Here is a 57671-nt window from a genome sequence, read left to right as displayed (position 1 = left end):
GTGCAAGTGAATTTCATCACTAATAGCAAGAAGATTAGTAATAACGCTAATAATTAGTAAAAAGTTATTGATTGATAATTTCCATTTTGGAAAATACTATTTTCCAATTAATCCATACATCCCATCACTCAACCCAATTAAGATTAGCGGGTTAATCCTCACAAAGTAGCGTATCTCATGACCAAATATGTCCTTTTTAGTTTCTGGATCGTCCTTATCTATCCTTTGGGCGTCGACCTCCATTTAACCGGTATTCCTTATATTGCCGCCGATTTAAATGCCAATGAAAGCCAGCTCCATGTGGCATTTTCTATCTATTTAGCGGGTATGGCATCCACCATGTTAATTGCCGGATGGTGCGCCGATCATATTGGTCGAAAACCTGTCGTTTTAGTTGGTACGATGGTATTTGCCATCGCCTCTGTTATCGCTGGAAATGCCACATCCATCGATATCTTCTTGATAGCACGATTCTTCCAAGGGATTGGTGCAGGCTTCTGTTATGTCGTGACCTTCGCTATTTTGCGTGATGTGTTGACGCCGCAGCGACGCACCAAAGTGCTCGCCGCAATGAATGGCGTAACCTGTATCGCCCCCGTATTAGCGCCTGTCATTGGATTTGCGATTTTGCTGATCTACCACTGGTCTGTAATGTTCTACTTTATGGCGGGTTATGCGGTTATCAGTATGCTCTTTTGCTTAATCTTGATTAAAGAGACAAAGCCTTCTTCAGCATCACCCGCAGCACAATCGAATGCCCAGACTGCCACTGAAGAACAGTTATTTAGCACCTTCTTTGTCACACGCTTGATTATCTCCTGCTTCGGCATGGGTGTGATCCTGACTTACGTTAACGTAGCCCCAATTATCTTGATGGAAAACCTTGGTTTTACGACAGGTCAATACTCTACTGCCATGACCTTACTAGCGATGGTCAGTATGGGAACCTCATTCTTGATGCCAAAACTGATTTCGACATTTAATAGTCGAACCTTACTGAATACCGCGTTAAGCCTGTTTTTGGTCAATGGCGTCCTGCTTGCCATCTATCTGATTGCACTCCCACATTTGGCGCTGCTGTACATCGTCTTTGCCTTCTGTGGTATTGGTTTCTCAATGCAGTTCGGCATCATCATGAGCCAAGCACTATCGCCATTTGCCAAAAAAGCGGGTATTGCCAGTTCTGTATTGGCCATCTCACAATTAAGCTGCGCCTCGGCGTATATTTGGGTGATGGGTGTGATGGGCGTTCCATCAATCAGTATGTTGTTAATTATCTTGCTTGCAGCGGGAATGATTGGCATGGTGTTGCTAAGAGTACCCACCACGCAAGTCAACCAACAGGTCGCTACATGTGAATAAGCAACTGCATCAATTAGACTTAAATTTACTGGTTATTCTGCAGTATTTGATGGAAGAACGCAGTGTTAGCCTTGCGGCTAATCGCTTGGCAATCACCCCATCTTCGGTCAGTAAATCCTTGGCAAAATTACGCCAATGGTTTGATGACCCCCTATTTATCCGCAGCCCGCAAGGGCTGCTTCCGACCCCACTCATGCTACGTATTGAAAAATCACTGCCTGAGTTTTTAAATCTTTCACACTATATTGCTGAAATTCGTGATACCGAAAAACCCAGCGGGATGACTTTCCGCTTAATGATGGAAGCCCCGTTAAACTTAATCATGCTTCACGATTTATCCCTGAATATCCTCAATCAATACCCAGAATCCGAGGTCATTGTACGAGATTGGGATTATAACTCGCTGGCCGCACTGATTGCGGGGGATGCTGATATCGGGTTAGTCGGTCGTGAAAGTTTTCATTTATCCAGAGAGTCGATAAGCCAACTACCCGATATTCTAAATTTCGAAGTGTTATTCACCGATAAACCGCTGGCGTTTATCCGCAGTGACCATCCGATTTTGCAAGAAGAATGGACGTTGGCAAATTACTTAAAATATCCCCATATCAGCACCGAATTTGGCAACCGTATTCCGTGGGCACTCGATGATTTACTGGAAACAATGGGATTACATCGCCAAATCCATTTATCCTTTTCGACCTTTGAACAATCCCTCTTAATGGCTTCTCGCCCGGATCATAACCTTATTACTAGCTCCCCCGGCTATTGCCAACACTATGTTAATGATTTCAATCTTGATTTAGTCTGCCTTCCTCTTCCTGTTGATGACATTCTCTACCAGCAGCTCGAAATTCCTTTTTTAATGCTGTGGCACAAGCGCAATTCCTATAACTCAAAAACTCTGTGGCTCAGAGAACAGATCAAAAACAGTACGCTTGAATTTGTGAAACCCTGACTTTGTGAAACTTTAAGTTTGTAAAACTCTAAAAAAACGCCCTAGCAAGGAGTATGAATTGCTAGGGCGAAAGCAAGGATGCGAAGAAACAGAGACTAACGGAATACTAACCTTGTACAGCTTTGAAACGAGGATTGGTTTTGCAAATCACGTAGATACGGCCACGACGGCGCACAACTTGGCAGTCAGGATGGCGCTGCTTAGCGGTTTTTAATGAGCTGAGAACTTTCACGGTAACTCCCAATAACAATTTAAGATAAACTCAATGTAATGTTATAATATAACAATTATAGAGTATGACAATAATCCAATTAAAATCATCCCGCAATCATTTTTTGGGAAACTTTTGTATAATTAAGCCATTACTGACTCTCTGTCATTATTTATCAAATAGATACATTTCTATTTAATGAAATAGACCAATTTGAGGAAGATGAAATGTATTACGGCTTTGACATGGGCGGCACCAAAATTGAGCTAGCAGTGTTCGACCAAGCGCTCAATCAAGTGTGGCAAAAACGTGTTCCAACCCCCAAAGATGACTATCTCGCGTTGCTCAATGCTTTTCGTGATTTAACGGCTGAAGCGGATGCGCAGTTTAACTGCCAAGGTAAAATAGGTATTGGTGTTCCGGGGATCGTCAATCACTCAGAAGGCGTGGTATTTACGACCAATGTCCCAAGCGCACAATATAAACCTTTCATTCATGACCTGACCAAGCTGTTAAATCGTCCAGTTAAAGTTGAAAACGATGCCAACTGCTTTGCCCTATCAGAAGCGTGGGATCCTGAATTCAAGCGTTACCCTAGCGTTCTAGGCTTGATTCTTGGCACTGGCGTTGGCGGCGGTTTTGTCATCAATGGTAAGGTTTTATCGGGAAAAAATGGCATTGCAGGGGAAATCGGACACATGAATATGAGTGTTCGTGCCGCAAAATACCTCGGGGAAACCGTCCCTGAAATTGTCTGTGGTTGTGGTCAAACCGCCTGTTTTGAAACCTACCTGTCAGGCCCCGGCTTCGAACGCATCTATGCTGCATTTGCCGGTGAGAAGCGCTCAGCCATCGAGATTATTGAACGTTATCACAACGGTGATATTGCCGCTAAACAGCATGTTGAACGCTACATGATGGTGCTGGCGATGTTTATGGGGCAAGTTATCACCGTCTTTGATCCTGACTTAGTGGTGATTGGCGGCGGTCTGTCGCAATTTGATGAGATTTATCGCCTATTACCGGAAATAGTACCGCAATATCTTTATGGCATTGCGAAAATGCCCGCTATCGAAAAAGCCCGTTACGGAGCCTCTGGCGGCGCCCGTGGCGCTGCATTCTTGAATCTCGTCGACTAATTTTCCACGCATTATTATTTCCGCATATTGTTCCGCAATCGCATCTCTACTCTTTCGACTTATCGAGAGTAGAGATGACCAATACCTCAAAATCACCAAAATATAATTGAGAATGGTTATCATCTTTGTTAGGTTTAATTAAATTGACTAATAATCAATAAGTTGAATCTATTTTTCTTTTTCAGATTGACTACAGAAAATTAACCATAGAAATCAGCGAGATAATCTAGAAACTAGACTTGTCCTATATTGTTCACTTGAAAAGCGCTTATGATAGATTCAGTTCTGCTCATTTTTTGATAAGTGAGTAATAAAAACACAATTAAAGGTCATATTCGCAGCCGACAAATACCCGCTAAAGTCACATTCAGCCACTTAACTAAAGAGAAAAATAAATGAATTTGTTTTTAGAAAATTGCTTGGCTTTCCCGACTATTATCTTTAGCGGTTTACTGATTATTGTCCTTTTTTACTGGCTCTGTGCCGCTTTTGGCCTGTTAGATATTGATTTATTTAATATCGATACCGAATTGGATGCTGACGGCCTCGATCTTACTGGCTTTGCTGGTTGGCTAACAAAACTCGGTTTAGCCGGAATTCCCGTCACCATTATCTTGACGCTATTTACCCTTTTCGGCTGGCTGATTAGCTACTTTGCTGCGCATTTATTCCTCCGTTTTATTGATATGACCTTGCTGCGTTATGCCGTCGGCGTCACATCACTGGTGATCACCGCCTTTATCTCCCTGCACTTAACCGCCATTTGCCTAAAACCCATCCGAAGTCGACTGATTAACTTTAATAAACCCAAAACGGTTCATCAGCTAATGGGAAAATTGGCAACCGTACGCTCCGGAACAGTCACAGAACAAAATGGGGAAGCCACTTTAGAAGATGGTGGTGCAGGGCTGATTTTGCAGGTTAGAGCACCTAGCGATGAAAATATTAAACGCGGAGATCGCGTCGTTATCATCAGTTATGACCCTCAATCCCACAGCTACCAAGTTGTCACCGAAAACGAATTCAGGCAGTAAACACAAAAAATAAACTACCTACTTTGCTAATTAATAAAGAATGACGATATCGTCAGAACCCATGGAGAAGAAATATGGATTTGGCTGAATACATGCCTTTTTTAACGGTTGTTGGGGGAGTGATCATCATCATTCTTGGGTTCTTTGGTTTATTTAAAGCCTTCTACATCAAAGTCCCTCAAGGTACCGCTCTGATTGTCAACGACATGTCCTCACAACCCAAAGTGCATTTTACGGGTGCGTTAGTGTATCCCGTTATCTACAAAAAAGAGTTTATGCGCATTTCGCTACTGACTCTGGAAGTCGACCGCCGTGGTAAAGATGGCTTAATTTGCCAAGATAACTTACGTGCCGATATTACCGTTGCCTTCTATCTACGGGTGAATGAAACCACCGAAGACGTATTAAAAGTAGCTAAAGCTATCGGCGTTGAGCGCGCATCTGACCATCAAGCCGTCAGTGCTCTATTCAGTGCTAAATTCTCAGAAGCCCTGAAAACGGTTGGTAAGCAATTAGAATTAGCCAAGCTGTTTGAAGACCGCCAAAGCTTCCGTGATCGTATTGTAGACGTGATTGGTAAAGATCTTAACGGTTATGCGTTAGAAGACGTGGCAATCGACTATTTAGAACAAACACCGAAATCTGCCCTCGACCCGAATAATATTTTCGACTCCGAAGGTATTCGCAAAATCACCGAAATTACCGCTATCCACAATATCGAAACTAACCAAAAAGAGCGCGACCAAGAGTTAGCTATCAAGAAGAAAAATGTGGAAACCCGTGAAGCGAGCCTGGCATTAGAGCGCCAACAAGCCGATGCAGAAGCTCGTCAAAAACGTGAAATTGATAATATTCGTGCACGTGAACAAGCCGAAACGCTGCGTGTTCAAGAAGAAGAGCGCCTCAAGTCAGAACAAGCTCGCATTCAAACTCAGCAAGAAATTGAAATTCGCGAAGAAAACCGCATGCGTGAAGTGGAAGTGGCTCAACAGAACCGCACCCGCGCCGTGGCGATCGAAGAAGAGCGTGTAAACCGAGCTCGCGAACTCGAAATTGTCGCTCGTGAACGTGAAGTTGAACTGCAACGTATTGAAAAAGAAAAAGCGCTAGAAGAAGAACGTAAAAACATTTCTAACGTGATCCGCGAACGTGTCGCCGTCGAAAAAACCGTCGCGCAAGAAGAGGAACGCATCAAGGAAGTCCGCGAAATTTCAGAAGCTGAGCGTATGAAGCAAGTTACTGTGATCAACGCCCAAGCAGAAGCAGAAGAAGCGTTAGTTCGTCAGGTGAAAAAAGCCGAAGCCGATGAAGCCAGTGCCAAGCACCGTGCAGAAGAAATCAGCACTATGGCACAAGCCGAATTGGAAGCGTCCGCCAAACAGGCTGAAGCCAAAAAACGCTTAGCGGAAGGGATTGAAGCAGAACATGCCGCACTTGGTTTAGCAGAAGCCCGCGTTCGCCAAGCGACCGCTGAAGCTGAAGAGAAAGAAGGTCTGGTTCAAGCCAATATCACCGCGGAAAAACTGTTAGCCGAAGCCCGTGGTCTGAAAGAAAAAGGCTTAACCGAAGCGCAAGTGATGGAAGCCAAAGCCAATGCCGAACGCGAACAAGGTTTCGCCGAAGCGAAAATTCTGGAAGAGAAGTTGGCAGCACAGGCACGTGGTGAAGAGCAACAAGCCAATGCGAAAGAAAAACTGGGCTTGGCAGATGCCAAGGTCTTGGAAGAAAAACTGGCCGCTCAAGCTCGCGGTGAAGGCCAATTAGGGGCAGCGCAAGCCGAAGTTATCCGTCAACGTCTGAAAGCGGAAGCTGATGGTCTGACTGATAAATTCCAATCAATGGATCATCTCAGTGATACCGCACGTTCACACGAAGAGTTCCGTATGCGCCTTGAGAAAGAGTTCGAGCAATCCATGGCATCCATTGAAGCGAACAAAGAAATTGCTCGCGAGCAAGCGGATGTACTGGCTGCGGCTCTCAGCAAAACTAACATCGAAATTGTGGGCGGTGATGGCGACTTCTTTAACACCTTCTCCAAAGCACTAAGCTTAGGTAAAGCCGTTGATGGATTTATGGATAAAAGCAGCTTTGCCAAAGATAACCTTGAAAAGTTAGTCAATCGCGTCACAGAAGAGAAGAAAATTGATATCGCTTCCTTACTGCAAAACCCTGAAGTCAAAGAGTTAATCAATGGCTTTATGGCAGCAAAAAGCGCGCCACAAACAGCGAAAAATATCGTGAGCAAACCTGTGTCTTACGATGATAACCAAAGCTAATTTATCAATATTCAGGCTTTTCAAGTAAGTTTTATACCTCATCCCGCCAAGTTGCTGCATATAGGCAACTTGGCGTTTATGAGCGTATCTCTTTTTAAGACCAAGGAAATTCGTTAAACATGTCAGAAACCCAAGATGTGAATCGCGAACAGGAAATTCTCGACAGTGCCGTCGCAGAAGGTGGCGCGTACGAAATATTACGCAAGCGCCTAACCGAACAAGGGCAGCAACTTCACCAAAAAGCAGCTCAACTCAACGACCGCCGGTTGACTGAATTTGGTCAAAGCCAGATGGACATCATCGGGCGTATCCGTATTCGTACCGAAAATAACTGCCAAGCGAGGGACATTGTCCGCGTCGGTGATTGGCTGCTATTTGGCTATAACGTTTTTCTGGGTCTGAAAAAAGAAACTCACATTGAAGATGTTTTTTCCCTCTATCAGCTCACTGAAAATGAAGGTGATTTTGATGTAATCTCTGTCCCTTACGAAGAGACATTCCTCAATGACACCCGCTTTGTTCAGGATTTTACTGAGCTGTATACCTATTACAAAAACACGCAATTACTGCAATTAGTTGAGCGCGATGGCAAGCTATTAGCCAGTTTTCAAATTGGTGATCGGTTAACCGACGTGCGTGTTTTCCGCTGGTCAATTTCCAGCGATAAATCCCGCATCGAATACATCGATAACCGTGGCGAACGCGATATCGCCCTGCCGCCAACCAATGATTTCGAATGGGTGCGCACCACGCGGGAAAATACCGTTAATGGTCGCTATCCTCACATTAATATTCTCGATACCGTCTTTGTGGAAACCATCGGCGGCGACCTGACCATCAAATGTGAAAATAATACCGAAGATGGGTTAGGCATCTACCGAGAAGCGGTTCTCGATAAAAACCAATCCCTCGATGACGCCCAGATTGAATATGCGCAGACTGGCAGCCTGATTTTACTCAAAATATTGCCATACCGCGAAGAGAGCTGGCGCTACCTGGTTTACAACATTCTCAACCAAACCGTTCAACGCATTGATGCTATTGGGCAAGCCTGTGTGCAGTTGCCAGAAGATCATGGGATTATCTTCCCCGGCGGCTACTACCTGCAAAATGGGGAGTATAAAACCTTCGAGCAACCAATGGATGGCATGCGTTTTCGCCGCCTGCGTCGTTCGCCTAACGGGGAGGATGTGCTGTATGTGTTTTATTCCCCAAACCAAGGCCGTATCGCTCTGTTCAATTACAATTTAATTGAACGTAAACTCGCTGTGCCATTAATCGGCCACGGTTATGCCATGCTCGAAGATGGCAAAATGGTACTGTTCGAAGGGGAAGGCGATGAAGCCACCCGCGTACACCCAATGCAGGTTTGGCAAACCCCATTCTATTCTGATGAATTTGCTGATAAGCAGCCGCCTCGGGGTGGGTTTCTTGGGCGCATCGGTAATGCTGATTTAGTCCGTGGAATTTCCGAGATTCTCCATGTCGCCAAAGAGATTGAAGGCAACCAAGTTTCCGTTTCTCGCTATGAACAACTTAGCCAGCAACCGAAAAACTTGCTGGATATTTTCTATTGGTTTAACGACGACCAGTGCCTAGGTATTGGCAAACTCTTAAAAGAGATCGCCCAAACCAGTGAGCTGGTGCTCGACGAATACGAAAAAGTCGAAAGCATCCGCCAGCAATCCGTCAAATCCATGAATGAGGCGGTCACTCGCCAACGCTCTTTACTGTCCCTCACCTTGCCGGAAGGATGGACGGACATCCAACAATTTGTGGATGGGCTAAACGCCTTAAACGCCCAACAAGGGCACCTGATTTCATTGCGAGAATTCCGCTATATGGATCTCACTAAACTCAGTGAGATGGAAAATGAAATCACCGAGGCACAGCAGCGCGTCTCCCAAGGTACTGCGCAGTTTCTTGCCAGCGACAAAGCCCTGCAACCGTTTAAAACTCAGCTCGCAACCTTTGAAGAGTTAATTGAAAAGGCACAAACCAGCGCGCAGTTAGATATCCCAATGAATGACATGGAAAAAATGTCAGCGGATTTGGATATGCTCTCTAACTTAATGGCTTCCTTGAGTTTTGATGATGTCACTTTACAGACCCACATCATCGATGCCATTTCACACATTTATGCCCAATTAAACCAATCTCGTGCCCGTCTACAACAAAAACGCAAATCCCAAACCAGTGTTGAGAGCGTGGCGCAATTTGGGGCGCAGTTCCGCCTATTTAGCCAAGGGATCACTAACGCACTATCCCTCGCGACCGACCCAGAACGTTGTGATGATCAGTTATCCCGATTACTGGTTCAGTTAGAAGAGCTAGAAAGTCAGTTTAGCCATCATGATGAATTTCTTGATGATATTCTGGCAAAACGTGAAGAATTACTGGAAACGTTTGAGTCCCATAAACAAGTTCTGATTGATGACCGCCAGCGCCGTTCGCAGAATTTATTAACCGCCGCCGACCGCTTGTTAGAAAGCCTTCAACGCCGCACTGTACGCTTGCAAAACCAAGATGAACTGAATGCGTTTTTTGCCACCGACCCACTCGCACAGAAAACCCGTGAAATCATCGAAAAACTTCGGGAAATCAACGATAACGTTAAAGCCGACGATATCGACGCCAGACTCAAAGCCTCTCGCGATCAAGCCATTCGTATTCTGCGAGATAAAACCGACATCTTTGAAGATGGAGGAAACATTATTAAGCTGGGTCGCCACCGTTTCAGTGTGAACACCCAAGAGCTTGACCTGACTATCTTGCCAAAAGATAACCAACTGTGGGTGTACCTCACCGGAACGGATTTCCAAGAACCCATTGAGAACGCCGAACTTGCACAGTTGCAGCCTTATTGGACTGCCAATCTTGAATCTGAATCTGATACCGTTTATCGCGCTGAATACCTTGCGTATTCCATCATTTATGCCACAGCAAAACGCCAAGATGGTTTGAATTACGACGCCCTAAAAAATGCTCTGTCTGCCCCTGAAAAAATCGATAAACTGGTGCGTGATTTTGCGGCTCCACGCTACAAAGAAGGCTACGAAAAAGGGATCCACGACCATGACGCTATCGCGATATTGAAAAAGCTGATCCCGATTGGTGAAAGCGCTGATTTACTGCGTTTCAACCCAACAGCTCGCGCCATCGCGGCGATTTTTTGGCATCACATTCAAAGCAACGAATACCCTGCCCAATGGCCAGAACGTGCCAGAACCGCGATGAATATCCGCCAGCTGTTCAATAACGATGATGCCCTTTTAGATCTTCAAGCGGAGATCGAAGCCGATATCAGCTTATTCCTGCAAGATAACCCGATTAATTGCCAAGCTCATGAACAAGCTCAAGCCGCGGAATACCTCAGTTTTGCGTTAGCCAGAACGCCGATTGAATTGGTGTACAGCAAATATGCGCGGGACTTAGTGGCGGCACTACAAACGCGCTTAGAAGAAGCCCATATGTGGCTGGATTTCAATCATTCACAGCAAAACCTTGGCACTCGCTATGCTCAGCGCTGGGCGCTGTTGCAAAATTGGCTGAAAGGGCTGTGTTCGATTGACGAATTTGCACACTTACGTCCGTACATTCCGGGCGCCATCGCCATTATTATCTTAGATAAAATGGCATCGGCACGTTATAGCGAAGCCGATTTATACTTTAAGGTTACTGGATTACTGGGGGATCACCCAACCATCCACAACCAAACCCTCTCATTAAGTTTGGATGACTTTTTCAGCCGAATGCGCGAACAGCGTAAGCAATTTATTCCGGCCTTCCGTCAATACCAAGCGCTACGTCAACGCATTGTGAGTGAAGAGCGTAGCCGCCTAAAACTCCATGATTTCAAAGCTAAGCCGCTGAGTTCATTTGTGCGTAACAAGCTGATCAATGACGTCTATTTACCAATTATCGGTGACAACATGGCGAAGCAAATTGGTGCTCTAGGCGAAAACAAACGTACCGATTTAATGGGCTTGTTACTGATGATCTCCCCGCCAGGTTACGGTAAAACCACCCTGATGGAGTACGCGGCTGACCGCCTTGGTCTAATCTTTATGAAGATTAATGGTCCTGCACTTGGGCATGATGTGTTGTCCCTCGACCCAGAACAAGCCCCGAATGCTACCGCCAGACAAGAGCTGGAAAAACTCAACCTCGCCCTCGAAATGGGCAACAACGTGATGCTGTATGTGGATGATATTCAACATACTCACCCTGAGTTTTTACAGAAATTTATCTCCCTGTGTGATGGAACCCGTCGCATAGAAGGGGTATGGAAAAACAAAACCAAAACCTACGATATGCGCGGTAAAAAATTCTGTGTTGTCATGGCGGGTAACCCGTATACCGAATCAGGCGAAGTGTTCCGTATCCCTGATATGCTCGCCAACCGTGCGGATATTTATAACCTCGGTGAAGTACTCGGTGGGATGGATGATGCCTTTGCACTGAGCTACATTGAAAACAGCCTGACCTCAAACCCTGTATTGGCACCGTTGGCGCTGCGCGATTTAAACGATTTGTACTTGCTGGTGGATAAAGCCATGGGCAAATCAGTTTCCACTAACGCACTCAGCTACCCATATTCCGATGCGGAAGTAAATGAAATTACTGCAGTTATTTCCCGATTACTCAGCCTACGTGATGTGGTACTGAAGGTAAACCAGCAGTATATTGCCAGTGCCGCACAGTCCGATAAATATCGAACCGAGCCGGCATTCCGCCTGCAAGGCAGCTACCGAAATATGAATAAACTCAGCGAGAAAGTCTCTTCCGTTATGAATGATGATGAATTGGAGAGATTGCTGGATGACCATTATCTTGGGGAAGCGCAATTATTAACGACCGGTGCTGAAGAGAACTTATTGAAGTTGGCAGAATTACGCGGAAGGCTGAATGAGAAAGATGCCGCTCGCTGGCAGCAAATCAAGAAAGACTTCTTGCGTAACAAAGCATTAGGTGGTGATAATGCCGATGTGGGCGACCGCGTTGTGACTCAGCTCGCTCAACTGGTTGAAAGCGTACAATCTCTCGGACATCGATAATGCAAACTTGGCTAAGCCCGCGAATTAAATTACTGATTACCCTTGCGGGTTTGCTGATCACTATCCAAATCGCCAATAGTTTAAGTGGCTACGCGCTTGTTGGGTTCGGTATCCAACCAAGAACGCTGCACGGGCTGGTGGGGATTATCTTCGCCCCACTGATCCACGGGGATTGGGCGCATCTTCTGAGTAATCTACCGCCATTACTGGTGTTAAGCGCCCTACTGCTACATGATTCCATTCGAAAGTACGCTTACGCCAGCGCATTTATTATTGTGGTTGGCGGCTTGATTGTCTGGCTAGTGGGCAGAAATGCACTGCACATTGGCGCTAGCGGCTGGATTTTTGGGCTTTGGGGGCTATTGATTGCCCAAGGTTTTTTCCGCCGCAAACTGTTAGATATCATTATCGCCCTGTTGGTACTGTTCTATTTTGGCGCGATGGCGAGCGGGTTATTGCCTGTTCATCAACAAATATCGACAGAATCTCATATTGCGGGTGCCATCGCCGGAATAGCCTATGCGTGGTTAGCCAATAAAAAATTAAAAGCGACGCCGCCGACTACCCTTTCAAAGTAACTCGCTACACACTGTAACCCTATACACACAACGCCCTGCGCCATCAAGCAAGTATTGCTCCCGTTCAACATTCACTTGGCTCCCTAATACTTCGCGAAACAGTGCCAATTCCGAACGGCAAAAGTTTTGGCACGCGGTTGCCGCGGCGCAGATAGGGCAATGATTTTCGATAAATAACCAGCTATCGCCTTCCTGTTCCACCTTTGCCATATAGCCCTCTTCGCTACGAACCTCGGCGAGTGCGGCTAAACATTTTTCCAATGGCAACCCTTGGCAACGCTCTAAATATTTACTGCGGCTTTCCGCTTCTCGCTGTTCAATCAGTTTTTCTAGCCCCGCATCACCAAAAATGGTTTTCACTGAATCAATGAGCTGCAAGGCCAGCTGGGCATGGGTATCGGGAAAACGCTGATGCCCCAGTTCTGTTAAGATCCAGTTCTGTCGAGGACGCCCAGCACCTGACTGAGCTGTACATTGGACACCTTCCACCAGCCCCAGAGACGTTAATTTATGGATATGCTGGCGTGCCGCTTCCCCCGTTAAACTTAGGTCATGAGCAATCACAGCCGTAGAAACGGGTCCTTTGGTTTTGATGCAAAACAGCACCTTATCCACTGCTTGAGTAAGATTTAGATTATCAAAGTATTTACTTGCTTTATTCATAGTGTGATTTTATTATCCAAGACAATACTTGGATAATACCCTTTTCTATACTCTTTCGTCCAGCAGGTCTTCGTATGAGCAACAAAACAGTCACCGAATCCAATAAAACAGGCACCGAACCTCAAGGAAAATGGGCCGATTTACTCAGCGGCACCAATGCGTTATTGACGATAGCCCTCACTGGCGGCGTCGCACTCCATGCTATCAATATTTATATTGTCACTACGATTTTACCGAGCGTCGTCAATGATATTGGCGGCCTTGAATATTATGCGTGGAATACCACGCTGTTTGTGGCAACCTCCATTATTGGCTCTGCATTATCCAGTAAAGTACTGGATAGCCTAGGGCCTAAACTTGCCTATCTTAGCGCCCTCACACTATTTTCCTTGGGTGCCATTTGGTGTGCATCCTCACCGTCCATGTTCACCTTATTGGGTGGACGCGCCTTGCAAGGGCTTGGCGGCGGAATGTTATTCGCGCTTAGCTATGCGCTGATCCGCATTGTCTTCACGCCAAACTTGTGGTCACGCGCCATGGGAGTGATATCCGGTATGTGGGGAATAGCTACGTTGTGTGGTCCTGCCATTGGCGGTATTTTTGCTCAAGGGGGTCATTGGCGCTGGGCTTTTTGGGCTTTATTGCCCGTGGCGGTTGTTCTGGCAATGATTGTTATCAACCAATTGCCAGGAAAAAAATCTCAGCAAGCGCAAACAACAAAAATTCCCGTTCTGGCGATTTCACTGCTGGTTATCTCCGTACTTGCTATCTCAATCGGTAGCTTATCTGAAAGCTTGCTCAGTAATCTTGTCGGGTTACTCATTGGTATTGCCTTGCTCATCACCATTGCGTTTATTGATGGCAAGAACGGAAAGCGTTTACTCCCCACAGGGGCTTACTCCCTGAAAACTCAACTTGGGGTTATTTTCCTGACGATGTGTCTGCTAGTGGGGGGAATGACCACCGAAATTTATGTCCCTTACTTCCTGCAAACCATTCACCAGTTTTCACCGTTGATGGCAGGTTATTTAACTGCCGTGATGGCAGCTGGGTGGACGGTGGGTGCTTTACTCAGCGCCAATAAAACGGGCACCATCGTTTTACGTATTCTCAAGATAGGCCCTGTTATCATCTTGGTATCATTGGTTATTCTCGCGATACTGACCCCTAACCTTGCCTTAGTCACCTCCATGTCTTTATTTATTCTCTATTTAATCGCCATGATGGGGGTTGGATTAGGGATTGGCATTTGCTGGCCTCATTTAGTTCTGCGGGTCTTTAAGGCCGCGCCAAAAGGAGAAGAAAACCTCGCTTCTTCCTCTGTTATCACTATTCAATTATATGCGACCGCATTATCCGCAGCATTAGTGGGGGTGGTGGTCAATAATAGCGGATTGATTAATCCTGGTGGGTTAGTCGGTGCTCAGCAAGCCTCTGTATGGCTATTTGCCTTGTTTGCCATTAGCCCACTCTTGGCTGCGATTTTAATTCGCAAAGTTAAATAGTTAAGTCGCTGAAGGATACCCAAATGTGAGTATCCTTTTCTTATATTAACTATTTTTTAAATAAAAATAATGGGTTAGATATCACTTTATTAAGATGCTTATTGGTTTTGATTTCGATAAGCGACAAACATTCAGGACCATGCAGTACTTTTTGTTGATTCAAGCATGTTTGTTTAAATGCTGGTTCAAACAGATTTAATCGCACATACTTCTCGTGTAATTCCGGGTGCTCTTCCTGATATTCATGAATATTATCCGCAACCAATCGCCAGAAATCATCCTCATCTAAGCATTGATTTTTATCTAAAATAACAGCCATATAACGGAAGAAATAGTCGAATGATTCAGTCCAAAAATGTTCAATTTTCTCACTGTCTAACATAGTGTAAGTGCGTTCAACTAGTGCCTCAGGTAACTCACCTTCATGGTTTAAAATACCAACCTCTTCCGCAATGTCCTTCATGAAAATGCCGGCAGGTTTGTCCTCTTCGATAATCAAAATGACGTTTTCACCATGTGGCATAAATACAACATCGTAAGCGTAGAAGAGATGCAATAGCGGCGATAAATAGCGTTTTAAATACTCACGTATCCATTCTCGCCCAGACAAACCGGATGCTTTGATTAATTCAATAAGGAAAGATGTACCGTGATTATCAACATGGAGTAATGACGCCATGGTCATTATTCTCTGATTTTTATCGATTTTATTATATGGATTTTCTCGCCACAGTGCGGACAACATATGTTTTTGAGGCGATTCTTCAGTGATAACCCTTTCAAACAAGGTGTCTCGGTACCCTATTGCAGCAACTTCTTTCAGTAACTTGAAATTTTTCTCAATCAAATAAGCATCTTGTGAAAATATATTATCGAGACTTTCATTAACTATCGGTGCCGTTTTCATTGCATAAGGGGAAAGCCCGCGCATAAATCCAGTGTTAAAAATAGAGATGGCTAGCTTGATATAACGCTTATTTGGCTGACTGATATTGAACAGTGTTCGAATCGATTGCTGGGCCTTATAAGAATCAGAACTTATTCCTAAGTAAATAATTTTTTGACGAGCAATATCAGCTGCAAATCGAATTAAGATTTTTTCACGCCACTGCCACTGATGCACTGGCATCCAGTAGTAATCTTCGTTCAATACCTCATGCTGTTGAAGCACCTCATTGAAATGACTAATTTCCTCTTTGGAGAGCTCTGAATGGATTAAATCTTGGTAATTTAATGAGGAAATTGCACTGAACGTAGCTTTATCTTTATGAACCGCTATCCACACAACATGTTGTTGAGCGCCACATTCTGGGGAATATTTAAGAGAATCAATAAAATCAAATCCATAACACCCTTTATTGATGGCTAAAACGGGGTGCCCTTCGTCCATCATTGATTCTATTAATTGATAATCGGCATGTATCAGTGATTCCGCGTTAAGACGTTCAGTCGCTCGCTTATAGGTCCAACTGTTTAATGTAGATATCAATTCATCAATGTGTATGGGCAGCAATGATTTATCTACCTCTAAAAATTCAAATAATTCGATAAACAGTTCTAAGGCATCAATAGGAGCTTCTTGCTCTTGCTTATATTTTTTAATGGACTCAAGACAGATATCTAAATGCTCTAAGAGATACGGCTTCGCTTTAAAATGATATCGAACCTGTTGGCTATCAATATTAAGCACATAATTATCATCATTAACGAGTATCGGCGTGATAATTCCTTCGTGAGTAAATTCCGTCAAAATCTTCTTTGCCATGATTTTATTCGCCGCAATCCAACTGTCTTTATTCAAGTAATTATCACGGAAAATCAAGCTATCACGGTGGTTTAGTTGCATAAATCCCCTCTATTTTCATTCTCACTAAATTGAAAATGCAGAGTAAGTAAAATGCGCTAGATAAACCATTTTAAAGGGTGTTAGATATACATACTTATTAGATGATTTTAAAATTAATGAAAAGTGCGCTTTTATTCAGCGCACTTTATGCTCAATTTTTAAACCATATTATTTTGGCAACATGATTTAGACAACATTGCTTAGGCTGTACGCTTTTGGCGAAAGAAAAACGGCAACACCACAATACTCACCACCAGCACGATTATCGTGGCAATCATGACAGACATAAATGCGCTATCAAATGCCATATTCGCCTGATTTACTAAGAGATTTGCACTATCTTGCGGTAACCCCTCTGCCACAATTAACGCTTCATCGAGGCTATCATAGACTTTGTCTGCTACCGTTAAACCTGCCGGTAATACCAGCTTGGCGGTATAAACCGCACTCATCAAGCCACCCATAAATGTCACACCAAGCACGCTACCTAACTCGTAAGCCACTTCTTCAATGGATGCTGCCATTCCTGCTTTTTCATCTGGCGCATTTAACATGATGGTGGTTGATGCTGTGGTAAAAATGGCACCTAACCCGAACCCAATACAGAATAAAAATGACAGTAATACCAAACCAGTTGAGGTTTTGAAGACCCACGCAACCCCAATCACGCCGACTAATGTGCAAAGAAATCCTAAAATCATCATCAGCTTTGCGCCGACTTTATGCAAATACATGCCTGCTAATGGAGCCGCTAACACGGACGCAATCGGGATCGGAATAATGTATAGCGCCGCTTCAAATGGGGTGTAACCCAGAACCAACTGTAAGCGTTGACTTAACAGAAGTTCAACACCAACGATAACCACGATGGATAAAATCGCCATCATGATCCCAGCAAAAAACCGTGTGTCGCCGAGTAATTTGAAATCAATCATCGGCGATTCTGATACTAATTGTCGACGGCTAAAAATAACCAAAAATACAATGCCTACCGCAGCCGCTATCAGCAACGTAAACCAATCAATATTCTGTTTCCCCAGCTCTTTTAAGGCATAAATTGAGCCAATCAAGCCCACCAAAATAAATAAAGAGCCTAAATAATCAATAGGTTGATTAGAATTCTTACTACTTTTCGGAATTAAATAGAGTGCAAAAGGGATCACCAACAGAACCACCGGTACGTTGATCAAAAATACAGAACCCCACCAAAAATGATTAAGCAATATACCACCAACTAGTGGTCCTATAGCCGCACCACCGGATGCCACTGCAGACCAAATACCAATCGCCAGCGCGCGTTCTTTCGGGTCTAAAAAGACTTGGCGAACAATCGCTAACGTCGCTGGCATGCTAATCGCAGCACCGACCGCTAAGAAACCACGAGATAAAATTAAGCTAAATGCTGTTGGTGAAAATGCCGCACACAAAGAGGCAAGTGCAAATAGAGGCAATCCAAGTAGAAACATAAATTTATGCCCTACTTTATCACTTAACATTCCCGCAGCGGGTAAGAGACCCGCAACGACTAATGGATAAGCATTCATGATCCATAATTTTTCAGATGCTGTTGCACCTAAATCATGGGTTAACTTAGGTAACGCGGTATATAGCACGGTGACATCAATGACGATGAGAAATAACACACTCGATACTAATAGGAGGATAATCCAACGTTTATAATCTGTTATCATAAAATCTTCTCAACTTGTTTAATTGATCACCTTGATGGATGATCGTGTTACAATATAATTCCATACGTACGTATTGAAAAGAGGTTTTTTTAAATGGGACGTCAACGAACGATTGATCGTGAGAAAGTGCTGGAAGCAGCAGAAGAGATTGTTATCAAACAAGGTGCTACTGCACTCACGATTGATGCAGTCGCCAAATCAATGGGGATTTCTAAGGGTGGAGTCCAATACTGCTTTGGTAATAAAGAAGCGTTAATTGATGCGATGTTTGAACGTTGGGGTCACTCTTATGATGAAATTTTCAGTAAAGCAATAGCCCAAGATAACAGTCCTGAAGGTCAAGTGATTGCGCACATAAAAGCCACAGCGGATCACGATAAAACCAGTATCGCCAAAGGTGCTGCGTTAATGGCATCACTGCTTCAGACGCCTGAATATTTAGAAAGCACTCGTAAATGGTATCGAGAACGCATTGCTAATTTAGACTTATCAACCGAAAACGGCAAGCGAGCTCGATTAATGTTTTTAGCCACTGAAGGCACTTTTATTTTACGCCATTTTGGTTTGATGGATATTGATGATGCAGAATGGCAGTCAATCTTCAGTGATATCGAAAACACCTTTAAATTTTAGGTGAAAATCCATTTTTGATATCGCTAACACTCTCTTTTTTCTATTTTTATCTAAAAAGGAGAGTTTTCAATGAATAAAATAAGTAATGGATACATAGGTAAAGTAGCTCAGCCATATATTGAACAAAACCAACCCGCTTTGGTGAAACCTAAAAACAAAAAAAACGTGTTTATAGAGAGAGTAAACAGGTTGTTTAATACCGGGTTGTTCAATAAATTGCTAAAACATCCCAAGAAGACAAAAAAGACAGAAATCGCACCACCCCATCCGAGTTTCGTAAAGCTGGCTATACCTGAAAGACGCCTTCAAGAAACACAAAAAAAGACGAATTTAGTACCTAACAAAGTACATATTGAGCCGATCGTACATATTGAACCTAAAATCGCAAAAATAGACCAATTCACAGAAAGCTTGCATCGTATCAATATCGCCTTTAAAGATAATTCGCTCGGTGCTGATCATCGACCTACCTTTTTAGTCAAAAATAGCCCTGAATATCCCACAGTCACCCTAGGCAATCGTCATTATCTTGGTAAGGGGGAATATGGAACCGCCTATCGCATGGGTGACTTTGCGATTAAAATTCCTCATCGCGATTTAATATTTGAATACAATAAATATGCTGAGTACGATCGCTGCGCTAGAGTATTAAATGAAATAAATCAAGATGTTAATTTTTCGCGCTCTACTACACTACCAAACGGCAATGTCATTTTAGTCACTAAATTTATTGATGGAAAATCGATAAAAGGTAAGGAGGCTTTTGATTTTGTTAAATCAAGAGGGCGCACTCTTTTTGATCCTGGCTCCGAAGGTAACGTAAAAAAAGACAGGCACAATAATCTGTTTTTAATTGATGCTGATTTTGCTGCTCAGCCTAAACAGTTAAATCGCACCCTGTCTATAGGTACCATTGAAATCTATAATCGTTATAGAAAATAGCGATATCCGTTAGCTTATAATTAATTAAACAAACCAACAACGTAATACACGCTGTTGGTTTTTTATTAATCATGGCTTCATTGCTTATCATACACACTCGGCACAAACACATTTCGCTCGATCATTTTCTCGATTTGCTTATTTAAAATGGTTTCTCGGTAGTGTTTATGATTGCCTTGTGGCTCATGTAAATAGGTATTTTTCGGGTAAATTGGTGTTTCATAAATGAGCTGAGCGCATTCAGTTCGAATATCTTTCAGCCAATTACTGACCGAGGCGTTTGCGCGGTGATGGCGCATGGCTTCAATATCAATCACTCCATACACATAGGTTGAGCCGTTAGTATCCTCTTGTTTACCCACAATTTTACCCTTGTAGTCCACAATCAGTGAACGACCACCACCACAGTCAATTGGTGCTTGTGTGGTCGGGAACATATACATTGAGCCAATATTCGGCGCCACAACATAGAAGTTATTTTCCAACGCACGGGCGCGGTTAGAAATTTCAAATAGGTCATTTTCAGTAAATGGTGTCGGTAATGAGGCGCGATACACCACCTCTGCCCCATTTAATGCCAGACCACGACCGTTTTCAGGGAAGTTGCCTTCCATGGCCATCATTACCCCTAATCGACCAATTTCAGTATCAACAACTGGCCAAAAAGATTGTAATGAACGCCCATATTTTTTTATCCACTCATCGTACAGATCATGAGGCGATGCCGAACGTTCACACGGCAACAAAGAGGACATTTTATGGTGTTTCAGAATAATGTTGCCTTTGGGATCAATAATAAACCCAACGTTAAACATAATACCCGGCCAATCTGGATCACGGGTTTTTGCCTGTGCCATGATGTACACATTTTGAGATTTCGCTAATTCGCCTAATCTGTCAGTCTCTGGACCAGGGATATCAATGGCACCATCTTTTAAAAACTCAGCAATCGGCAAATCCAGCGCTTCATCGTTGAAACCTTGTAAAGCTCCCTCAGGAAGAACGAGTAAACGAACAGGGAGATCCAATGAAGATAGCCACAGCGCACCGTGAGATAGCTCTTCAAGATGGTCGATATTTTTCATAATATCGCTACGCGTTTTTATTCCCCACGTTGTTGGCACTAAACCCACTACACCATATGGCTTTATCATAATAATTCTCCGATTCTATTTTCGATTTACCTGCATTTGGTATTGTTCAAAAATCAAACTCATCGAATATTATTCATATGTTAAATTTATGTCAAATAAATATTAAATTGCATTTTTTGGATATTCACTCTTAATCTGTTCAAGATTTAAGGTTAATATTTAAAATAAAAAATTAGGCTATAAACATATTAACAATCTAGCAATTATCTTATTAATTATAAATATAACCTCGCGTTATTTTATTTTAAAATCATTAAATATCAATAACATGTAAATTTGTTGTTATTTTTAATTTCCGCTTAAAACTAATATAGGAAAACATTTTCATTCTTAAAAACAGAAACAAAAATAGCGAGTAAATATAAGATTTATTAATATTTAACCAAAAAACAAAAACTGCAATAAATATCCTATTCCTGCATTTATTGTACATTTTATTAACATTTCTGTTGTGATTTAACTTAAAAAAGTAAAGTGTAATGTCGGCTTTTCAGATTTAAAAAATATACGTACTTGCCATTAAAAAAATATCGGTCGAATAACGATTAGAGAGTGATTTATGACAATACAAACATCTGAAATTACATCTGTCTCCTCAAAGCGCACGACCTTCAAAGTCATGTTGGTTTGCTGGCTAAGCATTTTATTTGAAGGTTATGACGTGGGGGTGATGGGTGCTGTTTTACCGACACTCTCTGAATATAAAGAGTGGAATTTAACCCCTATTGAATTAGGCGCCTTGAGCAGTTACACCCTCGTGGGAATGTTCTTTGGTGCTTTTATAATCGGAACGTTAAGCGAGTTATATGGTCGACGACGCATGCTATTAATCTGCGTTACGCTCTTCTCGTCCACCATGTTAGCCACTGCTTTAGCGCCAACACCTTGGTTTTTTGGATTAATGCGTTTTATCGGCGGAATCGGACTTGGGGGCGTGATCCCTGTCGCTGCCGCCCTCACCATTGAATATTCACCAACCGAAAAACGCTCGTTTAACTATGCCATTATGTACTCCGGCTACTCTCTGGGTATCTTATGTGCCGCCTTAGTCGCGATTGCGATTCTTAGTCAATTTGGTTGGCGTGGCGTAATGATAGTCGGGTCATTACCTTTATTATTAATTTGGCCAATGTCCCGCCTGTTACCAGAGTCGATTGAATACCTCAATAACCGAGGGCAACACGAAAAAGCGAGAAAACTGGCGGAGAAACTTGAAGTCACCTATCACGAACCCGTGAAGCTAGAAAAGCAGGCTTCTCGTAGCCTAAAAGAAGTCGTCGCGATTATCTTTTCCAAAGATAACCTGCGAGCAACTTGCTGTTTTTGGGTCGCGCTGTTCTGTGGAGGCTTCATCGTTTACGGCTTAAATACGTGGCTGCCATCCATCATGCGTAAAGAAGGTTATGATCTCGGCTCCAGCTTAACGTTCTTAGTGGTGTTCAGTTTATCTTCCGCATTAGGCGGGTTATTCCTCGGAAAAGTCGCCGATAAATGCGGCGCTCGCGGCACAGTTGCGTTCTTCTTTATGCTCGGTGCAATGGGGATTGGATTAATGGTCTTCAAGCAAAATATCTATATGAATTATTTGCTTGTTGGTCTCGCGGGGATTGGCTGTATTTCTGCGCCATTAATTTTGACGGGCTATGTCGCCCATTTCTATCCATCCAGTGTGCGGGCTTCTGCAACAGGTTGGACAATGAGTATCTCCCGTGTCGGAGCCATGTCCGGTCCTATGTTTGGTGCCTATATTGCCAGCCTTGGGGTCGCCAGCAGTTGGAACTTTGCTGCGTTCTCTGCGGTGACGGTAATAGGCGGTATTGCCGTAATGCTACTGCCAAGTAAACGCTTATAAACCCAAAAACAAAATCCCCTCGGTAATTTCGAGGGGATTTCTATCAATACCAATTACCAAAAACGAGCAATTTGTTCACGCAGTGCTTCTGCGGTGGCTTTTCCTTTTTCCCCAACCAATGCACGCCCAGCAATAAAGGCTTTAGCTTTGATGCCTTCGAAAAGGTGAATATCTTCTGGCACAATCCCGCCAGTTATCGACAGTTCGAGTCCTAAATCAGAAAGTTGGCGCATTTTAGTGAGATCTTCAGGTCCCCAGCCCACGCCAGCGAGCTCAGCATCACGAGAACGGTGGTAAATCGCCTGTTTGATCCCTAAGTCTACCCAGTGCTGCGCATCGTCTAATGTCCAGTTACCATACAGTTCAATTTGGATTTCACGACCAAATTCTTCCGCCACTTTTTTGCAGGCAGTAATAGTGGCAATATGCGCCGCCGCTGAAACTGTGATCCAATCCGCGCCTGCTTCAAATGCCATTTTCGATAAAATCGCACCGCCGTCCGTGGTTTTCATATCGCAAACAATAATGTGTGATGGATGATTTTTACGTAGGGTTGAAACCGCATTCATGCCTTCCGCAAAAGCCAAAATAGTACCAATTTCAATCACATCAACAAAAGACTCCACATTGTCAGCAACTGCCAGCGCATCTTTCAGATTGGTTTGGTCTAATGCAATTTGAATTAAAGGTTTAGTCATTTGATTATCCTAGTGTTTTAGATTAAATCGGGTATCTGGTGAATGACGGCTTAAGCTAATGCGGCATCAATCACCTGATAGACCTCATCAGCACTGGTGCAACGGCGAATTTTATCAAGATCAATCCCCGTTTCGCTCTCTTCATCATCCAGTACTTGAGTCACTTCCATTAAGCCTTCCATATGTTCATCAGAAGAACTTCCAGCGAGTGTAATGAGGACATCCACAGGCTCACTTTCCCCATCAAACACAATCGGTTCTTTTAATGTCACCAAAGCAAATGCGGTTTTTAAAACGCCATTTTCTGGGCGGGCATGAGGTAAGGCTAAATTAGGTGCAATACAGATATAAGGGCCTAACTCTTTGACGCTGCTAATAATGGCTTCATGGTAATCCGGCAAAATCGCCCCAGATGCGATGAGCATATCGGTGCCAATCTTAATTGCATCCTGCCAATTATCCGCTGAGGCATGTAATTTAATGGAATTGTTATCCATTAGAGATTGTTTGAAACCCATGGCATTGCTCTCCTATCGTCATGGACATACATCACTGAATCCCCATGACAAATTTAGTTATTGGATTTATTTCGATTCACTAAAGTTATTATGAATAATCGCCAGTAATTCATCGCCAAATGAGTTGGGATTTAACATATTCTGCACACCCAGTACGAATTTACCTTCCCCCGCATCCATTTCAGAAGAGAGATGCTTGGAAGAGACAATAATGTCTGTATTCGCCAATTTTGATTTGTAATCAGAGACAGCGCAGGAATCCATCACATGAGGAATGCCTTTACCTTCAAGGTACTTAGCAATTTTCATTTTCATCATCATCGATGAACCTTGCCCATTACCACATACCGCGAGAATACTGACGGGTCTAGCACCCGTAGAAATAGGCTGTTCTATTGGTTCGACAGACGCATTTTCAACACTCAGCTCCACTTGTGGCTCTGCTGCCGTAGCGGCTTGTGCATCTTCTTCCGCACGCAATCTTTTCGACGCAAAATACATGTAAACAAACGACAGTCCAATCAAGACAAAGAAGAAATATTTGGAGAAGGAAAGCCCCTGCATCACCGGCGGGAACACTAACGCCCAGTCGGCCATGCCCATCCAACCGCTAAAATCCGTTCCTTGCTGGCTAAATAATGAAATCGCCCATGCAGACCCAACAACTTCAATGATCCCCATCACGAAACAGATTTTCATGACCGCTTTCCAGCCACCGAAATGGTTAGCAAATACCCCAATTGTCGCGTTGGAGAAGAACATCGGGATAAAGCCAGGAATAATCATGATCGGGGAACTTAATCCCAACATAATCAATACCGCAGTAAACTGCCCCAACGCCCCCCACATAAAGCCGAATACCATGGCATTAGGAGAGAAAGCGTAAATTGCGGCACAGTCAATGGCGAGTACCGCGTTAGGAATAACGCGCTCGGAAATCCCTTTAAACGCTTCAGAAAGCTCAGCAACAAACATCCGCACACCAGTAACAATAATCTGAATGGCGACCGCGAATTTCAAACCCGTTTCGAGAATATAGATAGTCCAATGGGTTTTCCCTGCCATTTCTTGCAAGTTAGTTAACCCAAAGGAAAGAAGAATAATGCCGAAGAAAACGGTCATCACAATCGCGGTGGCTGCGATGCTATCATGGAAAATATGCAGCCATTTCGGTAGCTTAAGATTATCAACGCTATCGTTTTTATCACCGAGTTTATGGGCAATTTTAGTGGCAACCCATGATGCGACTTGCTGCTGGTGACCGATTGAAAACCCAGCCCCCCCAGTAACTGATTCCGTTGGCTTAAACATTATATTGGATGAAATTCCCCAATACAGCGCCATGAGAACGGCTGAGTAGATAATGGTTTCCCACATGCTGGTGCCCAGCACAAAATAGAATACGGCGATCAATCCCGCTTGCTGGAACATGATATGCCCCGTCAGCATTATGGTGCGGATCCCCGTAATACGGCGGAAAAGTACCAAAAGAATATTAATCGCCAATGCAATCAGAACCGTATATCCAACCCATGAATAGTTATCCCCCATGGTTTCCATGGTGGCCATCATTGAGGTGTATGGGTCGATAACTGAACCGGTAAGGTGATGATACTCTGACATTTTTGCAATGACAGGTTTGAAGCTGGAGACTAATGTATCGGCTCCCACTTGCACTAACATAAAGCCGACAATCGTTTTTATGGTTCCCTTCAGGATGGTTGTGCCATCTCTCTTTAGAAGCCAGTAGCCAATCAATGTCACTAATCCCAGTAATAACGGGGCTTTGGTCATCACTTGGCTGTAAAAAATATAGAATGAGTCATACAGAAAATCCATATTTTTACCCCTAAATCAAATTTAGTGTGAATTATTATCTTATTTAAAATTACATTACCCTGATCACAGACAAGCATTCTCACGCTATAATCAAACAGTTCATCAATTTAATCACTCAAATACATTTTGTAATCATAAGTAATCACCATTTGCTCATTTATGATTATTTAAAGTGACACTTTTTGACCAGTAAAAGACCCTACATTTGTTGAGCCGATCACAACAAATATAGTAAAAATCAATATTTACATATAGTTAAAGAATTAAATTGGCATGGGTAATTTTTGAATTTAGTGAGTTGACAATTTTCACCACGATCATATAGAATCAAATTCAATCATTTTGAGTCAAAAGTTGTCATGGTACTGTGATTATAATAATCATCACTAAAGACGAAAAATGATTATACAGAAATAAGGCGCTACACATGAATGAGACACAAAGACATCATGAAATTTTGTCTTTATTGAAAGAAAATCAAATCATTAACGTATCTTTTATCACAAAACATTTTGATATCTCGCCTGCAACTGCTCGCCGAGATATCGCCAAGCTGGATGAGCAAGGCAAACTCAAAAAAATACGTAATGGTGCAGAGCGCATTGAAGAAAAAAGACTCAGATGGTCACCGCTGAATATCAACAGCACCGACCATTATGAGGAAAAATCACAAATCGCCATGAAAGCGGCAGAACTTTGCCAACCGGGAGATAGCGCTGTTATCAACTGTGGATCCACCGCATTTTTGCTAGGACAGCAACTGTGTGGAAAAGGGGTTCAGATAGTAACGAACTATTTCCCCCTCGCCAGCTATTTGATTGAAGAAGAACATGAAGATGTGGTTCTGATTGGCGGGCAATATAACCGAACACAAGGTATTTTCCTCAATCCAGCATTAAGCACATTGATGGGATATGCCGGTAACTGGATGTTTACTTCAGGGAAAGGTTTAACCGAAACAGGGCTGTACAAAACAGATATGCTGACTGCGGTCGCGGAGCAACAGATGCTCGATCGTATTGATAAATTGGTTGTCGTTGTGGATAGCTCAAAAGTCGGAAGTCGAACAGGAATGTTATTTTGCCCTGCCGAAAAAATTGACTATCTCATCACTGGTAAGAACGCCGATCCAAAAATTATCAAAGCCATCGAAGCCCAAGGCACGCAAGTCATCCTTGTATAATTAGATTAACTATCTAATTCAACGAATTAACAAATTTATTCTGTATTTCGCCTTATTTTCATGAATAAGGCGCTAATCCCTTACATTTGAAATTCTGGATAGGAAAGGTGTTGCTATGAGTAAAGTAAATGAAATTACCCGTGAATCTTGGATTTTAAGTACATTCCCAGAGTGGGGAACCTGGCTCAATGAAGAGATCGAAAAAACCGTCGTAGAACCAAACACATTTTCTATGTGGTGGCTGGGCTGTACAGGTATTTGGTTGAAAAGCGAAGGTAATACTAACATTTCCATCGATTTTTGGTGTGGTACAGGTAAAAAGACCCAAAAAAACCCACTGATGAATCAGCAGCATCAAATGATGCGTATGGGCGGAGTTGAAGCCCTACAACCCAACTTACGTACCGCGATTTTTCCGCTCGACCCCTTTGCGATTAAAGATGTCGATGCCATTTTGGCATCCCATGACCACGCTGACCATATTGATGTCAACGTTGCGGCGGCAGTGCTACAAAACTGCGGAGACCACGTTAAATTTATTGGTCCACAAGCCTGCGTTAACCTATGGACAGGTTGGGGTGTACCGGAAGATCGCTGCATTGTGGCCAAAGTGGGCGATGTGATTGAAATTGGCGATATGAAAATCCGTGTTTTAGATTCATTCGACCGTACAGCGCTAGTGACCTTACCAAAAGGCGTTTCTTCCCATGACAAAGCCATTTTGGACGGTATGGATGAGCGTGCAGTAAACTATTTGATTGAAACCACTGGTGGCTCGCTGTATCACTCTGGAGATTCTCACTATTCCAACTATTATGCGGCGCACGGCAACCGCTACAATATCGATGTTGCACTGCTTTCTTACGGTGAAAACCCGCGCGGTGTCACCGACAAAATGACCTCTTCCGATATATTGCGTGCAGCAGAATCACTAGATTGCACGACGGTTATTCCATTCCACCACGACATTTGGGCTAACTTCCAAAATGATCCTCGTGAAATTGAAGTGCTATGGAATATGAAAAAAGAGCGTCTGCAATATAAATTTGCCCCATTCTTCTGGCAAGTTGGCGGGAAATATACCTACCCAACCGATAAAGGGCGCATGCATTATCAGCATTTCAGAGGCTTCCAAGATATCTTTAAAAACGAACCTGAATTGCCGTATAAAGCCTTCTTGTAAGGTTGATATCGATTAAAAAACAAAATCCGGTCAGGCGTATTCCTGACCGGATTTTTATTATCTTTATAAAACCGCTAACTACATGTCGGTCACCCAAATCGTGATTAAGGGATCACGCCCAGCAATTTAAACCAGAAATAATCCAGCGGCACCAAGAGGAAAAAGGTCAAAATAAACAGGATCAGGCACAGCCTCACCCCATCCATTAACGGCACTTTACCCATTCCCATCGCGACAACAATCGGGGACGCTTGATAAGGCAATAAAGGTGTCGAATAACCGATAACTTGTACCATTAAAACCGCAATCAGCGGTAAGCCCGTGGCATTAGAGAGTGATTCCGCTAACGGTGTATAGAGTGCTGGAACGCCGTTTGCCGTCACCACAAAGTTTAAGCCGCTAGTCAGTCCCACTAAGCTACCAAAATCCATAAACGGGCTATTTGGGTCAAGTGGCAGCATCTTTTGTAAGTAAGTACCAACCACCATTCCAACATTGGAATAACTCACCAATGTTGCTAGGCTCAAAATCCCTGCCACATAGATACATGTGCGGATATTCACCGCTTTAACAAACTCGTCATTGGTGACAAAACCAACTTTAGGCAACAAGCAGAAACATGCCGCGACGAGTCCCACCCATGCCGGTGAAATGCCGTGTGTAGTATCCGTTATCCAAAAAAGCAACGTGACCGCCAGCACAACACCGAGCTTTTTCTCATCGCGGCTCATCGGTGGTAAGTTTTTTTGCTCAACCACCTGCTGCAATTTGGCAGGAAATAGAAAATAGATACACAGCACCACCATTGCGCCTTTAATCAATCCCAAGATTGGCATGTGCAAGAACAGGTAATTTAAATAGGAAAGTTTAAGGTGATAAGTAGTTTCTATCGCCCCCGCCATAACAAGGTTGGGCACGTTCGCAGGTAACACTGTCGCAGAAAGCTGGAAGGTACCGAAACCCACTGCCAACGCTAACCCGATGCGCCCTCGGCTGCCACTTTCTAGCCCGACTTTATCCGCAATTGCCATTACAATCGGCATCAGTAACGCAATTCGTCCCATATTCGACGGCATAATAAACGCCAACCCATACGCGAGGATCACCACGCCAATGATCAATGAGAGCCAGGATTTGGTAAAACGTCCTGAGATATGCTGCGCAATACGTTCCGCCAGCCCCACTTTATTGATGGCAAACCCAAGAATAAAGCCGCTTAAAACGAGCCAAAATGCTTCTGAGGTAAACCCTGAGAAAATCACATTGGTTGGCGCTAGATGTAAACATGCCGCTGCTGCTAAAAACAGTAATGCTACTAAATATTCTGGTAGTTTTCCTGTCGCCCAAAACCCTATCGTGATTGCGATGACAACCGCACTTAACCATTCAATCTCTGCCATCCACGTCGCCTTCTGCTGATTTTTATTGTTGTTTATTATTGCTCAATACTGCATCAAGAAAATTAAGTATACGTGAAATTGATAGCGAATAGATGCATACACAAGCAACTAATTAGCATCGGTTTGTTATAGTTCAGCAGGGAAATTTAAATGATGAGTAAGAATAGAGAAGCAATAAAAAGCCGGTGTACTGTTACAGGACACCGGCTGGATTTTTAAATCAGTGCGAGATTACTCAACCGTCACTGATTTTGCCAAGTTACGCGGCTGGTCTACGTCAGTTCCTTTGATTAACGCAACATGGTAAGAAAGCAGTTGCAGAGGAACGGTATAGAAAATTGGTGCGATTAACTCTTCTACATGCGGCAGGGGAACAATTTTCATGTTTTCACTTGCCACAAAACCAGCATCTTGGTCAGCGAATACATACAGCAGACCACCACGCGCACGAACTTCTTCAATGTTAGATTTCAGTTTTTCTAACAGTTCGTTGTTCGGTGCAACGATGATAACCGGCATATCCGCATCAATTAATGCTAATGGACCATGTTTTAATTCGCCCGCGGCATACGCTTCAGCGTGAATATACGAAATCTCTTTCAGTTTCAGTGCGCCTTCAACAGCGATAGGGAACTGATCGCCACGACCTAAGAACAGCGCGTGGTTTTTGTCTGAGAAATCTTCCGCTAACGCTTCAATCACTTTGTCTTGAGACAGCATGCTTTCAATACGCGCTGGCAGTGCGTGAAGTGCATGAGCAATACGCTCTTCCAGTTCTGGGTTAGCCCCTTTCAGGCGTCCCATATACGCCACCAGCATCAACAATACCGTTAATTGGGTTGTGAATGCTTTGGTGGAAGCGACGCCAATTTCCGCGCCCGCTTTGGTCATCAGAGAAAACTCAGATTCGCGGACTAATGAAGATGCGCCAACGTTACAAATCGCCAGAGACGTTAAGTAGCCTAACTCTTTAGACAAACGCAGAGCGGCTAGTGTATCCGCCGTTTCCCCTGATTGGGAAATGGTGATCATCAAGCTGCCTTTACGGTGTGCTGGTTTGCGGTAACGGTATTCAGACGCAATTTCCACGTCACAAGGAATACCCGCCAGTGATTCAAACCAGTAACGTGCAACCATACCAGCGTTGTAGGAAGTCCCACAAGCAACGATTTGGATATGATCGACTTTAGACAGAATTTCGCTAGCTTTCGGGCCTAATTCGCTAAGGTCGATACCATTATCTTGGTTAAAACGCCCTTCGAGGGTGTTTTTAATCGCCATCGGCTGTTCATAGATCTCTTTTTGCATGTAATGGCGGTATGTGCCTTTATCACCTGCATCGTATTGAACATTCGATTCGATTTGCTCACGTTCAACTGGCGCGCCTTGCTTATCAAAAATACGCACAGTGCGACGAGTAACTTCCGCAATATCCCCTTCTTCTAGGTAGATAAAACGACGAGTCACAGGCAATAATGCCAGTTGGTCAGAAGCTAAGAAGTTTTCGCCAACACCCAGACCGATAACCAACGGGCTACCAGAGCGGGCTGCGACTAATAATTCTGGGTTGCGGCTATCCATAATCACGGTGCCATAAGCGCCACGTAATTGCGGGATCACGCGCTGAACCACTTCCAATAATGTACCGCCTTGCTGCTGTTCATGGTGAACAAGGTGCGCAATTACTTCAGTGTCAGTGTCTGAACTAAAGATATAGCCGAGTTTTTTCAGCTCTTCTTTCAGTTCTAAATAGTTCTCGATAATTCCGTTATGAACAACGGCAATGTAACCCGAGGTATGAGGGTGAGCGTTACGCTCGCTTGGAATACCATGAGTTGCCCAGCGAGTATGCGCGATACCCGTTCCACCAGAAACTGGGTTCTTTTCTGCTTCTTCCGCCAGCATTTGTACTTTACCGACTTCACGTAAGCGTTGCAGATGACCTTCATGATCAACCACCGCCATACCCGCAGAGTCATAACCACGGTATTCTAAACGGCGAAGACCTTCTAACAGAATTTCCGCGATATCACGTTGTGCGACAGCACCAACAATTCCACACATATTAAGTTATTCCTAAATAAAGGGGTTCTTCCCCTCTTATTGTCGCAACCTGATTATTGTTCAGCTTTCGCTGTTCCCCAGCCTTGTAGAAACGGGGAATTTATTGTTTTGTTTGCTACTTTGTAGCGATTTTTATATTAAAAAATACTGACCGACATTGCTTAGACTGCTAATTCTTAGATAGCTAATTCTTAGATAGCTAATTCTTAGATAGCTAATTCGTTCATAGCTAATCATAGGAGAGACTTGAATATCTCTCCTCTATATTTACTTATGTTTTATTTACTTATTTTTTCTTTACTGGGCGCTGCCAGTTTTTAATGTGAGTCTGTTTCACGCGGCTCACCACCAGCTCCCCTTCGTTAATATCACGAGTGACCGTGGTGCCAGCACCAATGGTTGCGCCATTAGCCACACTCACAGGAGCAACTAACTGAGTGTCAGAGCCAACAAATACATCATCACCAATAACTGTTTTAAATTTATTCACACCATCATAATTACAGGTGATCGTGCCCGCACCAATATTCACATTACTACCAATCTGAGCATCACCCAGATAGCTTAAGTGACCCGCTTTAGAGCCTAAGCCCAGCGTGGCATTTTTCATTTCAACAAAGTTACCCACATGGGATTTCGCTGCTAATTTAGCACCAGGGCGTAAACGAGCGAAAGGTCCAACAGTACATTCCGTGGATAATTCAGAATTTTCAATGACTGAGTATGGGCTGATAACTGAGTTATCGCCAATCACACAGTTTTTCAGTACGCAGCCTGTTTGGATCTGAACGTTATTACCCAGCGTCACGTTACCTTCGATGATCACGTTGGTGTCGATCACCACATCGCGACCGTGAGTTAAGGTTCCGCGAATATCAAAACGCGCAGGGTCGATAAGCATCACACCCGCTAACAGTAATTTTTCAGCTTGTTCTTTTTGGTAGATGCGCTCTAACGCTGCTAATTGCAGACGGTTATTAACCCCTTCCATTTCACTGAGGTGGCTTGGGTGAACGGTCGCAATTTTATTACCTTCTTTATGAGCAAGGGCAATGATGTCGGTGATGTAGTACTCACCTTGGGCATTGTTATTGTTCAGTTGGCTCAGCCAGCGATTAAAGTCTTTGCCGCTTGCGACCATAATACCGGTGTTGATTTCTTGGATTTTACGCTGCTCTTCACTGGCATCTTTCTGCTCAATGATACCAACGACTTCGCCGTTTTCACGGATAATGCGACCATAACCGGCTGGGTTATCGAGGATAACAGTCAGTAAGCCAATGCCGCCTTCTGGCTTAGCTTCTACCAGTCGTTGTAATGTGTCTTTCGCAATCAGCGGTACATCGCCATACAGCATGACAATGTCTTCGTCATCTTGGAAGTGGGGAGCGGCTTGCTGCATTGCGTGACCGGTACCCAGTTGCTCCGCTTGCAGAACCCAATTGAGGTTTTGTTCACCCAGTTTTTCTTTCAGTAAATCACCGCCATGTCCGTATACCAGATGAATATCCGACGCACCGATTGATTTCGCAGTATCAATCACATGCTGAACCATTGGTTTACCTGCGAGTAAATGCAGAACTTTAGGTAAGTCTGAATACATCCGTGTGCCTTTACCGGCAGCTAAAATCACGACACTTTTTCTTTGCACAGTCATATTTTCCTGAAACTCCAACTTTGGGGTGAAAGTAAACCTATTTCCTGCATAAATTACTACATATTTCGCACAAATAAAAAAGCCAGTTAGTCAAACTAACTGGCTTTTTCTATATTGCTATCATTACATAAGCTTTTTAGTTAACTCGATAACTCGAAGTTTCGCTATTGCTTTTGCAAGTTCTGCTGATGCCTGAGCATAATCAACATCGCCGTGTGCTTTGCGGACATGTTCTTCCGCTTTGCGTTTAGCTTCCACTGCACGAGCTTCGTCTAAATCTTTACCACGGATCGCTGTATCAGCGAGTACGATAACACCTGTTGGTTGAACTTCTAAGATACCGCCGGAGAGGTAAATTAGCTCTTCTTCACCAAACTGCTTCGTAATGCGTACCATGCCCGGTTTTATGGCAGTCAGCAGCGGGGTATGCTGCGGATAAATCCCCAACTCACCTTCACTACCTGTCACCTGAATTTTTTGTACTAAGCCTTCAAACATCTGTTTTTCCGCGCTTACTACTTTCAGGTAGTATGTCATTGCAGCTACCATATCAACCTCTCGTCAGATGGATTAAAGCTTTTTCGCTTTTTCCACAGCTTCTTCAATGGTACCAACCATGTAGAACGCTTGTTCTGGCAGGTGGTCGTAATCACCGTTCAGGATGCCGCTGAAGCCACGGATAGTGTCTTTCAGAGAAACGAACTTACCTGGTGAACCGGTAAAGACTTCTGCAACGAAGAATGGTTGAGACAGGAAGCGCTGGATCTTACGAGCACGAGCAACAACCAGTTTGTCTTCTTCAGACAGTTCATCCATACCCAGGATTGCAATAATATCTTTCAGTTCTTGGTAACGTTGCAGAATAGACTGAACGCCACGAGCAACATCATAGTGCTCTTGACCAACTACCAGTGGGTCTAATTGACGGCTGGTAGAATCCAGAGGGTCAACCGCAGGGTAGATACCCAGAGATGCAATTTGACGGCTCAGAACTACAGTTGCGTCTAAGTGAGCAAAGGTGGTTGCTGGTGATGGGTCAGTCAAGTCATCCGCTGGTACGTATACCGCTTGAACGGAAGTGATAGAACCAGTTTGAGTTGAGGTAATACGTTCTTGCAGAACACCCATCTCTTCCGCCAGCGTTGGTTGGTAACCTACTGCTGATGGCATACGACCTAACAGTGCTGATACTTCAGTACCTGCCAGTGTATAACGATAAATGTTGTCAACGAACAGCAGTACGTCACGACCTTCGTCACGGAATTTCTCAGCCATAGTCAGACCAGTCAGCGCAACACGCAGACGGTTTCCTGGTGGCTCGTTCATCTGGCCATAAACCAGTGATACTTTATCCAGAACGTTTGAGTCGGTCATTTCATGATAGAAGTCGTTACCTTCACGGGTACGCTCACCAACACCGGCGAACACTGAGTAACCTGAGTGCTCAATCGCGATGTTACGGATCAGTTCCATCATGTTTACTGTTTTACCAACACCCGCACCACCGAACAGACCTACTTTACCACCTTTCGCGAATGGACAGATTAAGTCCATTACTTTGATACCGGTTTCCAGCAGTTCAGTTGAGTTAGCTAACTCTTCGTAGCTTGGTGCAGCACGGTGAATAGACCAGCGCTCTTCTTCGCCGATATCACCTTTCATGTCGATTGGTTCACCCAGAACGTTCATGATACGTCCCAGAGTTGCTTTACCGACTGGTACTTCGATTGGGTGCTCTAGGTTTACAACTTCTAAACCACGGCTCAGACCGTCTGATGTACCCATTGCGATACAACGGACAACACCACCACCTAACTGTTGTTGAACTTCCAACACCAGTTTTTCTTTACCGTTAATAACCTCAAGAGCATCGTACACTTTTGGTACGTTATCTTGAGGGAACTCGACGTCCACAACGGCGCCGATTACCTGGATAATCTTTCCAGTAGCCATCTTGAATCCTCTACGTAATTCGTAAACCTAGCTGTTAAACCGCGGCAGCACCAGAAACGATCTCGGTCAGTTCCTGAGTAATGCTGGCCTGACGAGCTTTGTTGTAAACCAACTGCAACTCTTTGATCAGGTTTCCACCGTTATCTGTAGCGGCTTTCATCGCTACCATTCGAGCGGCCTGCTCACTAGCTAGGTTTTCAACGACGCCCTGATAAACCTGCGACTCGATATAACGACGCAGCAGGGTATCCAGCAACGCCTTAGGATCGGGTTCATATAAATAATCCCAAGATTTCTTCTTCAGTGTTTCGTCATCGCTTGCAGGCAATGGCAGTAATTGAAGAATCGTTGGCTCTTGAGACATTGTATTGACGAACTTGTTGTTCACCACATACAGTTTATCTAAACGCCCTTCATCATAGGCTTGTAGCATAGAGTTAACTGGGCCAATCAGGTCAGAAAGGGTCGGGTTATCCCCCATTCCGGTTACTTGTGAAACGACATTGCCGCCTACAGAACCGAAGAATGCTACCGCTTTAGAACCGATTAAAGCCAAATCAACCTGAACGTTTTTCTCAGACCACGTTTTCATGTCTGCCAGCAGTTTTTTGAACAGGTTAACGTTCAAACCACCACACAGACCACGGTCTGTTGAAACAACCAAATACCCGACACGCTTAACTTCACGCTCTTCGAGATATGGGTGTTTATATTCCAGATTACCTAATGCAAGGTGACCAATCACACTGCGCATGGTTTCTGCATAAGGACGGCTGGCCGCCATGCGTTCCTGCGTTTTACGCATTTTGGACGCCGCGACCATTTCCATCGCTTTAGTGATCTTCTGCGTGTTTTGCACGCTTCCAATCTTGGAACGTATCTCTTTTGCGCCGGCCATTTCTGCTTCTCCTTATTAACCAGACGGCCCATAAAAATTCACGGGCCGAATAGTATTACCAGGACTGGGTGGCTTTGAATGATTCGAGCAGTTTATTCAACTTAGCTTCGATATCATCGTTATATTTGCCCGCCAGACCAATTTCGTTCATAAGGTCAGCATGCTCGCGCTGTGCAAATGAAACTAATGCAGCTTCGAATGCACCAATTTTTGCTAACTCAACATCGTCCAGATATCCACGTTCTGCAGCGAACAGAGACAGTGCCTGCTCTGCTACTGACATTGGTGCATACTGTTTCTGTTTCAGCAGTTCAGTTACTTTCTGACCGTGGCTCAACTGTTTACGAGTTGCGTCATCGAGGTCGGAAGCAAACTGAGCAAACGCTGCCAGTTCACGGTATTGAGCCAGTGCTGTACGGATACCACCAGACAGTTTCTTAATGATTTTAGTCTGAGCAGCACCACCAACACGAGATACTGAAATACCTGGGTTAACTGCTGGACGAATACCAGAGTTAAACAGGTTAGATTCCAGGAAGATCTGACCATCTGTAATCGAAATTACGTTTGTTGGTACGAATGCAGAAACGTCACCCGCTTGAGTTTCAATGATTGGCAGAGCAGTCAATGAACCAGTTTGGCCTTTCACTTCACCTTTAGTGAATGCTTCTACGTAATCAGCGTTAACGCGAGCAGCACGCTCAAGTAAACGGGAGTGCAGATAGAAAACATCACCTGGGTATGCTTCACGTCCTGGTGGACGACGCAGCAACAGTGAAATTTGACGGTATGCGACAGCCTGTTTAGACAGGTCATCATAAACGATCAGGGCATCTTCACCGCGGTCACGGAAATATTCACCCATCGCGCAACCAGAGTATGGTGCTAAGTATTGCAGTGCAGCTGATTCAGATGCAGTTGCAACAACAACGATAGTGTTTTCCAGAGCGCCGTGCTCTTCCAGTTTACGTACTACGTTAGAGATAGTTGATGCTTTCTGTCCGATAGCAACGTAAACACATTTGATGCCAGAATCACGCTGGTTGATGATTGCATCGATCGCCAGAGCTGTTTTACCAGTTTGACGGTCACCGATGACAAGCTCACGCTGGCCACGGCCGATTGGAATCATCGCATCGACTGATTTATAACCAGTCTGTACAGGTTGATCAACGGATTGACGGTCGATAACACCCGGAGCAATAACTTCTACAGGAGAGAAGCCATCGTGCTCAACAGGACCTTTACCATCAATTGGTTGGCCCAGTGTATTCACTACACGTCCTAATAGGCCACGGCCTACTGGAACTTCAAGAATACGACCAGTACATTTAACTTTCATGCCTTCTGCTAAGTCAGCATAAGGACCCATAACAACCGCACCAACAGAGTCACGCTCTAAGTTCAGTGCAATTGCGTAACGGTTGCCAGGCAGTGCGATCATTTCACCCTGCATGACTTCGGCTAAACCGTGAATACGAATGATACCGTCGTTAACGGAAACAATCGTACCTTCATTGTGAGCTTCACTCACAACATCGAACTGAGCAATACGCTGTTTGATCAGTTCGCTGATTTCGGTGGAATTCAGTTGCATATGCTCCAGTCCCCTTAAGACTGCAAGACGTCAGTTAAACGCTCTAAGCGACCGCGGACACTACCGTCAATGACGAGGTCTCCCGCACGAATGATCACTCCAGCAATAACAGACTTGTCAATTTTGCAATTCAGCTTAACTTTGCGTGACAGACGTTTTTCCATCGCGGCAGAAATTTTAGCTGACTGCTGTTCACTCAGTTCGTTCGCAGAAAGAACATCAACTTCAACAGTTGATTCCAGCGTATCGCGCAATTGGATAAATTGAGCTAATACTTCTGGCATCGTTGTTAAACGACCGTTTTCCGCCATAACACGAATCAGATTTTGAACATGCTCGTCAATTTCATCTCCACAAACAGAGATAAACGTTTTAGCTAATGTTTCTGGTGCAATAGAACCAGAAAGCAGCTCACCAACCTGTTCATTGCGCGTCACCTCAGAGGTGAAGGCCAGCATTTCCTGCCATTTAGCAACAGCTTGGTTTTCCACAGCAAAGTCAAAAGCTGCTTTGGCGTAGGGGCGAGCTACAGTAGCGATTTCAGACATGCCCCTCCCTCCTTACAGTTCAGCGACTAGTTTATCAACGATGTCGCTGTTAGCAGCTTCATCCACGGAACGTTCGATGATCTTCTCGGCACCTGCGATAGCAAGCATCGCAACCTGTTTACGTAACTCTTCACGTGCACGTTTACGCTCAGCATCAATTTCAGCTTGCGCTTGTGCTACGATTTTTGCACGTTCTGTTTCTGCTTCCGCTTTCGCTTCATCAATCATTTGAGTGCGTTGTTTATTCGCTTGTTCAATGATGATTTGAGCTTCAGCTTTCGCTTTTTTCAGTCGGTCGGTTGCGTCGGTTTGCGCCAGTTCCAGGTTCTTTTTAGCACGTTCTGCGGAAGATAAACCGTCAGCAATTTCTTTTTGACGTTTTTCTATGGCCGCCATAATCGGTGGCCATACATACTTCATACAGAACAAAACAAACAGGACAAACGCGATAGCCTGGCCGAGGATTGTTGCATTTAGATTCACAGACAATACCTCTTATCTATTAGTTAGTTAATGTTCTTAATGTGTGCCGAACGTTAATTAGGCAACAGCGAACATTACATATAAGCCCAGACCAACAGCAATCATCGGAATAGCATCGACCAGACCCATTACGATAAAGAACTGTGTACGCAGCAGAGGAATTAAATCTGGCTGACGAGCAGCGCCTTCTAAAAATTTACCACCTAGGATGCCGATACCGATCGCAGCACCGATCGCCGCTAAACCCATCATAATAGCGGCAGCCATGTACAGCAGATCCATACTCAGGTTTTCCATGACAGTCTCCAGTTTGTTTCAGTTAATACAATTATTGATTAATAAAATTAGTGCTCTTCAGAAGCCATCGACAGATAGACAACAGTCAGAACCATAAAAATAAAGGCTTGTAGCGTAATAATCAGTATGTGGAAGATAGCCCAAGGCAGGCTTAACAACCACTGTGACCACCACGGAAGCAGAGCCGCGATAAGAATAAAGATCAATTCACCTGCATACATGTTACCAAACAGTCGCAGACCGAGTGATACAGGTTTTGACAGCAGGCTAACCCCTTCAAGAATCAAGTTTACAGGGATAAATACCGGATGGTTGAAAGGCTGCATAGTGAGCTCTTTCGTAAATCCGCCAATTCCTTTCATCTTGATGCTGTAAAAGATTATTAGGATAAACACACCAATTGCCATCGACATCGTGATACTCACATCTGCGGTTGGAACAATACGCAGAGCAGGTAAACCTAAGTAGTGCTCACCGATGTATGGGATGAAATCAATTGGAAGTAGATCCAGAAGGTTCATTAAAAATACCCAGACGAACACCGTTAATGCCAGAGGGGCAATAACTTTGCTCTTCCCGTGATACATATCACGGACTGAGTTATCAACGAAACCAATGATCAGTTCTATTGCAGTCTGTAACTTACCGGGTACGCCACTAGTCGCATTGGCAGCAACTTTTCTAAATAGCCACAGGAATAAAGCCCCGAGAACTACTGAGAAAAAAAGCGAGTCAATGTTTAACGCCCAAAACGTTGGACTAGCGTGGGGATCGACCAACTCAAAGGTACGTAGATCCAACTGAAGGTTTCTCAGATGGTGACCTATGTACTCATTTGTAGTCATCACTTCTCCTGATGCAGACATGATGCCTCTTACCCTTTTGTAGTTTAAAAATACTTACCGTTTTACAACGGCTGGTGCAACAATCTGAACAATCAGCACCGCTAAATAGGTCAAACCCAGTGGTGTTATTGACGCTTTAAACACACCAAAAGCAACAACTAAGACAGTAATAGTTGTCACAACCTTTAACCCTGCTCCTAATGCAAAGAACCAGGCAATGCGGACAGGTTCATCCTCTTCTTTTGCTTTTTCAAAGCGTGATAGCAGCATAAATACAATATTAGGTAACCAGCATGCTAACCCACCAGCAAGAGCAGAGGCCCCCCATTCTATACTATTTGCACAGAAAGCCCCACTGAGGATTACAAAAGTTATTAACTGAATAGACAGTTGCTTAGAAGCATTACTGCCATAAAGGGAAACAGACATAACTTTGTGTACTCCCAGCTCTCTCAGCCTAAGAAACGCTAAGGGTTGTAATAAAACTGCCTTTGCTTAAATGTGTCAAGAGACAAAAACGTGCAAATTATACGGGCAGGCGAAATGAATTCAATCAGTAAGTAGCGAAAAGGTGAATAAATATTTAATTTTTTCGAGATAGCGCAGAATTAAGACAGATGGGATTAATAATTCATTAACGATTCGTCGCCTAAAAATAACTTTATGTGATTAAGATCACAACAAATATTAATCTCTTGATTAATAACCACACTATTTATCTGGTTAGAACCCTGTTTTTAAGCCATAAATCAAATAATTAAATTTGTTATTTTTTAGACAAAAAAATGAAAAGATAATTTGGATATTTCATTATTAATGCTAAAACGATTTAGTAAGAATATTAGATTAGGAATATTATTGCCATTAATGTGATTATTTTTGATATACATTCGTTAATATTCTGTAAATAATAAGTGAATTTAAATTATCTTCATTTTAATTATATATAAAAATAGCCGTAACATTGTAAATGTACGGCTACCGCTCTAAAAGATAAAATAATTTTACTAAAAACTACGTTATTTTTTGAATAATTTAACCAAGTGACGCTGTTCGTCTAATTCGGGAATTTTTAGCTCTGTAATGGACTCAACTTCAAAGCCATCTGGCAACTGTGTGAGTTCTTCATCACGAACTACACCTTTTAACGCATAAAAGCGCCCTTCCCTCGCAGGAAGATGGTGGCACCAACTCAGCATATCGTTGAGTGATGCAAAAGCTCGGCTAATTACGCCATCAAATCCATCTTCAACCGGATACTCTTCTACTCGAGATTGAACTGGCTCAATGTTAGTTAGCCCTAACTCATGCTGAACCTGTTTCAGAAAGCGTATACGCTTCCCTAAGCTATCCAATAAAACAAAGTGAGCATCAGGTCGAATGATCGCTAAAGGAACGCCAGGAAGCCCTGGGCCCGTTCCTACGTCGATAAACTTGTCGCCCTTGAGGTGATCGTTCACCACGATGCTGTCCATGATGTGGCGAACTAACATTTGTTCAGGCTCACGTACCGACGTTAAATTGTACGCTTTATTCCATTTGTGCAATAAACCGACATAATCAACTAACTGCTGTTTTTGCTTGTCAGTCAGTTGGATATCAGCTTTTGCCAATAGCTTTGTCAGTTTGCTGAGTAAATCCATATTATGCACTCCGACGCAACATGCCTTGTTTTTTGAGCCACACTAACAGAATTGAAATTGCTGCTGGTGTGATCCCTGAAATACGAGATGCTTGACCAATTGACGTTGGTTTGTGGTCATTCAGTTTTGCCATAACTTCATTGGATAAGCCTTTCACCTGCTTATAATCTAAATCAACAGGGAGTAAGGTATTTTCATTACGCAGTTGACGTTCGATCTCTTCTTGCTGACGAGCAATGTAACCTTCATATTTCACTTGAATTTCAACTTGATCTGCCGCTTGAGGATCTTCAACACCCGGAGCAAACAGATTTAACGAGGTCAGCATTTGATACGTCATTTCAGGACGACGCAGTAAATCTTCACCGTTCGCTTCTTTCGATAATGGAACGGTTAAAATTTGGTCGATTTCTTCATGGTTATCAGATTTAGGGTGAACCCAGATATCTTTTAAGCGTTGACGCTCTTTTTCGATCATTTCGACTTTGCGGTTGAAGTGCTCCCAACGAACATCATCCACAAGACCTAATTCACGTCCTTTTTCGGTTAAACGTAAATCTGCATTATCTTCGCGTAGCATCAAACGGTATTCCGCACGAGAAGTGAACATACGGTACGGTTCTTTGGTACCTAATGTGCACAGGTCATCAACTAATACGCCGACATAGGCTTGATCACGACGAGGGAACCAACCTTCTAGGTCAAATGCATGTTGTGCGGCGTTAAGACCCGCCAATAAACCTTGAGCTGCAGCTTCTTCGTAACCTGTTGTACCGTTGATTTGACCCGCAAAGAACAAGCCTTCGATAAATTTGCTTTCGAGAGTTTGTTTTAGATCGCGTGGGTCAAAGAAATCGTACTCAATGGCATAACCAGGACGGACGATCCTTGCATTTTCCATTCCCTTCATGGAATGAACTATTTTCATTTGAACATCAAATGGCAAGCTGGTGGAGATCCCGTTTGGATAAATTTCGTTGCTAGTTAATCCTTCAGGCTCTAAGAAGATCTGGTGAGCGTTTTTATCGGCAAAACGCATTACCTTATCTTCAATGGAAGGGCAGTAACGAGGACCGATCCCTTCGATGATCCCTGCATACATTGGGCTGCGATCTAAATTATTACGGATCACATCATGAGTTTGCTCATTGGTATAGGTGATGTAGCAAGGCACTTGTTGTGGATGCTGCTCTTGCGAACCTAAAAATGAGAATACTGGCATTGGATCATCACCTAGCTGTTGAGCTAACTGACTGAAATCAATAGTTCTTGCATCAATACGTGGTGGTGTACCCGTTTTTAAGCGGTTTACACGTAATGGCAATTCTCTTAAACGTTGAGATAACGTAATTGCGGGTGGATCACCAGCACGACCGCCACTGTAGTTTTCTAAACCGATATGAATTTTTCCATCAAGGAAAGTACCTACGGTTAATACCACCGCTTTGGCTTTAAATTTTAAGCCCATGCGGGTAACAGCACCGGTAACTCGGTTATTTTCAACAATCAGATCTTCAACAGGTTGTTGGAAGATCATTAAGTTTGGCTGATTCTCTAATGCAGTTCTAACCGCTTGGCGATAGAGAACGCGGTCTGCTTGTGCGCGAGTTGCACGAACCGCTGGGCCTTTACTTGCATTAAGTGTTCTAAATTGAATACCCGCTTTGTCAGTTGCGGTAGCCATTAAACCACCGAGGGCATCAATTTCTCTTACCAGATGTCCCTTACCGATCCCACCGATGGCTGGGTTGCAAGACATCTGGCCCAATGTATCAATATTGTGAGTCAGTAATAGGGTTTGACGCCCCATACGTGCAGCTGCCATTGCTGCCTCAGTACCGGCATGACCACCACCAATTACGATGACGTCAAATTGCTCTGGATAAAACATGTGTGAACCTTAACGTTAGAAAATGCGGATTCTGCATTCGAGGAGTGAATTCTACTCAAGTTTGATGGAGAGACCAAGCCCTGGCCTCTCGCCTATATAATATAAAGATCTTTTTTATTTAAAGATCTCTTTATTAGATCTTTTATTAGGATCGACGGTTTCTGTGGATAAGTGATTTTTCACTTTAAAGATCATCAAAGTGTAAAGGATCATATACTGTGAATGATCCGTGATCCTTTTGCGTATAAGCTGGGATCAAAACAGGGACTTATGCACAGGCCTTGGCCGACCTAAAACTTATAATCTGGATAACTACCGGTTAATACCACGATCTTACCGGAGTTATCCACAGTTGTTTGCGGTTATTTTGAACAGATCAGAGTTCGTTTGCCCAAATTTTAACCCATTCTCCTGCGGGATCTTCAGGAATTTCGTGTTGTTGAACATCAATTTCGAAGCAATCACCGATCCTTTTTGCACCATGATCCTGTAATAAGGTATCTAGGGTATGGATCGCACCACAAAAAGTGTCATATTCCGAACTGCCAATCCCCACTGCGCCATACTTGATCTTACTCAGGTCTGGTGACTGAGATTGAATTGCTTCGGCTAAAGGTTGGATATTTTCGGGAAGATCCCCTGCGCCATGTGTTGAGCTCACCACCAGCCATAACCCTTCAAGTGGTAAGTCATCCAGTTCAGGACCGTGCTGTATATCCGTTTCATAGCCGAGTTCTTCTAAAATCTCTGCCATATGCTCCGCTACATATTCGGCGCTGCCCATGGTACTGCCACTAATTAAAGTTACTTTTGTTACGCTCATGGTTACTCTCTTTCACATTAACAGGGCGCTATTGTACGCTGTGAATGAGCTGGGATCTACCTGTGGATAATGTGGTTATATCATTTTTTTTCTACGGGGTGATCGTTCGCATGATCGGGTTCTGTAAGGAGATCAGCGTTTCGGTTGACTGTATTTCGTCAATGGTCTGAATTTTGTTGATAAGTACGTCTTGAAGAGAATCTATCGAGCGGCACATTACCTTAATAAAGATGCTGTATTGACCCGTCGTATAGTAAACCTCTACGACTTCCTCTAAGGCATCCAACTTTTTGAGGGCGGTATGATAATCCTTGGCACTTTTTAAAATGATCCCGATAAAGCAGCAGACATCAAAACCCAACTGTTTTGCGCTGATATCGATACGGGTTCCTTTTATGATCCCTGCCTGCTTCATTTTTTCCACGCGCACATGAATAGTCCCAGGACTTACCGAGAATTTTTTGGCGAGTTCCGCATAAGGTGTACGTGCATTGACCATTAATTCGTGAAGTATGTCACGATCGAGATTATCGATTTGATAATTTTCTGGCATTATTTAGCCCTCATTTTGATGATTATTCATTTTTATACCCATTTTTTTAATCAAAATAAACAGTAAAGGCTTTTTTTAATGATGGATATTGAATTTATACCTCATTTTGTTGCTTAATCTACACATCGGCTAATCACAGCTAACAAATTATGGGTAAAATTATGGACAAGTCATTCATCGAACATCAGCAACAAATCAGCTTTGTTAAATCTTATTTCTCACGTTTACTTGAAAAAGAGCTTGGCTTAATTGAAGTTCAAGGTCCTATCCTGAGCCGTTTAGGTGATGGTACACAAGATAACTTATCAGGCTGCGAAAAAGCCGTTCAGGTAAAAGTGAAATCAATTCCTGGTGCAACGTTTGAAGTGGTTCACTCTTTGGCTAAATGGAAACGCAAAACCTTAGGTCGTTTTGGTTTCAGCGAAGGTCAAGGCTTGTACACACATATGAAAGCGTTACGTCCGGACGAGGATCGCTTAACCCCAATCCACTCCGTCTATGTTGACCAGTGGGATTGGGAAAAAGTGATGGCAGATGAGGATCGTACACTTCCTTATCTGAAGCAGACAGTGGGTAAAATCTATAAGGCAATAAAAGAAACAGAAGCTGCCGTAAGTAAAGAATTTGGACTGGCACCGTTCCTGCCAGACCAAATTCACTTTATCCACAGCGAAGAGCTGCTAAAACGTTACCCTGACTTAGACGCAAAAGGTCGTGAGCGTGCGATTGCGAAAGAATTGGGTGCAGTATTCTTAATCGGTATCGGTGGAAAATTGTCAAGCGGCGAATCCCACGATGTGCGTGCACCAGACTACGATGACTGGACAACCGAAAACGAAGATGGCTTCAAAGGCTTAAACGGTGACATCATTGTTTGGAACCCAGTATTGCAAGACGCATTTGAAATCTCTTCAATGGGGATCCGTGTCAGTCCTGAATGCTTAACTCGCCAACTCGGATTAACGGGTGATGAAAAACGTATGGAGCTGGAATGGCATCAAGCGTTAGTGAAAGGTGAAATGCCACAATCTATCGGTGGTGGTATTGGCCAGTCTCGTTTAGTGATGTTACTGCTGCAACGTCAACATATCGGTCAAGTTCAGTGTGGTGTTTGGTCACCAGAAATGGCTGAAACTGTTGAAGATATGCTGTAATTAGCGATTAAAACGGCGCAGTAGTCTGCTTTTTAGCCCTGTATCAAAGCGCCAGATATGATCAAATATCTTCATGATACCGGGCTTCCCATAATTTGAGACAGATACCGCATGGAAGCGGTATTTACCAACCTTCTGAAGGGATTTAATCTTCTGAATTAACTCATCCGGCAAGCGCTGAGCCACAAAGTCCGAAATGACAACCGCATCGGCATCACTCCACTGTTTTGACTCCAATTTTACCGTTGTTTCTCGTAAACATGCCGCCAAGTCGGTTCCACCACGGAATGTTTGATGCAAGAAGCGCATGCATTGTTCTAAACCATCCGCAGAGAGAAGGTCATAATGAACAATTTCAGTGGAAAACAGCATCACGTGGCAAGCTCGGTTATCCGCCAGCGCGATTTTCATTAAGGCCAGACAGAACGCTTTTGCACAACGCTCATTAATTCCACCCATAGAACCTGAAGTATCGATACATACTACAAATGGTCCTCTGGGCTGATCTTCATGTTGATGATGGGTTACTGGGCGTAAAACTTTGCGTTCTTGCCAGCTTTCCCCTTGTAATCGATAGGTTATAAGCTGCTTCTCTAATAACTTGCGGTAGAACTCAAATTCAATATCTTCAAGCCCTAACATCGCAAGCTCTGCCGGTAATAACCGCAGAATATCGTCACTCTGGTTTAAGCCATTCACTTGCTCAGGGACGGTTTCGGGGACTTTTTCCATCACTGTCATCGGCTCAAGGATCACATTGTCATCAAGAATAGACTTAGCAGATTGGCTACGCCCCAGTAACTGAGCAATTTTTTCCAGCTCGGGTTGCTGGCGCAAAAAATCACTGTAGCGAGCGATTAATTGATCATTATAAGACGCTGGGTTATTAAACCCTTTACTCAGATCCCATAATCGCCCAGAGGAACGTTCATTTTCCCCTAGAATATCCTCAAGATTACCGCTCAGTGCTAAACGGCGTTGTAATTCCGCCAGCAATTGCTCTTTTTCTTGCTCTAAGAGTTCTTTATGTAATGTAGTCACCTGCAAAATCAAGCTAATACGCCAACGTTGAACAATCAAAGATTGCCGTGCACTGCGATTTTCAATTTTTCCCTTTTGCAGCTGTAGGGCTTCACGGTAAAACGGGGAATCTAATTGCTCGAGCCGTGCTATCACGTCAGGCAATTGGGTGAAAAATGTATCAGTGGGAATGCCCAATGACTTCTGATATAACCCAAACTCTTCAGAAAGTTGCTGAGGAACTAGCGCATCTTGCAGCTTCTGTTTAAGGTCTTTTTTCCAACTGGAGAGATCTTTTAATAGCGCCTTTTTCAATCGAGGATGCTTTTCAAAGAAAACCGCCAGCTGTGGGGTGGCAAGAAGAGAAATAATAATCTCTTCAATCAGCTGGCTTTCATTCACTGAAAGCAATAATTCGAGGGACGCTAGGCTCATCATAATGAGTTAGCCACCTTTCCCATAATTTGCTGGCGGAGCTGGGTCAATTTATCGCTCAGTTTAATAAAGCTCTCTTCAACATCTGCTAGCCAATGGGACTCGATAAACAGGTTAGGTTGCTGCTTTTCAAATTGGTATTTCGCCCCTTGGATCTCATTTTGGATGGCATCAAGCTTATCTAGCCACTCTTTATTATTGGTTGTCGGCGCTGCTGTAGGGTTTTTATCTTGTAAATATAAGGTTGATGCTTGATGGCTAACATCTAACAGCTGAATTTGGTTTAAATTATTCACTTCAGCCGCCAGCTCTTGTGCGAAACCAATCCCATTAAGATGAGCGGATAAGGTGGTGCCTTTATTGAGGAAATTCACCAGTGATTTTTTCTCGGTGGTAATAAAGGTCACTTTCATATTATGTAGCTGTAATGGGCGATGCAAAAATAGGGTTACACGCCCTTCACCAATATTCTCTGGTAACACATAAGAGGCTTTTCGTGCGAACATCGCGTTATTTTTTAAAACTTTAAATGCATCTTGGTTATTTTGATCTTGGGTGGATGACATCCACTGTTGGTAAACCTGCTCAATTTCTCGCGTAAATTTACGCTGTTGCCAGCCATCTTCCTGCACTAATGACTTGAGCAATTGCGGCAGTAAGTTCATTGACTGCATATCATGCCATAGGCAATCTTTGAGCAGCACAATATCCAACGGCGAAACGGAGTTTCGACCATTAAAGAAGGCGCTAGCCTGCAATAAATAAACGGCTTTTTTCCAACGCCTATCAGAGACATATAAATTTTTCTCTGTGGCATCAATCTGTTGGCGTAATTGGTAAATCAATTCAAAACAGTGATCGGGCAGCGAAACCTTGGGAATTTCTTTTTGCCATTCTCGATACTCTTCTTCACTGATTTTTAGGTGATCAGGAACCAAATTCTCTTCTTGTTGAGATTTGCCTGTCAGCAGCGCGCGGAAATTTTGCTTCTCTTGTACTTTATCCAGCCAAATTCGCAGCAGCATCCTATCAAATAGCGCTTCAAGACTATTATCCGCATCAGGTAACTCGTTGGATGCAGTGACTAGCAAACGCATTGGGATGTTTTTTTCTTCATCCCCATTACGGAATTTGCGCTCATTAATGGCGGTCAGTAAAGTATTTAAAATGGCAGGGCCTGCTTTCCAAATCTCATCCAAAAACACCACTTCCGCATCGGGCAGGTATCCTTTGGTTAAACGCTCATAACGCCCTTCATCTTTTAAGGCTTGAATGGAAAGTGGACCAAAAATCTCTTCAGGGGTAGAAAAGCGCGTCATTAAATATTCAAACGCATTTGCTTGGCGGAAGGCATATTTCATGCGGCGGGCAATTAAGCTTTTCGCTATCCCGGGAGGTCCCAGCAAAAACACACTTTCCCCACTGAGCGTGGCGAGCAAACACAAACGAATAGCTTGTTGACGTTCATACAAGCCACCTTCAAGGTAGTTGCTTAATTGGGCTATCCGTTCTGCTAATTGCATAAGGTGTTCCTTTTCTCTAAATAACTCGTCTAAGGGTTAGAGGGAGATGGTTATTGACCACGCTATTGCTAGGTTATCCGTCCTTTTATTCATTGTGCAATCAGTTTTATGATTTTTCTTTGATGTTATTTAGGATAAAGAGCAACAAATCTAACTTGTAACGAACAACTGAGTATTAATTAAGCAGGAACGATTCAGCGACAACTTATTCAATAAGTTAGCTTTTTATGCGTAAAAATAGGCTAACGAAACGTTTCGATAGTGATCACAAAACCAAGATAAGAACATTGAGTTGTGACTGTTCTTTACTATTATTGTATAAGCGAAACGTTTCGCTCATGCAGAGACGAAACTCAAAAGTAGAAAAAATAGACTAAAAACGGTGGTAAAGAATGAAGAAAGGTATGTTGCTTAACTCAAATGTTGCTTCCGTGATTGCCAAACTGGGTCATACCGACCATATCACGCTGGGTGATGCCGGCCTGCCAATTCCAGCCAGCGCTGAACGTATTGACCTCGCTGTGACGCAAGGACTACCGGATTTTATGTCTGTTTTGCGGGTGATCACCCAAGAAATGCAGGTAGAAAAAGCGATACTTGCTCAAGAAATCAGCAAAATAAATCCGCAAATGGAAAAAGCCATTTTAGCCCATCTTCATGAATTGGAAGCGGCACAGGGAAACCACATTGAAGTCATCTATTGCAGTCATGAACATTTCAAGCAACGCACTCATGAAAGCAAAGCCGTTATCCGAACAGGGGAATGTTCACCATACGCGAATATTATTCTTTGTTCTGGTGTGACTTTCTGAGGTGACTATGCAACCTTTATTAGAACTTATCGGCATTGATAAAGCCTTTCCCGGTGTAAAAGCTCTCTCGGGAGCCGCATTGAAAGTCTACCCTGGCCGAGTGATGGCGCTGGTGGGAGAAAATGGTGCGGGTAAATCCACCATGATGAAAGTACTCACGGGGATCTACAACAAAGACGCGGGCGCGATCCGTTACCTTGGTAAAGATGTGGCGTTTAATGGCCCGAAAAGTTCCCAAGAAGCCGGGATCGGGATCATTCACCAAGAATTGAATTTAATTCCTGAACTGACTATCGCTGAAAACATCTTTCTAGGTCGTGAATTTGTAAATAAGTTCGGCAAAATCGACTGGAAAAAAATGTTCAGCGAGTCAGACAAACTGCTCCAACGATTAAACCTTGATTACGATAGCCACCAAACCATCGCCGAATTATCCATCGGTGAACAACAAATGGTGGAAATTGCCAAAGTTCTCAGCTTTCAGTCTCAAGTCATCATTATGGATGAACCGACGGATGCACTTACCGATACCGAAACCGCCTCACTTTTTCGCGTGATTGAAGATTTAAAATCTCAAGGCTGTGGCATTGTGTATATCTCTCATCGTTTAAAAGAAATTTTCGAAATTTGCGACGACGTGACCGTTTTTCGCGACGGTCAGTTTATTGGTGAAAAGTCCGTCAGTGAATTAGAAGAAGAAAAACTGATTGAGATGATGGTAGGACGCAAACTGGAAGACCAATATCCACGAGTTGATGTGCCTGTTGGTGATATTCGTCTCCAAGTTGAAAATGTTTCTGGCCCCGGTGTAACCAATGCTAGTTTCACACTAAGAAGCGGTGAAATTTTAGGTGTTTCAGGTTTGATGGGCGCAGGACGTACAGAGTTGATGAAAATCATCTACGGCGCAGCACCGAAAAAATCCGGCAATATCCAGCTAGAAGGCAAAAACGTCACCTTAAAAACCCCACAAGATGGTTTGAATAACGGCATCGTTTATATTTCCGAAGACCGTAAGCGCGATGGTTTAGTACTGGGGATGTCAGTAAAAGAAAATATGTCCTTAACGGCATTAGGTTACTTCAGCCACTTTGGCGGTACATTAAAGCATGGTGAAGAGCAAATGACCGTGGGGGATTTTATCCGCTTATTTAATATTAAAACCCCATCCATGGATCAAATCATTGGCAACTTATCTGGTGGTAACCAGCAAAAAGTGGCAATTGCCCGTGGATTAATGACCCGTCCAAAAGTTCTGATTCTTGATGAACCAACCCGTGGTGTCGACGTTGGGGCAAAAAAAGAGATTTACCAACTAATCAACCAATTTAAAAAAGAAGGGCTGAGTATCATCCTTGTATCTTCAGAAATGCCTGAAGTGATTGGGATGAGCGATCGCATTTTGGTTATGCATGAAGGGCATATCAGTGGCGAATTCTCTGCCAAAGAAGCAACGCAGGAAGCCTTAATGGCGGCCGCAGTCGGTAAAAATTACGGCTCAGTTCAGGAGTTAACAGCATGAGTTCAACAACCGCACCATCAAAACGCTACTTCAGCAAAGCATGGCTAATGGAGCAAAAATCCTTAATCGCCCTATTAGTCTTAATTGCGATTGTTTCAACCCTAAGTCCTAACTTTTTTACGGTCAATAACCTGTTTAATATCCTGCAACAGACTTCTGTGAACGCGATTATGGCAGTGGGAATGACGTTAGTGATTCTGACTTCAGGCATTGATTTGTCTGTGGGATCTCTATTGGCATTAACTGGTGCTGTAGCCGCATCGATGGTCGGCGCTGATGTGAATGCCTTTGTTGCTGTCGCGGGTGCATTAGCGCTCGGTGCTGCCATTGGTGCATGCACAGGGGTGATTGTCGCAAAAGGTAAAGTCCAAGCCTTTATCGCAACGTTAGTCATGATGCTATTACTACGTGGTGTAACCCGTGTTTATACCGATGGCAGCCCAATCAATACGGGTTTTAGCGATAACGCCGATTTATTTGGTTGGTTTGGTATTGGTCGCCCGCTAGGTATTCCTACCCCAGTATGGTTAATGGTAATTGTCTTTGCTGCGGCATGGTACATGCTGCACCACACCCGCTTAGGTCGTTATATCTATGCGTTAGGCGGAAATGAATCAGCGACCCGCTTATCCGGTATTAATGTCGATAAAATTAAAATTATCGTTTACTCCCTGTGTGGTTTATTAGCAGCGCTGGCGAGTGTGATTGAAGTGGCACGTTTATCTTCAGCTCAGCCAATGGCGGGTAATGGTTATGAACTGGATGCGATTGCTGCGGTGGTACTGGGTGGCACAAGCCTTGCTGGTGGTAAAGGGCGCATTGTTGGTACGCTGATTGGTGCGCTGATCTTAGGTTTCTTAAACAATGGTTTGAACTTATTAGGTATTTCGTCGAACTACCAAATGATCGTAAAAGCCGTTGTGATTTTATTAGCTGTACTTGTTGATAACAAAAAATAGTGATTCTGACCCCTACCCGATAATGACAGGAATTTTCTTATGAAACTGAACAAATTAGCGACTTTATTTACCGCTTTTGCACTAACAGCAACCGTCAGTGTGAACGCGATGGCCAAAGAGAGCATCGCGCTGGTTATTTCAACCTTGAACAACCCATTCTTTGTGACCATGAAAGATGCGGCACAAAAAGAAGCGGACAAACTGGGCTATGAACTGATTGTTTTAGATTCTCAAGATAACCCAGCGAAAGAGTTAGCGAACGTCCAAGATTTAACGGTACGTGGCACCAAATTAATGCTGATCAACCCAACTGACTCTGACGCAGTGGGTAACTCTATCTTGATGGCTAACAAAGCGAAAATCCCTGTGATCACCCTAGACCGCGCCGCTAACAAAGGTGAAGTGGTGAGCCATGTTGCCTCTGATAACCGCATGGGCGGAAAAATGGCGGCAGACTTTATCGCCAAGAAAACGGGCAATGACGCCAAAGTTATTCAATTAGAAGGGATTTCTGGAACGTCGGCAGCTCGTGAACGTGGTGAAGGTTTCAATACGGGTGCGAAAGAGCATAAATTCAACGTATTAGCGAGCCAGCCTGCGGATTTCGACAGAACTAAAGGCTTGAACGTGATGCAAAACTTATTGACTGCACACCCTACTGTTCAGGCTGTTTTTGCACAAAATGATGAAATGGCTTTAGGGGCGTTAAGAGCATTACAAACTGCCGGTCGTGATGACGTTTTGGTGGTTGGTTTTGATGGTACAAATGACGGTATCAAAGCAGTTCAAGGTGGAAAACTAGGTGCGACGATTGCTCAACGTCCAGATCAAATTGGTATTGTTGGAGTGCAGATCGCAGATAAAGTATTAAAAGGCGAGAAAGTCGAAGCAACAGTTCCTGTTGAATTAGAACTCGTGGTAAAACAATAATTCTATATAAAGTAATAATCCTTGATAAAACAAGAAGATTGATAAATCGCCGTGAAACTTAGCGGCGGTTTATTTAATTGCGTAGCAAAAGGACATAAATGTGATGGCAGCAGCTAAACTGGTTGTTTTAGGTAGTATCAACGTTGACCACATTCTGAATGTGCAGCAGTTTCCCCAGCCAGGCGAAACAGTAAGAGGTGATAGTTACCAAGTTGCTTTCGGTGGCAAAGGTGCCAACCAAGCGGTAGCTGCAGGTCGTAGTGGCGCTGATATCACATTTATTGCTTGTGTCGGTGATGACGATGTCGGTGTTAGCATCAAAAAACAACTGCAAAAAGATACGATTAAGATTGATTGTATTGATTCAGTTGCCGGTGAAACAACGGGTGTTGCACTCATTTATGTAAACGGGCAAGGCGAAAATATTATTGGGATCAATGCGGGAGCCAATGGTCATCTTTCTACAGAACGACTGGCCGCATATCAGCAAAAAATTATCGATGCTGATGCTTTATTGATGCAGCTTGAATCCCCGATTGAAACTGTTCAAATGGCCGCTGAGATCGCGCGTAAACACCAAACTCAAGTGATTTTAAACCCAGCGCCTGCACAAGCGTTGCCAGATTCGCTACTGTCGCTGGTGGATGTGATCACGCCGAATGAAACGGAAGCGGAGCATTTAACGGGTATCGCTGTTAATGATGAAGAAGGCGCACAAAAAGCAGCGCAAGCACTGCATCAAAAAGGCATTAATAAAGTGATGATTACATTGGGCGCCAGAGGGGTTTGGTACAGTGAATCTGGCAAGCAAGGCAAAATAATTCCGGGCTTTAAAGTGAAAGCGGTGGACACCATTGCAGCAGGTGATACATTCAATGGGGCGTATGTAACTGCGCTACTTGAAGGTCAGTCTGATGAAGATGCGATTGTCTTTGCCCATGCGGCTGCCGCAATTGCAGTGACGCGTCCCGGTGCACAACCTTCTGTTCCATGGCGTAATGAAATAGACCAGTTTCTTCTTCAATAGGATTAATTTGTGGCAACAATGAAAGATGTTGCTCGCCTTGCTGGCGTGTCAACATCCACCGTATCCCATGTTATCAACCAAAATCGCTATGTTAGCGAAAGCGTCACTTCACGGGTAAAAAGTGCCATCGAACAACTCAACTATGCGCCATCGGCCTTAGCGAGAAGTTTGAAGATGAACCGCACCAATACCATCGGAATGTTACTGACCGCCAGTAACAACCCGTTTTATGCGGAAGTCGTACGTGGTGTAGAACGTAGTTGCTACGAATTGGGTTACAGTTTGATCCTGTGCAACACCGAAGGGGATTTTAAGCGGATGGATCATAGCTTAGAGACCCTTTTGCAAAAACGCGTCGATGGGCTTCTTATTATGTGCACTGAAGCGCAAGGCCCATCCAAAGCCGTATTTTCCCGCTATCCGTCTGTTCCTACGGTGATGATGGACTGGTCTCCGTTTGAATCAGCCGGAGATATTATTCAGGATAACTCGTTCCTCGGCGGTGAAATTGCCACGCGTCATTTAATTGATGCGGGGTTTACTCGAATTGCCTGTATTGCTGGCCCTCAAGATAAATCTCCCGCACAAGCGCGTTATCAAGGTTTCCTTCAAGCCATGAAGGCCGCATCCCTCAATATCCATGACGAATATATTATCTTTAGTGATTTTGAGTTTTCAGGTGGTTTTGATTCGATGAATAAACTCTTGGCACTACCGAATCCCCCTGATGCTATTTTTGCGGGGAATGATGCAATGGCGGTCGGTGCCTACCAAGCTATTTACCAAAAAGGCATGAAAGTGCCTGACGACATTTCCATTATTGGTTATGACGATATTGCACTCTCTTCTTACATGATCCCACCACTCACCACAGTTCATCAGCCAAAGGATGAACTTGGTCAGCAAGCGGTTAACCAGCTTATTTATCGAATGGATAACCCAGATGCAGAACCATCTGTTTTAGTCTTAACACCAAAACTCGTGGAACGCCAATCAGTGAGGAAACGCTAATTCTGCGTTTTCTCAGATTTTTTGCCTTTGCCTTTAATTAAATTATCGCCATCGGTTTTACTGAGTAATAGAAACACAAAGGCAGAAAGTAACGTGATAGCGCCGATAGTAATAAAGGTGTAATGGAAGTTATCCACGACATTACTGTTTGGCTGGTTATCAAAAAAGCTCAAAATGGTGGCGCTCACCGCGATCCCAAAGCTAATCGAAAGTTGCTGAGTCACGGCTAGCATACTGTTGCCGGCGCTAGCATTATTATCCGTTAAATCCGCTAGGCAAATGGTATTCATAGCAGTGAACTGGGTGGACATCACCATCCCTAAAACAAACAACGGAACGATAAGCAGGTAAATCGACATATCTGGAGATTGCAGCGAAAACTGCGAGACCATCAACCCAATAATCACCGTGACAGTAAATAGCGTATTACGGTATCCAAATCGGGTTAGAATTCTTGTGACTGCGGACTTTGCCGTAATCGAGCCAATGGCCAGCGGAGCCATCATCATTCCCGCGACAACGGCTTCATAACCAAATCCTACTTGCAGCATTAATGGCATTAAGAATGGAATACTTCCCGTACCTAATCGCGTGGCGATGTTACCGCTAATACCGATGGAAAAGGTTCTCGTCTTAAATAAGTTGAGCGGAATAATGGCGTGCTTAATGCGCCTTGCGTGAAGTATATAAAGAAGAAGACAAAGAAAACCGCCCAGAACAATAGCCAAAGGAATATAGTTAGACAGTGATTTATCGCCGAACAGATCCAGACTGACTGAGAGCATGACCAAGCCAAAGCCAAATAAAAGAAAGCCAAGGGTATCAAACTTACGCTTTGGCATTTTAAAATCAGGCATATGCCTTAAGGCATACACAATCCCAAGTACACCAATAGGGATATTAATAATGAATATCCAATGCCATGTGGCATAGGTGACGAGAATACCACCCAACAGAGGCCCTAAGATGGGGCCGACTAACCCAGGGATGGTGACAAAATTCAAAATAGGCAGAAGTTCACTGCGCGGATACGCCCGAATTAATGCGAGCCGCGCTACTGGCATCATCATTGCCCCGCCAATTCCTTGGATAACGCGAGAAATAACCAGCACAGTTAATGAAGGAGAAAGCGCGCAGAGTAATGACCCTAAAGAAAACAGAGAAACCGCAATGATAAAGATACGTCGAGTGCCAAATCTATCGGCAAACCAACCACTCACCGGAATTAACAGTGCAACTGTTAGGGTATAGCTCACTACGGCAGATTGCATCGCTAATGGGGAGTGATGCAAACTTTTGGCGATATCGGGCAGTGCCGTATTCAATATCGTGGCATCTAACGCTTGCATAAAGAAAGCCATCGCGGCAATCCATGGCAAACCCGACATATTTTTAGCAGTTTTAAACATCCGTTACCTATCGATAAATTTGGTGAGCGAATTCGTTCTGTTAGCTTATTTGTTCATTGTCGTTAATAAGGTATAGCAGAGATCGTAAGCTTCACGGCTATTGCCATTAATAATAGCATCGGCAAGTTGTTGATGAAGTTCCACTTCAATCGCATCATTTTCTGTTATTGCATCAAAATAAAGCTGATACACCGACCTAAAAAGATTCGCGAACGAAATTAAAAAAGGATTACAGCACGCCCGATAGATAGTGAGATGAAAGCGAAAATCAACTTTTATCCAGTGAGGCCTATCGAACTCTTTTTCTAAGGTTACCATTTCATTTGATAGTAATTGTAGAGACTGTTTTTGCTCTTCAGTGGCATTCAGTGCAGCGAAATAGCAAGCTTGGGGCTCAATGGCGAGGCGAACAACTTGAAAGTGTTTAATCACCACGGATTTTTCTTCGCTGTTAATCCACCAATTTAATAAGTCTTGGTCAAGGAAGTTCCAATTTGATGCGGGCATGACTCGTGTACCAATTCGAGGGCGAGCTAAAACCATGCCTTTTGCAGCTAATGTTTTAATGGCTTCTCTTATGGCGGTTCGGCTGGCATTAAATTGCTTTGATAATTCTAATTCGCTGGGAAGAATAGAGTCAGATAAGTAGGTGCCTTTTAATATGAGCTGTCCAAGACTCTGCGCAATAATAAAAGAGAGGTTTTTTTGTGAGGCATTTTGTTGCTTGCTCAATTCCATAATTCATCTCATACAGATACTAATCAATGATATGTTACGTGAGTAAATCAATTATTGCTGCTGAAATAGTCAAAAAACAGTAGTAATTTACGCTGTTAAGTCATATTTGGCTAAAAAAAGCGCGAACGAAATAAATATGTAAAAAAACACTTGCGAG

The 57671-nt window shown here is 43.6% G+C and carries 48 protein-coding genes; 20 read left to right on the top strand and 28 right to left on the bottom strand.

Features of this window, described 5'->3' with window-relative positions; translation table 11 throughout:
• Window positions 1-177 precede the first annotated feature (177 nt).
• Window positions 178-1362: an MdtL family multidrug efflux MFS transporter gene (locus PR799_RS11950; RefSeq protein WP_272522156.1), complete on the top strand. Its 1185-nt coding sequence runs from the start codon at window positions 178-180 to the stop codon at window positions 1360-1362.
• The gene (gene yidZ, locus PR799_RS11945) at window positions 1355-2320 is read left to right on the top strand and encodes an HTH-type transcriptional regulator YidZ (protein ID WP_272522155.1); all 966 of its coding nucleotides are present in this window, start codon (window positions 1355-1357) and stop codon (window positions 2318-2320) included. Before PR799_RS11950 ends, yidZ begins: the two co-directional genes overlap by 8 nt.
• 106 nt (window positions 2321-2426) lie before the next feature.
• Here yidZ and ykgO read toward each other — a convergent pair whose 3' ends face one another.
• The gene (gene ykgO / locus PR799_RS11940) at window positions 2427-2552 is read right to left on the bottom strand and encodes a type B 50S ribosomal protein L36 (RefSeq protein ID WP_006660624.1); all 126 of its coding nucleotides are present in this window, start codon (window positions 2550-2552) and stop codon (window positions 2427-2429) included.
• 206 nt (window positions 2553-2758) lie between these two features.
• On the opposite strand from ykgO, the gene nagK reads away from it, so the two are divergent.
• From nagK to PR799_RS11915, 5 genes are all read left to right on the top strand, one after another.
• The gene (gene nagK / locus PR799_RS11935) at window positions 2759-3670 is read left to right on the top strand and encodes an N-acetylglucosamine kinase (protein ID WP_154603207.1); all 912 of its coding nucleotides are present in this window, start codon (window positions 2759-2761) and stop codon (window positions 3668-3670) included.
• 395 nt (window positions 3671-4065) lie between these two features.
• Window positions 4066-4704, top strand: coding sequence for an OB-fold-containig protein (locus tag PR799_RS11930; protein WP_154628055.1), 639 nt, complete (start codon window positions 4066-4068; stop codon window positions 4702-4704).
• 74 nt (window positions 4705-4778) lie between these two features.
• Complete coding sequence (locus tag PR799_RS11925) at window positions 4779-6980, top strand: hypothetical protein (protein WP_272522154.1); 2202 nt, start codon at window positions 4779-4781, stop codon at window positions 6978-6980.
• Window positions 6981-7099: 119 nt separating this feature from the next.
• Window positions 7100-12037, top strand: a complete 4938-nt coding sequence (locus PR799_RS11920) for a DNA repair ATPase (protein ID WP_272522153.1) — start codon at window positions 7100-7102, stop codon at window positions 12035-12037.
• A complete protein-coding gene (locus tag PR799_RS11915) occupies window positions 12037-12615 on the top strand; it encodes a rhomboid family intramembrane serine protease (protein ID WP_154628058.1) in 579 nt (192 codons plus the stop codon). The genes PR799_RS11920 and PR799_RS11915 overlap by 1 nt, the downstream gene beginning before the upstream one ends.
• Here PR799_RS11915 and PR799_RS11910 read toward each other — a convergent pair.
• Window positions 12607-13278: a helix-turn-helix transcriptional regulator gene (locus tag PR799_RS11910; RefSeq protein ID WP_154628059.1), complete on the bottom strand. Its 672-nt coding sequence runs from the start codon at window positions 13276-13278 to the stop codon at window positions 12607-12609. The genes PR799_RS11915 and PR799_RS11910 overlap by 9 nt on opposite strands.
• Window positions 13279-13352: 74 nt before the next feature.
• On the opposite strand from PR799_RS11910, the gene PR799_RS11905 reads away from it, so the two are divergent.
• Window positions 13353-14783 (top strand): MFS transporter, encoded by a 1431-nt coding sequence (locus PR799_RS11905; RefSeq protein ID WP_154628060.1) that lies wholly within the window; start codon window positions 13353-13355, stop codon window positions 14781-14783.
• Window positions 14784-14832: 49 nt separating this feature from the next.
• Here PR799_RS11905 and PR799_RS11900 read toward each other — a convergent pair whose 3' ends face one another.
• On the bottom strand, window positions 14833-16629 hold the full coding sequence (locus tag PR799_RS11900) for an IucA/IucC family protein (RefSeq protein ID WP_272522152.1): 1797 nt from the start codon (window positions 16627-16629) through the stop codon (window positions 14833-14835).
• A 200-nt stretch (window positions 16630-16829) separates the two neighbouring features.
• Complete coding sequence (locus PR799_RS11895; protein ID WP_272522151.1) at window positions 16830-18320, bottom strand: MFS transporter; 1491 nt, start codon at window positions 18318-18320, stop codon at window positions 16830-16832.
• Between the two features lie 93 nt (window positions 18321-18413).
• Between PR799_RS11895 and PR799_RS11890 the strand changes: the two genes are divergently transcribed.
• On the top strand, window positions 18414-18953 hold the full coding sequence (locus PR799_RS11890; protein WP_272522150.1) for a TetR/AcrR family transcriptional regulator: 540 nt from the start codon (window positions 18414-18416) through the stop codon (window positions 18951-18953).
• Between the two features lie 69 nt (window positions 18954-19022).
• The gene (locus tag PR799_RS11885) at window positions 19023-19895 is read left to right on the top strand and encodes a hypothetical protein (RefSeq protein ID WP_272522149.1); all 873 of its coding nucleotides are present in this window, start codon (window positions 19023-19025) and stop codon (window positions 19893-19895) included.
• A gap of 77 nt (window positions 19896-19972) precedes the next feature.
• On the opposite strand, the gene PR799_RS11880 is transcribed toward PR799_RS11885, so the two are convergent.
• Window positions 19973-21049: a nitrilase-related carbon-nitrogen hydrolase gene (locus PR799_RS11880; RefSeq protein ID WP_154628065.1), complete on the bottom strand. Its 1077-nt coding sequence runs from the start codon at window positions 21047-21049 to the stop codon at window positions 19973-19975.
• Window positions 21050-21608: 559 nt separating this feature from the next.
• On the opposite strand from PR799_RS11880, the gene PR799_RS11875 reads away from it, so the two are divergent.
• Entirely contained in the window at window positions 21609-22901 is a 1293-nt protein-coding gene (locus PR799_RS11875; protein ID WP_272522148.1) for an MFS transporter, read from the top strand.
• Between the two features lie 53 nt (window positions 22902-22954).
• On the opposite strand, the gene PR799_RS11870 is transcribed toward PR799_RS11875, so the two are convergent.
• The 3 genes from PR799_RS11870 to PR799_RS11860 form a co-directional block, all read right to left on the bottom strand.
• Window positions 22955-23599: a 3-keto-L-gulonate-6-phosphate decarboxylase UlaD gene (locus PR799_RS11870; protein ID WP_154628067.1), complete on the bottom strand. Its 645-nt coding sequence runs from the start codon at window positions 23597-23599 to the stop codon at window positions 22955-22957.
• A gap of 50 nt (window positions 23600-23649) precedes the next feature.
• Window positions 23650-24117, bottom strand: coding sequence for a PTS sugar transporter subunit IIA (locus PR799_RS11865; protein WP_154628068.1), 468 nt, complete (start codon window positions 24115-24117; stop codon window positions 23650-23652).
• Between the two features lie 66 nt (window positions 24118-24183).
• Entirely contained in the window at window positions 24184-25956 is a 1773-nt protein-coding gene (locus PR799_RS11860; RefSeq protein WP_154628069.1) for a PTS ascorbate-specific subunit IIBC, read from the bottom strand.
• A 427-nt stretch (window positions 25957-26383) separates the two neighbouring features.
• Here PR799_RS11860 and ulaR point away from each other — a divergent pair, with 427 nt between their 5' ends.
• The gene (ulaR, locus tag PR799_RS11855) at window positions 26384-27139 is read left to right on the top strand and encodes an HTH-type transcriptional regulator UlaR (RefSeq protein WP_036950625.1); all 756 of its coding nucleotides are present in this window, start codon (window positions 26384-26386) and stop codon (window positions 27137-27139) included.
• A 115-nt stretch (window positions 27140-27254) separates the two neighbouring features.
• A complete protein-coding gene (ulaG, locus tag PR799_RS11850) occupies window positions 27255-28322 on the top strand; it encodes an L-ascorbate 6-phosphate lactonase (RefSeq protein WP_272522146.1) in 1068 nt (355 codons plus the stop codon).
• A gap of 104 nt (window positions 28323-28426) precedes the next feature.
• Here ulaG and PR799_RS11845 read toward each other — a convergent pair whose 3' ends face one another.
• The 16 genes from PR799_RS11845 to asnC all read right to left on the bottom strand — a co-directional run bounded on the left by PR799_RS11845 (window position 28427) and on the right by asnC (window position 44974).
• Window positions 28427-29722: an SLC13 family permease gene (locus PR799_RS11845; RefSeq protein ID WP_272522144.1), complete on the bottom strand. Its 1296-nt coding sequence runs from the start codon at window positions 29720-29722 to the stop codon at window positions 28427-28429.
• A 231-nt stretch (window positions 29723-29953) separates the two neighbouring features.
• Window positions 29954-31786 carry a glutamine--fructose-6-phosphate transaminase (isomerizing) gene (gene glmS / locus PR799_RS11840; RefSeq protein WP_272522141.1) on the bottom strand — a complete coding sequence of 611 codons (1833 nt, stop codon included), beginning with the start codon at window positions 31784-31786 and terminating at the stop codon, window positions 29954-29956.
• A 286-nt stretch (window positions 31787-32072) separates the two neighbouring features.
• Window positions 32073-33443 (bottom strand): bifunctional UDP-N-acetylglucosamine diphosphorylase/glucosamine-1-phosphate N-acetyltransferase GlmU, encoded by a 1371-nt coding sequence (glmU, locus tag PR799_RS11835; protein ID WP_272522140.1) that lies wholly within the window; start codon window positions 33441-33443, stop codon window positions 32073-32075.
• Between the two features lie 123 nt (window positions 33444-33566).
• Complete coding sequence (locus PR799_RS11830) at window positions 33567-33992, bottom strand: F0F1 ATP synthase subunit epsilon (protein WP_006660646.1); 426 nt, start codon at window positions 33990-33992, stop codon at window positions 33567-33569.
• A 21-nt stretch (window positions 33993-34013) separates the two neighbouring features.
• A complete protein-coding gene (gene atpD, locus PR799_RS11825) occupies window positions 34014-35396 on the bottom strand; it encodes a F0F1 ATP synthase subunit beta (protein WP_006660647.1) in 1383 nt (460 codons plus the stop codon).
• 34 nt (window positions 35397-35430) lie between these two features.
• Window positions 35431-36294, bottom strand: a complete 864-nt coding sequence (gene atpG / locus PR799_RS11820; protein ID WP_006660648.1) for a F0F1 ATP synthase subunit gamma — start codon at window positions 36292-36294, stop codon at window positions 35431-35433.
• A 55-nt stretch (window positions 36295-36349) separates the two neighbouring features.
• Window positions 36350-37891 carry a F0F1 ATP synthase subunit alpha gene (gene atpA, locus PR799_RS11815; protein WP_132496978.1) on the bottom strand — a complete coding sequence of 514 codons (1542 nt, stop codon included), beginning with the start codon at window positions 37889-37891 and terminating at the stop codon, window positions 36350-36352.
• A 14-nt stretch (window positions 37892-37905) separates the two neighbouring features.
• Window positions 37906-38439 (bottom strand): F0F1 ATP synthase subunit delta, encoded by a 534-nt coding sequence (gene atpH, locus PR799_RS11810; protein WP_036950613.1) that lies wholly within the window; start codon window positions 38437-38439, stop codon window positions 37906-37908.
• A gap of 12 nt (window positions 38440-38451) precedes the next feature.
• A complete protein-coding gene (gene atpF / locus PR799_RS11805) occupies window positions 38452-38922 on the bottom strand; it encodes a F0F1 ATP synthase subunit B (protein ID WP_181477768.1) in 471 nt (156 codons plus the stop codon).
• 57 nt (window positions 38923-38979) lie between these two features.
• Window positions 38980-39219: a F0F1 ATP synthase subunit C gene (gene atpE, locus PR799_RS11800; protein ID WP_004246596.1), complete on the bottom strand. Its 240-nt coding sequence runs from the start codon at window positions 39217-39219 to the stop codon at window positions 38980-38982.
• Window positions 39220-39266: 47 nt separating this feature from the next.
• Window positions 39267-40085, bottom strand: coding sequence for a F0F1 ATP synthase subunit A (atpB, locus tag PR799_RS11795; RefSeq protein WP_006660652.1), 819 nt, complete (start codon window positions 40083-40085; stop codon window positions 39267-39269).
• A 33-nt stretch (window positions 40086-40118) separates the two neighbouring features.
• Window positions 40119-40493: a F0F1 ATP synthase subunit I gene (gene atpI / locus PR799_RS11790; RefSeq protein ID WP_036950608.1), complete on the bottom strand. Its 375-nt coding sequence runs from the start codon at window positions 40491-40493 to the stop codon at window positions 40119-40121.
• A gap of 590 nt (window positions 40494-41083) precedes the next feature.
• Complete coding sequence (rsmG, locus tag PR799_RS11785) at window positions 41084-41707, bottom strand: 16S rRNA (guanine(527)-N(7))-methyltransferase RsmG (RefSeq protein ID WP_272522138.1); 624 nt, start codon at window positions 41705-41707, stop codon at window positions 41084-41086.
• Window position 41708: 1 nt separating this feature from the next.
• A complete protein-coding gene (mnmG, locus tag PR799_RS11780) occupies window positions 41709-43598 on the bottom strand; it encodes a tRNA uridine-5-carboxymethylaminomethyl(34) synthesis enzyme MnmG (protein ID WP_154637901.1) in 1890 nt (629 codons plus the stop codon).
• Window positions 43599-43974: 376 nt separating this feature from the next.
• Window positions 43975-44421 (bottom strand): FMN-binding protein MioC, encoded by a 447-nt coding sequence (mioC, locus tag PR799_RS11775; protein ID WP_132496975.1) that lies wholly within the window; start codon window positions 44419-44421, stop codon window positions 43975-43977.
• A gap of 91 nt (window positions 44422-44512) precedes the next feature.
• Window positions 44513-44974, bottom strand: coding sequence for a transcriptional regulator AsnC (gene asnC / locus PR799_RS11770; RefSeq protein WP_036950600.1), 462 nt, complete (start codon window positions 44972-44974; stop codon window positions 44513-44515).
• Window positions 44975-45135: 161 nt separating this feature from the next.
• Here asnC and asnA point away from each other — a divergent pair, with 161 nt between their 5' ends.
• Window positions 45136-46128 carry an aspartate--ammonia ligase gene (gene asnA, locus PR799_RS11765; protein ID WP_154603240.1) on the top strand — a complete coding sequence of 331 codons (993 nt, stop codon included), beginning with the start codon at window positions 45136-45138 and terminating at the stop codon, window positions 46126-46128.
• Here the strand turns inward: asnA and viaA are convergent, their stop codons facing one another.
• Together viaA and ravA are read right to left on the bottom strand one after the other, a co-directional pair.
• Window positions 46129-47586, bottom strand: a complete 1458-nt coding sequence (gene viaA / locus PR799_RS11760; protein WP_272522136.1) for an ATPase RavA stimulator ViaA — start codon at window positions 47584-47586, stop codon at window positions 46129-46131. It lies immediately after the preceding gene.
• Complete coding sequence (gene ravA, locus PR799_RS11755) at window positions 47583-49106, bottom strand: ATPase RavA (RefSeq protein WP_272522135.1); 1524 nt, start codon at window positions 49104-49106, stop codon at window positions 47583-47585. Before ravA ends, viaA begins: the two co-directional genes overlap by 4 nt.
• 392 nt (window positions 49107-49498) lie before the next feature.
• Between ravA and rbsD the strand changes: the two genes are divergently transcribed.
• The 6 genes from rbsD (at window position 49499) to rbsR (ending at window position 55367) form a co-directional block, all read left to right on the top strand.
• A complete protein-coding gene (gene rbsD, locus PR799_RS11750; protein WP_108479112.1) occupies window positions 49499-49918 on the top strand; it encodes a D-ribose pyranase in 420 nt (139 codons plus the stop codon).
• A 7-nt stretch (window positions 49919-49925) separates the two neighbouring features.
• Window positions 49926-51440, top strand: a complete 1515-nt coding sequence (gene rbsA, locus PR799_RS11745) for a ribose ABC transporter ATP-binding protein RbsA (RefSeq protein WP_272522134.1) — start codon at window positions 49926-49928, stop codon at window positions 51438-51440.
• On the top strand, window positions 51437-52399 hold the full coding sequence (gene rbsC / locus PR799_RS11740; RefSeq protein WP_154603245.1) for a ribose ABC transporter permease: 963 nt from the start codon (window positions 51437-51439) through the stop codon (window positions 52397-52399). Before rbsA ends, rbsC begins: the two co-directional genes overlap by 4 nt.
• 39 nt (window positions 52400-52438) lie before the next feature.
• Window positions 52439-53329 (top strand): ribose ABC transporter substrate-binding protein RbsB, encoded by an 891-nt coding sequence (gene rbsB / locus PR799_RS11735; protein WP_132496970.1) that lies wholly within the window; start codon window positions 52439-52441, stop codon window positions 53327-53329.
• Window positions 53330-53432: 103 nt separating this feature from the next.
• The gene (rbsK, locus tag PR799_RS11730) at window positions 53433-54356 is read left to right on the top strand and encodes a ribokinase (RefSeq protein WP_154603246.1); all 924 of its coding nucleotides are present in this window, start codon (window positions 53433-53435) and stop codon (window positions 54354-54356) included.
• 9 nt (window positions 54357-54365) lie between these two features.
• Window positions 54366-55367 carry a ribose operon transcriptional repressor RbsR gene (gene rbsR / locus PR799_RS11725; protein WP_442959919.1) on the top strand — a complete coding sequence of 334 codons (1002 nt, stop codon included), beginning with the start codon at window positions 54366-54368 and terminating at the stop codon, window positions 55365-55367.
• Here rbsR and mdtD read toward each other — a convergent pair.
• Both mdtD and PR799_RS11715 read right to left on the bottom strand, forming a co-directional pair.
• Window positions 55364-56776 (bottom strand): multidrug transporter subunit MdtD, encoded by a 1413-nt coding sequence (mdtD, locus tag PR799_RS11720; protein WP_272522132.1) that lies wholly within the window; start codon window positions 56774-56776, stop codon window positions 55364-55366. The two genes, rbsR and mdtD, sit on opposite strands and share 4 nt — an antisense overlap.
• Window positions 56777-56821: 45 nt before the next feature.
• On the bottom strand, window positions 56822-57514 hold the full coding sequence (locus PR799_RS11715; protein ID WP_154628084.1) for a FadR/GntR family transcriptional regulator: 693 nt from the start codon (window positions 57512-57514) through the stop codon (window positions 56822-56824).
• Window positions 57515-57671 lie beyond the last annotated feature (157 nt).

This window comes from Providencia sp. PROV202 (assembly GCF_028479565.1).
Classification (GTDB): Bacteria; Pseudomonadota; Gammaproteobacteria; order Enterobacterales; family Enterobacteriaceae; genus Providencia; species Providencia zhijiangensis.
This window is presented reverse-complemented; position numbering and strand designations above follow the sequence as displayed.

Coding starts and splice junctions, on each gene's coding strand:
- PR799_RS11895 (WP_272522151.1), bottom strand. CDS start 18,320: ATGATAACAGATTATAAACGTTGGATTATCCTCCTATTAGTATCGAGT.
- rbsB (WP_132496970.1), top strand. CDS start 52,439: ATGAAACTGAACAAATTAGCGACTTTATTTACCGCTTTTGCACTAACA.
- PR799_RS11845 (WP_272522144.1), bottom strand. CDS start 29,722: ATGGCAGAGATTGAATGGTTAAGTGCGGTTGTCATCGCAATCACGATA.
- PR799_RS11865 (WP_154628068.1), bottom strand. CDS start 24,117: ATGGGTTTCAAACAATCTCTAATGGATAACAATTCCATTAAATTACAT.
- rbsK (WP_154603246.1), top strand. CDS start 53,433: ATGGCAGCAGCTAAACTGGTTGTTTTAGGTAGTATCAACGTTGACCAC.
- PR799_RS11900 (WP_272522152.1), bottom strand. CDS start 16,629: ATGCAACTAAACCACCGTGATAGCTTGATTTTCCGTGATAATTACTTG.
- PR799_RS11925 (WP_272522154.1), top strand. CDS start 4,779: ATGGATTTGGCTGAATACATGCCTTTTTTAACGGTTGTTGGGGGAGTG.
- mnmG (WP_154637901.1), bottom strand. CDS start 43,598: ATGTTTTATCCAGAGCAATTTGACGTCATCGTAATTGGTGGTGGTCAT.
- atpG (WP_006660648.1), bottom strand. CDS start 36,294: ATGGCCGGCGCAAAAGAGATACGTTCCAAGATTGGAAGCGTGCAAAAC.
- viaA (WP_272522136.1), bottom strand. CDS start 47,586: ATGATGAGCCTAGCGTCCCTCGAATTATTGCTTTCAGTGAATGAAAGC.
- rbsC (WP_154603245.1), top strand. CDS start 51,437: ATGAGTTCAACAACCGCACCATCAAAACGCTACTTCAGCAAAGCATGG.
- PR799_RS11890 (WP_272522150.1), top strand. CDS start 18,414: ATGGGACGTCAACGAACGATTGATCGTGAGAAAGTGCTGGAAGCAGCA.
- PR799_RS11715 (WP_154628084.1), bottom strand. CDS start 57,514: ATGGAATTGAGCAAGCAACAAAATGCCTCACAAAAAAACCTCTCTTTT.
- rbsA (WP_272522134.1), top strand. CDS start 49,926: ATGCAACCTTTATTAGAACTTATCGGCATTGATAAAGCCTTTCCCGGT.
- ulaG (WP_272522146.1), top strand. CDS start 27,255: ATGAGTAAAGTAAATGAAATTACCCGTGAATCTTGGATTTTAAGTACA.
- PR799_RS11905 (WP_154628060.1), top strand. CDS start 13,353: ATGAGCAACAAAACAGTCACCGAATCCAATAAAACAGGCACCGAACCT.
- PR799_RS11860 (WP_154628069.1), bottom strand. CDS start 25,956: ATGGATTTTCTGTATGACTCATTCTATATTTTTTACAGCCAAGTGATG.
- PR799_RS11875 (WP_272522148.1), top strand. CDS start 21,609: ATGACAATACAAACATCTGAAATTACATCTGTCTCCTCAAAGCGCACG.
- PR799_RS11885 (WP_272522149.1), top strand. CDS start 19,023: ATGAATAAAATAAGTAATGGATACATAGGTAAAGTAGCTCAGCCATAT.
- atpI (WP_036950608.1), bottom strand. CDS start 40,493: ATGTCTGTTTCCCTTTATGGCAGTAATGCTTCTAAGCAACTGTCTATT.
- PR799_RS11830 (WP_006660646.1), bottom strand. CDS start 33,992: ATGGTAGCTGCAATGACATACTACCTGAAAGTAGTAAGCGCGGAAAAA.
- atpA (WP_132496978.1), bottom strand. CDS start 37,891: ATGCAACTGAATTCCACCGAAATCAGCGAACTGATCAAACAGCGTATT.
- mdtD (WP_272522132.1), bottom strand. CDS start 56,776: ATGTTTAAAACTGCTAAAAATATGTCGGGTTTGCCATGGATTGCCGCG.
- mioC (WP_132496975.1), bottom strand. CDS start 44,421: ATGAGCGTAACAAAAGTAACTTTAATTAGTGGCAGTACCATGGGCAGC.
- atpB (WP_006660652.1), bottom strand. CDS start 40,085: ATGTCTGCATCAGGAGAAGTGATGACTACAAATGAGTACATAGGTCAC.
- PR799_RS11950 (WP_272522156.1), top strand. CDS start 178: ATGACCAAATATGTCCTTTTTAGTTTCTGGATCGTCCTTATCTATCCT.
- PR799_RS11930 (WP_154628055.1), top strand. CDS start 4,066: ATGAATTTGTTTTTAGAAAATTGCTTGGCTTTCCCGACTATTATCTTT.
- PR799_RS11910 (WP_154628059.1), bottom strand. CDS start 13,278: ATGAATAAAGCAAGTAAATACTTTGATAATCTAAATCTTACTCAAGCA.
- rbsD (WP_108479112.1), top strand. CDS start 49,499: ATGAAGAAAGGTATGTTGCTTAACTCAAATGTTGCTTCCGTGATTGCC.
- ulaR (WP_036950625.1), top strand. CDS start 26,384: ATGAATGAGACACAAAGACATCATGAAATTTTGTCTTTATTGAAAGAA.
- nagK (WP_154603207.1), top strand. CDS start 2,759: ATGTATTACGGCTTTGACATGGGCGGCACCAAAATTGAGCTAGCAGTG.
- atpD (WP_006660647.1), bottom strand. CDS start 35,396: ATGGCTACTGGAAAGATTATCCAGGTAATCGGCGCCGTTGTGGACGTC.
- PR799_RS11915 (WP_154628058.1), top strand. CDS start 12,037: ATGCAAACTTGGCTAAGCCCGCGAATTAAATTACTGATTACCCTTGCG.
- glmS (WP_272522141.1), bottom strand. CDS start 31,786: ATGTGTGGAATTGTTGGTGCTGTCGCACAACGTGATATCGCGGAAATT.
- atpH (WP_036950613.1), bottom strand. CDS start 38,439: ATGTCTGAAATCGCTACTGTAGCTCGCCCCTACGCCAAAGCAGCTTTT.
- asnC (WP_036950600.1), bottom strand. CDS start 44,974: ATGCCAGAAAATTATCAAATCGATAATCTCGATCGTGACATACTTCAC.
- ravA (WP_272522135.1), bottom strand. CDS start 49,106: ATGCAATTAGCAGAACGGATAGCCCAATTAAGCAACTACCTTGAAGGT.
- asnA (WP_154603240.1), top strand. CDS start 45,136: ATGGACAAGTCATTCATCGAACATCAGCAACAAATCAGCTTTGTTAAA.
- rsmG (WP_272522138.1), bottom strand. CDS start 41,707: ATGGATTTACTCAGCAAACTGACAAAGCTATTGGCAAAAGCTGATATC.
- glmU (WP_272522140.1), bottom strand. CDS start 33,443: ATGACTGTGCAAAGAAAAAGTGTCGTGATTTTAGCTGCCGGTAAAGGC.
- PR799_RS11880 (WP_154628065.1), bottom strand. CDS start 21,049: ATGATAAAGCCATATGGTGTAGTGGGTTTAGTGCCAACAACGTGGGGA.
- PR799_RS11920 (WP_272522153.1), top strand. CDS start 7,100: ATGTCAGAAACCCAAGATGTGAATCGCGAACAGGAAATTCTCGACAGT.
- PR799_RS11870 (WP_154628067.1), bottom strand. CDS start 23,599: ATGACTAAACCTTTAATTCAAATTGCATTAGACCAAACCAATCTGAAA.
- atpE (WP_004246596.1), bottom strand. CDS start 39,219: ATGGAAAACCTGAGTATGGATCTGCTGTACATGGCTGCCGCTATTATG.